The following is a 57,671-nucleotide window of genomic DNA, read 5'->3' as shown; positions in this document are numbered from 1 at the left end:
TTTTATGGTGGATACTGGTCATAGTCAGTTTTATCCTCGGATTCGTCGGTGTCATCGCACCGGTCATCCCTTCAGTGGTGATGTTCTGGGTCGGGTTTTTAATTTATCACTTTCTGATAAACAGTGAGACACTGACCTGGATGTTCTGGCTGGTCGCAGCAGTTTTAACCGCACTTGTGTTTGTCAGTGATTTGGTCGCTAACAGTTATTTCGTCAAGAAGTACGGCGGTTCGAAGAAGAGTGAGGCCGCAGCGATCGTCGGGGTCATCGTCGGGATGTTCATCTACCCGCCGTTCGGCGTCATATTCGTGCCGTTCGTATTTGTCCTGGCACTTGAATTCATAGCGACAAAGGACATCAACGCAGCATTCAGGGCGGCAGTCGGTTCGCTCCTCGCATTTTTTGCGAGTTCGGCATTCAACTTCGTGATCTATGTACTGCTGATCATCTGGTTCCTGCTGGATGCATTCCTGTTCTAAATGAAAAATCGCACTTGGCTCATGGAGAGCCAAGTGCGATTTTTTTTAACGTTGATTCAATTCTTCTTTTGTTTCAGCGATGTCCTGGCCCTCTTCGTCGAGGACTTTACGTACATCCTTCATTTCATGGGTCGGCTTATGTCTGCCTTCCTGGATGTCGATCGCATAATGGCATGCAACGTCATGCTGTCCTGCATATGTTTCATCCTTGTGTTCAAGGACCGGTATTTCCGTTCTGCACTTATCTGTTGCGAACGGGCACCTTGTATGGAATCTGCAGCCTGACGGCGGATCGATCGGTGACGGCACGTCCCCGCGGAGGAAGATGCGTTCACTCTTATTCTTCGGATCCGGTACAGGGATCGCCGAAAGCAGCGCTTTTGTATAAGGGTGCTGCGGATTGTCGAAGATGCTCTTCGTATCCCCCATCTCGACGATTTTACCGAGATACATGACGATGATCCTGTCCGAGATGTGTCTTACGACACCAAGGTCATGGGCGATGAACAGGTATGTGAGCCCCATTTCACGCTGCAGTCTCTGCAGCAGGTTCAACACCTGCGCCTGGATGGATACATCCAGGGCACTCACCGCTTCGTCGGCGATGATCAGCTTCGGATTCACTGCAAGTGCACGGGCGATGCCGATACGCTGGCGCTGGCCGCCTGAGAATTCATGCGGGAATCTGTCGATCTGGTGCTTTTGAAGACCGACGGTTTCCATGATTTCAAGTGCGCGGGCGGTCCTTTCCTTCCGCGGTACGACATCCTGGATGTCCATCGCTTCAATCAGAGTCATTTTCACCGTTTTCCTCGGGTTGAGTGATGCATACGGATCCTGGAAGATGATCTGCATTTCACTGCGCATTTTACGCATCTCCGACTTGCTCAGGGCAAGGACATCCGTACCCTGGAAAGTGACTTTGCCTTCAGTCGGCTCATCAAGGCGGAGTATCGCCCGGCCGGTCGTCGATTTCCCACAGCCGGATTCACCCACGACGGAGACCGTCTCACCTTCATTGATATGGAAACTGATATCATCCACCGCCTTGACATGGTTGACGGTGCGTCCGAGGAAGCCGCCCTTTATCGGGAAGTACTGCTTCAGACCTTCAACTTCAAGAAGAGTGTTCTTTGTCATATACGTTTACCTCCTCTCCATCCCATTCATCAGTGTAGATCCAGCATCTGACATCGTTGCCGTCCTCCTGTGTTTCGAGGTCCGGAAGCGTCGAGCAGATGTCGCTTGCAAACGGGCATCTCGGTGCAAAGCGGCAGCCTGACGGCATTTCATCGGGTGCCGGAACGTTGCCTTTGATCGGGATCAGTTCATCCTGATCGATATCATGGCGCGGCAGTGAATTCAACAGGCCGACAGTATAAGGGTGGCGCGGATTTTCGAATAAAGTCTCGACATCCGCAAATTCAACGACCTTTCCGCAGTACATGACCGCAACATAATCACATGTCTCAGCCACAACACCGAGGTCATGGGTGATCATTACGACACTCATGCCGATTTCATCCTGGAGTTCTTTGATCAGCTCAAGGATCTGTGCCTGGATGGTCACATCAAGTGCCGTCGTCGGCTCATCCGCGATGAGCAGTTCAGGCTTACAGGCAAGTGCCATGGCGATCATCACACGCTGCCTCATCCCGCCGGAAAGTTCATATGGATATTGATCCACACGTTTATCCGGGGAGGGGATGCCGACAAGTTCAAGCATCTCGATAGAACGTTTGGTGCCTTCCTTCTTGCCGAGGCCCTGGTGTATTTTGAATGACTCCCGCAGCTGCTGCCCGACTGTATATACCGGGTTCAGTGAAGTCATCGGCTCCTGGAAGATCATGGAGATCTCGTTGCCCCGGATCTGCCTCATCCGTGATTCTTTGGCAGTGGTGAGCTCCTCACCTTTGAAAGTGATGCTGCCGTCCACAATCTTACCCGGATCTTCGATCAGTCTTAAGATCGACAGGGCACTGATACTTTTGCCGGAACCCGATTCACCGACAATCCCAAGCGTTTTTCCTTTGGGTACGTTAAAAGTGACGCCGTCGACCGCTTTTATCTCATCTCCTTCAACAAAGAAGGAAGTCTTTAAATTATTTACATCAAGTATGTTATCTGACATTTTTGTCACTCCCTACCTAGTTTAGGTCCACTCGCTTGTTCAGCATCCTGTAAGAAATATCAACCAGCAGGTTGACGAAGACGAAAGTGACGGCAATCACAAGGACAGCACCCTGAACGACAGGGAAGTCCCTTTGCAGGATTGAATCGATGATCAGACGGCCGAGGCCGTTGATTGCGAATACACTTTCTGTCAGCACCGAACCGGCAAGCAAGTAGCCGAACTGCAGACCAACGACGGTTACAACTGGAATTAAAGCATTCTTAAGGGCGTGACGGAAAATAACGACACGCTCTTTAACGCCTTTTGCACGTGCGGTACGTATATAATCCTGGTCGATGACATCGAGCATCGAACTCCGTGTCATACGCGCAATGATTGCTGCACCACTTGTACCGAGTGCAATGACCGGCAGTACAAGTTGATCCATGTTCCCCCACCCGGTCGGCGCGAACCAGCCAAGTTCGATCGAGAACCACTGGATCAGCATGAGGCCGAGCCAGAAGTTCGGCATTGAAAGTCCGAACAGCGTAACGACCATAAGCGCAACATCAGAAAAAGAATAACGTCTGACTGCAGAGACGATACCTGCAAGCAAGCCTAAAACAAGACTGAAGAGCGTCGAGTAGATCGATAATTCCAAAGTGATGAAGAACCTTGCCTGGATATGGTTCATCACCGGAATGTTATCCCTGATGGATGTACCGAAGTCGAGCTGCAGGGCATTCGTCAGGAAGTTCCAATATTGCACATACAATGGATCATTCAGCCCTAAACGCTGTTCAATCGCCTTTACGGTTGCTTCAGGCGCACTTTCACCTGCCATGATGACTGCCGGGTTACCTGGAGTGAGGTGCATCAGACTGAACACAAGTATCGAAACCCCGATCAGAACAGGGATAAGCTGCAAAATACGTCTAATAATAAATGTTGTCATGATTTACCTCCTAATTTTTCTGTTTAGGATCAATTGCATCTCTCAATCCATCTCCAAATAAGTTGAAGGCCAGTACTACGATCACAATCATCATACCCGGGAAGAAAGTGATATGGCCTGCCTGATACATATAGTTACGTCCATCGTTCAACATCGCACCCCATTCAGGCGTCGGTGGCTGTACACCAAGCCCGAGGAACGAAAGTCCTGCTGCAGAAAGAATTGCAGAAGCGATGAACAATGTCGTGTTGACGATGATCGGCGACATGATGTTCGGCAGGATATGCTGGAATATGATTTTGCCGTCCCTTGCACCGAGTGCACGTATTGCATCGACATACTCAAGTTTTTTCGTGGTCAGGGTGGAACCACGGACGATACGGGCGAACTGCGGCAATGAACCGATTGCGATGGCAATGGTGACATTGATCGTGCTGCCCCCAAGGACAGAAACGATTGCAAGTGCAAGCAGTATGCCCGGGAACGCAAGCAGTACATCCATTACACGCATGACGATGGTATCGAACCATCCACCGTAGTAACCTGCAAGAATTCCGAGTGGAACACCGACAAGTGCACCCATGAACGTAGCTGCGAAGCCCACACCGAGTGTTATGTACATACCATGAAGTATACGGAAGAAGATATCCCTGCCGAGATGATCTGTCCCAAACCAGTGTGCAGCTGAAGGACCCTCCAGTTTTTCCGTCAGACTCGTGGCATTCGAGTTGACACCGAGTAGATTGTAGTTGGCATCTATTGCACCGAAAATCGATACAAGGAATAAAAATGCCAATACATAAAAACCGATCAGGGCTGACTTATTCTTTCTAAGTCGTTTGAAAAACTCTTTAAAACTTTTAATTCGCGGGTTTACAGGCTTAGTATCCCGAACCCTCTCTTTAGAAGCGACCGCCATTCAAGAGACCCCCTTATCATAGAAATTTAGGAATAGTGTGAAAACTATACTTATAATATAGCTATTAAATAATAATACATTTTCGCATGCATAATAGCAATGTTAAATAAGGAGAATTAAATCACAAAGTGCCCCGGAATAACTTAAAATGTAACTAATAATGTACTAATAAAACAAGGAAAACCGTTTACAAATTCTAATTCATAGTGTTACAATAGGAAATAATTCCGGGTAACTGGATAGGAATTAAAATTTGAGGGGGTTTTTCAAATGAAATACATATTCAGGTTTGCATTTTTAATGACGTTCATCACGGTGCTTTCCGCCTGCAGTGACGACAGTGAAGTGGGGGAAGGCACAGCAGACCAAGCAGAGGCGGGTGAAGCAGAGACCGGCGGAGATCTCGTCATATCCACGGGTAATGATATCGTGTCACTCGATCCGCATGCCAGCAACGAATTATATTCGGATCAGGTCAGGAACACGATTTATGAAGGACTTGTCACTCAGGACGAAAACTTTGAGATTGAACCGCTGCTCGCTGAAGAATGGGAACAGCTGGACGATCTGACCTGGCGGTTCGAGCTGAGGGAAGATGTGGAGTTCCATGATGGCAGCAAATTCAACGCAGAAGTCGTCAAGGCGAATCTCGACAGGCTGACCGATCCTGCCATGGCCTCTCCAAGGCTGAGCCTTTTTGAAATGATATCGGAAGTTGAAGTCATTGATGAATTTACGGTTGAACTCACAACCGAGTATCCATTTGCACCGCTGCTCAATCATCTGACACACGACGGCGGTGGTATGATCAGTAAAGAGGTCATAGATGAAGACTACATACAGGCGATTGAAAGTTCAGGTGCCGGATATTCAGTTGAGGAATATTATGCACTGCGCGAAGACGGCGGGGAGGAGTTTGAAGAAGCGGCTGATGAGATTTCAGGAGAGCTCGGTGCCGTGGTCGACCAGAACCCCGTCGGCACGAATTATGCGAAGTTCGAGTCGAGGACTCCGGGGGAGAGCATTGTACTCGCGAAAAACGAAGACTACTGGCAGGGTCCGATGCACCTGGACAGCATCACCTTCAAGATTGTTGCTGAAACAGGCGCAAGGATGGCCGAACTTGAAACGGGCACGTCACATATCATATTCAACTATGAATCAAGCAATGTCGAAAGGATAGAAAACCACCCGGAAACGGAAGCTTACGATAATTCCAACGTCGCCATCAATTTCATCGGGTTCAACACCCAAAAGGCACCGCTCGATGATGTGCGGGTCAGGCAGGCGATCTCCCATGCGGTGGACAGGGATGAAATCATGGAAGGCATCTACAACAATATGGGCAGGGTGCCTGACGGTCCCCTGATCGAAGGCATGGCCGGACACACTGCAGACAATGCGGGGTTTGAATATGACCTTGAAGAAGCCGAAAGGCTGATGGCAGAGGCAGGGCACGAAGACGGCTTCGAACTCAGCATCATCACAAATGACACACCGGAAAGAGTGGATACGGCGATCTATCTGCAGGAGGCACTCGCCGAGCTGAATATTTCAGCCACTGTGGAGCAGATCGAGTGGGGCACATACCTTGAAGAAGCATCCTCAGGGGAGCATGACATCTTTCTTCTGGGATGGCCGAACTTCACAGGGGACCCTGATCAGGCACTCTGGCCGCTGTTCCATTCGAGCATGCATGGTGCCGCAGGCAACCGCACATTTTATGACAACCAGGAACTGGATGCACTGCTCGAAGCAGGCCGTGAGGAAAAAGATGAAGCAGCACGCGCCGAAATATATGAAGAAGCCGAAGCTATTCTGGTGGAAGATGCACCGGCGATCTACTTCAACGAAAGCATCAGCCTGAATGCATACAGAAGCGAGGTGGAGGGTCTGTATATAGACGACTTCATCAAACCTGATTTCCGTGATGTGACTTTGACGGAATAATAATAAGACCCGTGCCGGGAACCCGGCACGGGTCTTAAGGTTTTGTTTGAATTATGGTTTCATGACGACTTTGATGCAGCCGTCGTCATGGTTGTTGAAGATATTATACATCTTTTCAGCTTTCTTGAGCGGTACGTTATGGGTGATGATGTCAGTCGGGTCGATTTTTCCGTCCTTCACCATCTGATAGAGCTCCGTCATATAATGGATGACCGGTGCCTGACCGGCTTTGACGGTGATATTGCGTGAGAAGATGCGGTGCAATGGATATCCTGTTCCCGGTGCACCGTATATGCCCGTCAGCTGGATGGTGCCGAACTTCTTGACCATCCTCGCTGCCAGTATGATCGGGTCGATGGTGCCGATCTGGCCGCCGAGTGTTTTGATGCGGTCTTTAGTGGTGATTTCACCGTCCATGCCGACACAGTCGATGACCACTTCGGCACCGCCTTTTGTAATTTCATGGACATAATCACCGATATTGCTGATTTCCTTATAATTGTAAGCTTCGACGTTGTTCGTGCGTCTCGCATGGTCGAGCCTCACCTGGTTATGGTCGATGGCGATGACACGGCTCGCCCCTTTCATCCATGCAAACTTCTGGGTCATCAGGCCGATGGGACCGGATCCAAGCACGGCGACCGTGTCGCCCTCTTTGACGCCGCTGTGATCTACGCTCCAGTAAGCTGTCGGCATGACATCCGACAGGAAGAGGAGGCTTTCATCTTCGAGTTCGCTGTCTTCCGGAACGAGGAATGAAGTGAAGTCTGCATAAGGTACGCGCAAATACTCCGCCTGTCCGCCGGGATAGTCGCCGAACACTTCACCAAATCCGAAGTATGCTCCTGTGTCGAGATGCGGATTGGAATTATCGCACTGGCTTTCCATCTGGTTATTACAGAAATGGCAATCCCCGCATCCGATGTTGAAAGGGATGACGACACGATCCCCGACTTTCCTGTTTTTGACGCCCGGCCCTACTTCCTCAACGATGCCCATGGGTTCGTGGCCGATGATGTAATCGTTAGTAATCGGCATGCTTTTACGGAACAGGTGCAGATCCGAACCACATATTGCGGTGGATGTCACCCGTATGATCATATCCGTGCCTTCCTGAATCTCAGGTGCTTTCATCTTCTTGACTTTGACTTTATTTTTCCCTTGTACAGTTACAGCCTGCAATATAGACACATCCTTTACATGAGATTTTCATATTAAATTCCCTGAAAGAAGAAATATAAACATCGAAGACAGATTAATGATAAGATTATTAAATTTTCAGAGTTTTCTATGATTTGTAATGACTTTTGAATAAATTACACATAAAATAGAATCCAACTACTTATATTATGGAGGAGGATGAAAAATGAAAAGTCTGTACCACTTGATTTTAATTTTGTCGTCAGCAATGGTTCTCGCTGCCTGTACAGATGACACAGGGGTGGAAGAAGCCGCAGAATCCGATGGAAATGCCGAGGAATTGGCAGGAGGGGATATGACAGTCGCGGTACCGAGTGATGTTGTTTCACTGGACCCTCACGGCAGTAATGATGACCCTTCGGAACAGCTGCGGGATGTAGTGTACGAGGGCCTGCTGACACAGGATGAAAACCTGGAAATCACTGCAGCCCTTGCCGAGGAATGGGAGCAGATTGACGATGTGACATGGGAGTTCAAGTTGAGGGAAGGTGTCGAGTTTCATGACGGCAGTCTGTTCAATGCTGAAGTCGTGGAAGCCAATATCGACCGAATTCAGGATCCTGCAGTCGCATCACCGCGTGCATTTTTGCTGGAGATGATCGAAGAGGTTGAAATCATCGACGATTACACTATCCGTCTGGTGACAGAAGAGCCGTTTGCACCGCTGCTCAGTAATCTGACACATGGTGCCGGCAAGATGATCAGCAAAGAGCTGATTGATGAAGATTATGAAAATGCTTTGGCGGAAGCGGAGTCGGAGGTGACACTCGAGGAATATTATGAACTGCGTGAAGCGGATGGGGATGAGTTTGATGAAGTTGCCGATGCCATCAGCAGTGGTACAGGTGCAATAGTTGAAAATCATCCGGTCGGAACCAATTATCTGCAGTTTGAATCGAGGAACCCGGGAGAAAACACCGTATTCACCAAATACGAGGCGTACTGGGACGATCCTGCAATCCTGGACTCGGTGACTTTCAAAGTCGTCACGGAAGTCGGATCCAGAATTGCAGAACTTGAAACCGGTGATTCGGAGTTTGTGGTGAATGTGCAGTCGAACAATATCGACAGGATTGAAAATAATGATGAAGTCACACTTGAAAGACGGGATGCCCTGTCGGTCGATTACATCGGCTTCAATAATCAGGCTGAACCTTTCGATGATATCCGGGTGCGTCAGGCATTGACCATGGCCTTCGACAGCGAAGCGGTGCTCTCAGGTGTCTACAATGACTCCGGTCAGCCAGCGGTCGGTCCGATTCCTCCGGGTGTCCTTGGATACTCCGACAGTATCGAACGGCCGGATCATGATATGGAAGGCGCCCGCGAACTGCTTGCGGAGGCAGGGTATGAAGATGGATTCGAAACTACACTGATGGTCAATGAGGACAATCCGGAGCGTATGGATGCTGCGGTGTTCTTCCAGGAATCCCTGGCGGACCTCAATATCGACCTCACAATCGAGCAGGTCGAATGGGGGACCTTCCTTGACACGACATCAAACGGAGAACATGAAATGTTCATGCTCGGATGGGGCAATACGACCGGCGACCCGGATGATGGCATCATGCCGATGTTCCATTCCGACAATGTCGGTGCATCAGGAAACCGCTCGTACTTCCAGAATGAAGAAATGGATGAACTTCTTGAGGAAGGCTCGAGAGAGACCGATGAAGCCGCCCGCCAGGAAATTTATGAAGAAGCGACGGAAAGGGTAGTCGAGCATGCACCGGTGATATTCGTCCGCCACGGCGAGTATCTGAATGCGGTCAGCAATGATGTGGAGGGTCTCGTCATAGATAATTACAATATCTTCGATTTCAGTGGGGCATCTTTGAACAATTAGTAACCATTGGGTTACATGAATCTATATTTGATACACATTTATCTTTTCAGAAAATTCATATTGATTGAATTCACAGAATGAAGTATTATGTTAATAACTTAGAGAAATGGGGGATGGGGAATGAAGAGCTTTTGGAAATTATTTTTAGTCAGTATAATGGTGCTTGTACTTGCAGCATGTACTGATGACGACAGCGTCGATGAGGAAGCGGCGGAAGGGGATGCTTCTGACGATCAGACAGAAACAGCCGCCGGCGGCGATCTGACGATTGCGATTCCGAGTGACGCGGTCTCAATGGACCCGCACGGCAGCAACGATGTGCCGTCTGAACAGGTACGGGATGAGATATATGAAGGCCTGGTCACACAGGATGAAAATTTTGAAATCGTACCGCTGCTTGCAGAAGAATGGGAAGAAGTAGATGAGACGACGATGGAGTTCACGTTGAAGGAAGGCGTCGTCTTCCATGACGGCAGCGAATTCAATGCAGAAGTCGTCAAAGCGAACTTCGACCGTTTACTCGACCCTGCTGTAGCCTCCCCGAGGGCTTTCCTTCTGGAGATGGTTGAAAACGTGAATGTGGTGGATGATTACACGGTCCAGCTGGAGCTCGAGTATCCTTATTCACCGCTGCTGAACAACCTGTCACATGGTGCCGGCAAGCTGGTCAGTAAGGATCTGATCGATGCGGACTATGAGAATGCATTGTCCGAAGCGGAGGAGGATATGTCCGTCGAGGAATATTATGAACTCCGGGAAGAAGGCGGAGATGCACACGCGGAAGTGGCGAACGCCATTGCAGGGGACGTCAGCACCCTGATAGAACAGGAGCCTGTCGGTACGAACTATATGCAGTTCGAATCCAGGAACCCGGGTGAAAACACCGTACTCACCAAATATGAAGACTACCGGGACGGTCCGGCAACGATAGACTCCGTCACTTATAAAGTGGTGTCAGAGACGGGATCGCGCATTGCCGAACTTGAAACGGGATCATCGGACTTCATTCTTGCAGTACAGTCGAGCAACATCGACCGGGTGGAAGGCAATGACGACGTGACACTCGACCGCAATGAATCGGTCTCAATCGACTATATCGGTTTCAATGTGGAGAGTGAACCGCTTGATGATCCACTCGTCCGTCAGGCGATTACGCATGCATTCGATAAGGAAGCTGTATTATCCGGAGTGTACAATGATTCAGGCGAACCTGCAGTGGCACCGCTTGCTCCTGGTATACTGGGACATTCCGAAGATCTCGAAGGACTCGAATATGATCCGGACAGGGCACAGGAGTTACTGGAAGAAGCAGGACACGGGGACGGTTTCGACATCAACCTGATGGTGAACGATGATAACCCTGAACGTGTGGATATGGCCGTATTCCTGCAGGAATCACTTGGCGACCTCAACATCAATGTCAATGTCGAGCAGGTTGAATGGGGTGCATACCTCGATGCTACGGCAAACGGGGAACATGATATGTTCATCCTTGGCTGGTCGAACTCGACAGGTGACCCGGACAACGGCATCGCACCGTTATTCCATTCAGATAATATGGGCGATACAGGAAACAGGTCCTTCTTTGCCAACGATGAGCTGGATGCACTGCTTGATGAAGGTGCACAGGTTACAGATGATGATGAACGCCAGCAGATTTATGAAGAGGCCCAGCAGATACTGGTCGATGAAGCACCGGCAATTTTCGTCCGTCACGGTGAAAACCTGAATGCATACCACAACAATGTGGAAGGCATTTATATCGACAGTTACAACATTTTTGACTTCAGAGAAGTTACATTGAATGAATAATATTATTTAAAAGGAGGAATATTCCTCCTTTTTTTGTTTGTGATTTCTCATAATTGTAAGATATTTCAAAAGCTTCATTGAAATTAAAAAAGAGTTAAGGTATATTAAAAAAAGGTCAGGAATTTCATTTAATTTTAATAATAGGAGGTAAATGTATGAAGAATTTCAGATTATTGCTGATGATGGCAATGGTTGCAGTTCTTTCCGTAGTACTGGTCGCCTGTGCGGATGACAGTGATGTCGATCCTGCGGCGGAGAACGGAGATGACGCGACAACCGAGAACGGGGAAAGCACTGAAGACGCTTCAGGTGAAGCATCCGGCGGTGGAGACCTTGTCATTTCGGAAGCATCGGATATCGTGAGTCTCGATCCACACGGAAACAACGATGTTCCTTCAAGTAACGTGCGTAACAACATGTATGAATCACTTACATACTTGGATGAGAACATGGAAGTCCAGCCGCGACTGGCAACAGAATGGACAGAAGTGGATGATACGACATGGGAGTTCACTTTGAAAGAAGGCGTGACTTTCCATGACGGAACAGAGTTTAATGCAGAAGTGGTGGAAGCGAACCTGGAACGCTTACTCGACCCGGCGGTCGCATCCCCACGTATGTTCTTATATGAAATGGTGACCGGGGTGGACGTAGTCGATGACTACACGGTCCATATCAACCTGGAATACCCGTTTGCACCGATCCTTGCACACCTTGCGCATGATGCAGGCGGCATGATCAGCAAAGAAGTGATTGATGCTGACTACGAAGCTGCGCTGTCTGAAGCGGGTGAAGAGATGTCGGTTGAAGAGTATTACGAACTCCGTGAAGAAGGCGGAGAGTCACATGAGGAAGTTGCAGATGCAATCACCGACGAAGTCGGCAACCATATTGCCGACAATCCTGTAGGCACAGGACCGTTTGAATTCGAATCACGTGCTGCAGGTGAAAATGTCGTGCTTGCGAACTACGCAGAGTATCATGACGATGAGAATGCGGCACAGCTTGATACGGTGACGTTCAAAGTCGTACCGGAAACAGGCGCACGTCTTGCTGAAATCGAGACGGGCTCAAGCCACATTGCAGGCGGTGCAGAACCGACGAACATCGACCGCATCGAATCCCATGATTCGACCGAAGTCGATTTAACACCGTCACTCGGCTTGTCATATGTCGGCTTCAACGTGGAACAGGAGCCATTGGATGATCCATTGGTGCGTCAGGCGATCTCATATGCCATCGACCGCGAAGCGATCATCGAGGGTATTTATGAGGGTGTCGGAACACCTGCAGAAGGACCGCTTGCCCCGGGCGTTTTCGGGTACGATGACAGTGTCGAAGGTATCACTTACGACCTCGAACGTGCACAGGAACTGATGGCGGAAGCAGGTCATGAAGATGGGTTTGATATTGAAATCCTTACGAATGACCAGCCGCAGCGTATAGACACTGCTGTCTATATGCAGGAAGCACTTGCAGAACTCAATATCAATGTTTCTGTACAACAGCTCGAGTGGGGTGCGTATCTGGAAACTACAGCGAACGGCGACCATGATATGTTCGTGCTTGGCTGGTCGACAGTGACGGGTGATGCGGATTACGGCATGTATCCACTCCTGCATTCAACAATGCACGGCGATCCGGGCAACCGTTCATTCCTGTCGAACGACAATGTGGATGAGCTGCTCGAAGCAGGACGTACCGAAACAGATCCTGAAGCCCGTGAGGAAATCTACAGCGAACTTCAGGAAGGTCTTGTGGACATCGCACCGATGATTTACATCCACCATCAGGACTTTGTTACAGGAATCAACTCGAACGTTGAGAACTTTGAGATCGATGCGCTCGGCATCTATCAGCTCAGGGAGACTACTGTTTCAGAATAATGAAAAAGAGGTATAGGTGATGTCGAAGGCATCACCTATATTTTTTGTTTGCATAAAGAATAATCCCGTCAAAAATGCTATAATGACAGCATTGGTAAAAAGGGGAGTCTGTATTGAAAAGAGCAGCTTTGGCAATCGTTATGACGGTATTTTTAGCAGCATGCAGCAATGAGCCGACACAGGCGGAAAAAGATCTCGAAAAAGTGAATGAGGATATCGGTGAACTTCAGAGCGAGATACAACAGGTGCGGAGTGAAAACGAAGCGGTTGAAAGTGATATCACGAACAAGGAAAGAGAACTTGAAGAAGTGCTCTCGGGTGATTCAGACGACAGCTATGAGGATGAAGAAGAATCCGACGCGGCACCGGAAGATGAATAGACTGTTAATCTGAAAGGAGAATGACGATATGCATGAAAAGAAATTTTCATTGATAGAAGGCGAAACATTTACAATCGATCAGCTTGGAAAAGAAATTGAAGAGATCGTCGGGTCGAAAGTGACGGACCTGACAGGAGTGAAGAAGAGGGTCGTTGCACAAAAGCCGAGCCCGGAGCAGGACTTCGAGACATTCACCATAAAATTCAATTTGGAAGACCTGCCCGATTTTGTTGATGTCGTCGCCACAACTGAAAAAAAAGAGAATATCGAAGTTTATGATTTTGATAAAGAGGAATTGAAAGTCCGCCTCGTCAGCTATATCAGACAGGAAGCGCCGATGGACAATGAAAGTGAACATGTCAGCGGATGACCTTAAGATAAGAATGAACACAATAGAGGGTTGATATGAAATATATTAAAACGAAGCGGCTGATTTTAAGGGATTGGAAAGAGAGTGATATACCGGAGTTCATCGCGTTGAATATGGACGAGGATGTTCGCCGTTATTTTCCGAATACTGCCACCCCGGAAGAATCCAGGGAATTCATACTGAACGCCCAGCGCGATATCGATGCGAGGGGCTTCGGTTTGTTTGCTGTGGAGCGCAGGGATACAAAAGAGTTCATCGGATTTACCGGCATCCAGGTTTGGGAAGAGGACGGCCCTTTGCGGCTGCATTTTCTGCCCTCTATCGAGATTGGGTGGCGCCTGGCGAAACGGCACTGGAACCAAGGGTTTGCGACGGAAGCCGCGAGGGGGGTCGTGAAGTTTGCAGAGCGCAATACGGACATCAAGGAAATTTATGCATATACTGCAGGCATCAATTACCCATCGATCAACATCATGCTGAAACTGGGTATGAAAAAAGTATACACTTTTGAGCATCCATCAATCATCGACGGCCATTCTCTCAAGACCCATGTCGTTTATAAGATGGACATAAAAAAGAGGCATCGCTTTAAATTATGAGCGATGCCCTTTTTGCAGGTCTTTATAGGTCCTTACAGGCAGAGGCTTGAAGTTCTCGAACTGGGCGACGAGGGACTCCAGGTCTTCACCGATGAACAGCTGATTCATGTATCTTTCCTCCAGGAATTCTTCGGAAATCATCTTATCGAACATGGCCATCAAATCATCAAAATAATTGTTCGTGTTGATGAGGCCAAGAGGCTTTTGATGGAGGCCGATCTGTCCCCATGTATACATCTCAAAAAACTCTTCCAGGGTGCCTGCACCGCCCGGAAGTGTGATGGTGGCATCGCCGAGTTCGTCCATCCTGGCTTTCCTCTCGTGCATCGTCTGAACGACTTCCAATGTCTGGACTTTTTCGTGGGCCATCTCGCGTTCCACAAGGAAACGGGGGATGACGCCGATCACTTTGCCGCCGGCATCGACCGTGCCATTTGCAACGGCTCCCATCATCCCTGCCGAACCTCCGCCGTAAACCAGTTCGTAACCGGCTTCAGCGATATCTTTTCCGAGCTTGTACGCGGCTTCTTCGAACTTAGGCAGTCTGCCTGATGTTGCACCGCAAAATACAGTTATTCTTTTTATGTCCACTGTGCTTCACCCGCAATCCAATCTGTTAGTTTAAAACCTGCTCTTCTTTTTATTGAGCTTTTTTTCAAGCTTCCGTTGTTTCCTGCTTTTGCCCGCGCTGTTCCTTATGCCGGTTTTACGGCCGCCGGCAGTATAGTGGTCTTCGGCTGCCGCACGATGCTGACCGAACAGTGAATCTTCACTGATGGTTGATCCGGTCTTTCCTTTGGCGCCCGTTCCGTCATAGCTGACCGTCGGATCCAGTTTTTCATGGTGTCTTTTGAACAATTCACCGGGATTGAAATCATTGATGTTTTCTTCGTGGTCTTTCACTTTGTCGAAATATAACTGCTGCACATCGGTCGTCATGTCATTCTCCTCATATATGGATTGTTCAGTCTTATTGTCCATTCTATCATCTTTTTCGTCAGCCGTGTCCTGAATATCGATTTCCAGGCGTTTTTCGTCATCTTGTGTCAAAGATACCCGGCTCATCGATATATCTTCTTCATATGACTTTGCGATGTCCTGGTTTTCCCGGTTCGTACCCGCTGCCGCCTGATCCTCTGTATCCGTGTCCGGTTTCCCGGCAATCACTGCGGAGCTCACAGTCATGCCTGCAATTTTGTCTTCATTCGACATCTCATTATCGGACTGCATGATTTTAGGTACGATGGTATCCTTTGTGAAATTTCCCTGCAGCCTTTTTTGGCGGTGCTTCTCCTTGTCCTTTTCAAATTGCACAAGAAGTTTATCTTCTTTTTTGATACTCCGCTGGTAGGATTTTATATCCTTTTGATAGGCACGTTCCTGCTTTTTGTCGCTGATTTTGCTGCCGACGGTATCCGCAGCGGATTTGCCTGTATGGTAGATGGTCGTGCCTGTGTCTTTGACCGAGTGGTATACGCCTTCACCCTTATCTTTGACATTATGGTAGGCTGTGCTTGAAAAGTGTCCGAGCTTCTCCATTTCGGGATGTTCCTTTATCCGGTTCCTTTCGGTGAACAGCGGCACTAATATGATGGGAAGAACATTGAGCAATGTTTTAATATTCTTATTCATGAGTGGACCTCCATGGCTTTTTATTAATAATTATATAATACCCTCAGTCAACTTTCACTAAACTGTATATAATAGGTTTCAAATTTATATATATGGCAATAATACTAGTAACCAGACAAGGAGGCGCCTTTTTATGAAGACAATTACATCCGATATGACTTTAAAGGAAATTGTGAAGGAAGTGCCACGCTCCGGAGATATCTTCCGGGAACTAAGGGTGGACTTCGTCAATAACGGTGATAAAACATTGGCAGATACTGCAGTGGAAAAAGGATTCGATGAAGAAAATCTGCTGTATGAGATCAATGAGATGGAAACGGTCAATGAAGACGGTATAGACATCAAATATATGGACGAGCAAAGCATATTGAAATATATACAGAGAAAATACCATGAAGATTTGAAAGATGAGCTGCCCGTACTTGAAGAGTATATGGAAAAGGCGGTCAAACAGCATAAGAAAGAGCGGCCCGAACTCGAAGAAGCCGAAACGCTCTTTAAAAGGATGAAAGACGATATCCTTGAACACATCGAAAATGAGGAGCGGACCGCCTTTAAAATGCTTGAGAATTATCTGGAGAATCCGAATCCCCACCTCCTTGAGGCGCTCAAGCCTTATTTGACCACCCTGAAGGGAGAACATGAATCCCTGGCCCAATACTTTTATGAAATGCGGGCACTGACGAATGATTACACGCCTGAGGCCGGTGCGACCGGAGAGATGAGGCTGGTCCTCCAACGGCTGGAAAAGCTGGAAAAGGATACATTCAACCACCTGTTCCTTGAAGGCGATCTGCTGTTCGATGCTGTATATGAGCAGCGGAGTTCCACTTTTTAAGATTATAAGACCCCTGCACGTGATTTTTCACGTGCAGGGGTCTTTTCATTGTACGAGCGGGAATATCACGGTGAATGTCGTGCCTTCGCCTTCCACGCTGTCCAGTTCTATCTTCCCTTTGTGTGATTCGACAAGGTGCTTGACTATGGCAAGTCCGAGACCGGTGCCGCCGGAGTTTCTGGAGCGTGCCTTGTCCACCCTGTAAAACCGTTCGAACACCCTCGGAATGTATTCTTCGGGTATGCCGATTCCCGTATCACTGACTGAGATCCTGACATTCGAAGAAGTGATTTCAATAGAAACCCGGATGCTGCCGCCTTCCCCCGTGTAAGTGATCGCGTTCGCAATCAGATTCAGCAGAATCTGGTTCAGGCGGTCCGGATCTCCTTCGATGGTCACTGTCTCCGTTGAAGGTGGAAGGGTGACTTCAAGGTTCTTTTCCGATATGGCTTTCGTCATCGTATTGGTGATCGTATGGATCAGCTTCACAAGGTCGACATCCTGGACATTCAGGGGAGAGACCTTATTCTCGATGCGAGAGAGATGAAGCAGGTCACGGATGAGGCGGTCGATGCGTTCACTTTCATCATAGATGATCTGCAGGAAGGACCGTCTCGTCTCTTCATCTGTAACTTCGCCGCTGAGCAGTGTCTCTGAAAACCCTTTTACGGAGGTGATCGGCGTCTTGAGTTCGTGAGAGACGTTCGCCACAAAGTCACTCCTCATATTTTCAAGTCGCTTGATGTCTGTGATGTCGTGTAGCACGATGATGACGCCCCTCTGCTTCCATCCATTGCCGTAGTACGGCCCGAAATGTGCATCGAAGACCTTTTTGGTCATCTCGCCTGCAGTGATTTCTTTTTGGAGCTTTTCATTTTCCCTGAAAACGGCGGCGATGCCTTCACGCAGTCCGAGGTTGTCTTCCACATCCCTGTAATCGTGCCCGACGATGTACTGGTTGTGCTGGCCGAGGAATTTTTCCATGGCAGAGTTGATCATCAATATCCTGCCTTCCTGGTTGATGAGCATGACCCCGCTCACCATGTTGGAAAGTATGGTGGATAATTGCTGCTCATTTTCATGGAGGGCACGCATCTGATTCTGCAGGTTCGTCGCGAGGTCGTTGACCGAAGCGGCGAGTTCGCCAATCTCCCCCGAGACTTTGGTATGGACACGGCTGCTGTAATCCTTGCCGCTCAGCCGCTTCGTGACACCGATGATATCACTGACGGGCCTTGTGATGCTCCGTGCAAGTATGCTTGCCGCAACCGCTGCAATCAGCAGGATGATGGCGAGGAATACTGCGAGCCCGCGCCAGAATACGACCATCGTGTCTTCAATGTTGTGGAGTGGGTATGACGTCCTGATGATGCCGTTGATTATACCTTCAGCGTTATAGATCGGACTTGCGACATACATCATCTCGGTCTCCTCGGTTTCGCTGAACCGTATGGATTCGCCGAATTCCTGGTTTTCCTCCAGGACTTCCTGCACTTCCGGCCTTTCACCGTGGTTTTCCATCGTGCCGGGTGCGTTCTCTGAATCCGCAAGCACTTCACCATCGGTGCCTATGATCGTGAAACGCATGCTGACGGGCTCCCTGAACAGGGCTATTCTTTCCTGCAGGTCTTCCGAGCCGCCTTCAAGGTCACTCGTCTCGATGAGCTGGGCCACCAGCTGCGCGTTTTCATAAAGGTGTTCACCCGTCATCTGCTTAAATGCATTTTCACTGACGCTGGCGACGAAGAACCATAGAAAGACCAGCAGGGTGAATGTCAGTAAAGAGAAGGATACCGTGATCCGGAACCACAACCGATTCATTCAGCAGGTCCTTCCAGCTTGTAGCCGAACCCGCGGATCGTTCTGATGTACACCGGTTTTTTTGTATCCTCCTCGATTTTTTCCCTGAGGTGGCTGATATGTACATCGACGATCCGTGTATCACCGTCATACTGGAAATCCCATACGCCGTTCAACAGCTGATCCCTGCTGAGCACTTTGCCCCTGTGGTTTGCGAGATAGAGGAGCAGTTCGAACTCTTTCGGCGTCAGGACGAGCTGACGGTCCTTGAAATAAACATCATAACGGTCGAGGTGGATCTCCAGGTCGCCGATTTTCAGAATCTGCTCCGACTGTTCGGCATCCTCGCTCTGCGAGCGCCTCAGAATGGCCTTCACCCTGGCGACCACCTCACGCGGGCTGAACGGCTTCGTCAGATAGTCATCCGCACCGAGCTCCAGCCCGAGTATCTTATCGAATTCATCATCCTTTGCCGTCAACATGAGGATGGGCAGGTTCACCTTCTCCTGGCGCAGCGTCTTGCATACATCCATGCCGTCCATCCCGGGGAGCATCAGATCCAGCACCATGAGATCCGGTTTTTCATTCATGGCGGTATCCAGCCCCGTCCGACCGTCCTCTGCAGTCAAGACGTTGTAACCCGCCTGTTCAAGATTAAATTTAAGTAAAGTTACGATGGATGGTTCATCATCGACAACAAGAATTGTGCGCATATCAGCGGCTCCTTTCAAATTTGTGCATCCATATAACGCTTATATTTTACCACATCGGGGCCTCCGTTCGGCATTCTTTACATTTCCTTAACAATCTAATCGGTAAATGATTAGGACTTTCCCTAATGTTATTCCGGGCAATAAAAACAGATAATGTAAGTATCTTGAGAGAATTGTATTTGGAGGAGAGCGCTAATGGACAAACTCTTTGGTCTTCATTTCTTTAAACCGACTGAAAAGTTTAACGGCAACTGGTCAATATTGGAAGAGAAGAGCCGGGAATGGGAAAAAATGTACCGTCAGAGATGGAGTCACGACAAAGTGGTCAGGACGACCCACGGCGTGAACTGCACAGGCTCATGTTCGTGGAAGGTATTTGTGAAGAATGGCATCATCACATGGGAGAATCAGCAGACCGACTATCCATCGTGCGGGCCCGACATGCCTGAATACGAGCCGAGAGGGTGTCCGCGCGGTGCCTCATTCTCATGGTACGAATACAGCCCGATGCGCATCAAGTTCCCTTATATGCGGGGGAAGCTGTGGCGATTGTGGCAGGAGGCACTGCAGGAGCTGGAGGACCCGGTCGCGGCATGGGGAAGCATCATCGAGGATCCTGAAAAGGCGAAGTCATACAAGCAGGCACGCGGCATGGGCGGCCATGTCCGGGTGAACTGGCGTGATGTGACACAGTTGATCGCAGCCCAGCTGATCTATACGATCAAAAAATACGGACCGGACAGGATCGCCGGATTCACGCCGATTCCTGCGATGAGCATGCTGAGTTACGCAGCAGGCTCAAGGTTCATCACTCTGCTTGGCGGTGAGATGCTCAGTTTTTACGACTGGTATGCGGATCTGCCTAACGCGTCCCCGCAAATATGGGGGGATCAGACGGATGTCCCCGAATCGGCGGACTGGTACAACTCGAATTACCTGATGATGTGGGGTTCGAACGTACCGCTGACACGTACGCCGGATGCCCACTTCATGACTGAAGTGAGATACAAGGGCACCAAAATCGTCTCCGTCGCTCCGGACTATGCTGAAAACGTCAAGTTCGCCGATAACTGGCTGGCACCGAATCCGGGGACGGACGCAGCACTTGCACAGGCGATGACACATGTCATATTGGATGAGTTTTATTATCAGAGGCAGGAGCCGATGTTCATCGATTATGCGAAGCGGTTCACCGATCTGCCGTTCATGATTTTGCTGGATGATTTCAAGGATACGTTGAAAGCAGGACGTTTCCTGAGGGAGAGCGACCTCGGAACGGACAGTGCAAATGCGGATTGGAAGCCCGTCATACTGGATGCGAATACAGGTGAGCTTACTGCACCGAACGGCACGGTGGGTCAGAGATGGGAAGAAGGCAAGAAATGGAATCTGGAACTGAGACGTGAAGACGGCACGGAAATCGATCCGGCAATGTCGGTTGAAAAATTCGGCGGCGAGGAAATCAACATCGAATTCCCGTACTTTGACAATGCAGGGAACAGTACATTCACCCGGCCGATCATGGCAAAGAAAGTGAAGCTTGAGGACGGCACCGAGAAATATGCGGCGACGATCTATGACCTGATGCTTTCACAGTACGGGGTGAAACGCTTCGGCTCGGAACATGAAGCGAAAGGGTATGATGATGCTGATTCCGTCTACACACCTGCATGGCAGGAGAAAGTGACATCCGTGAAGCAGTCCGTAGTCGTACAGATTGCACGGGAATTCGCACAAAATGCAGTGGACACCGACGGACGTTCAATGATCATCATGGGTGCGGGCATCAACCACTGGTTCAACTCCGACACGATATACAGGTCGATACTGAACCTCGTGATGCTGTGCGGCTGCGTCGGCAAAAACGGCGGCGGCTGGGCACATTATGTCGGACAGGAGAAAGTCCGCCCGTATGAAGGCTGGGCACATGTCGCCTTTGCCAAGGACTGGCAGGCACCGCCGCGCCAGCAGAATGCGACGAGCTGGTTCTATTTTGCAACCGAGCAGTGGAAGTATGAGGAAGCGGGGGCAGATACGCTTCAGTCTCCGACTGCCGACGAAATAGAATACAAACATCCGGCCGACTACAACGTCCTTGCAGCAAGGCTTGGCTGGCTGCCCTCATATCCGCAGTTCAACAAGAGCAGCCTCGCATTTTATGAAGAGGCGAAGGCTAAAGGGGACGACTCAGATGAGGCGGTGATCGACCTCGCCGTGGAACAGCTTAAGAGCAAGGAGACGAAGTTTGCGATCGAGGATCCTGCTGCAATTGAAAACCATCCGAAAACCCTCTTCGTCTGGCGTTCGAACCTCATATCATCATCCGCAAAAGGGCAGGAATATTTCATGAAGCATCTGCTCGGCACAAAGAGCGGGCTGCTCGCTTCACCAAATGAAGATTTCAAGCCCGAGGAGATTGAATGGGGCGAGGAAGCGGAAGGGAAGCTGGATTTGATGATCGCCATCGATTTCCGGATGACGGCGACACCGATTTATGCGGATATCGTATTACCTGCGGCGACGTGGTATGAAAAGCACGACATATCAAGTACGGATATGCACCCGTTCATCCACCCGTTCAACCCGGCCGTGGATCCGCTGTGGGAATCGAAATCGGACTGGAATATATTCCGGGACCTGGCGAAAGGTTTTACTGAAATGGCCAAAACGCAGCTGCCGGGTATTTATAAGGACCTGGTCACGTCCCCGCTCGCACATGATACGAACCAGGAGATGGCACAGCCCCTCGGGCTGGTCAAGGATTGGTCGAAAGGTGAAATCGAGGCGATCCCGGGCAAGACGATGCCGGCATTCAAGATCGTCGAAAGGGATTACACAGAGGTCTACGATAAATTCATCACTGCAGGTCCCGGCTTCAGGAACAAGATCGGTGCCCACGGCGTGTCGTTCGATGTGACGGAGCAGCATGAGGAACTCAAGTCGATGAACGGCGTCTATACCGACGGCACGATCAAGGATGGACTGCCGAGGATGGATACGGCAAGACGGGCTGCGGATGTCGTGCTGCACGTGTCATCATGCGCCAACGGCGAAGTGTCGCAGAAATCCTATGAGGACCTTGAAAATCAGACCGGGCAGGTGCTCCGGGATATCTCAAGTGCACGGGAAAATGAAAAGATCACATTCAACAATATCACGGCACAGCCGAGGGAAGTCATCCCGACAGCCGTCTTCCCGGGTTCGAACAAGCAGGGGCGGCGTTACAATCCTTTCACCACGAACGTTGAACGGAATGTGCCTTTCAGGACGCTGACGGGACGACAGTCCTTCTACATCGACCACGATATGTTCCTGCAGTTCGGTGAAGGCCTGCCGGTCTACAAACCGACACTGCCGCCGATGGTGTTCGGCTCGAAGGACAAGAAGATCAAGGGCGGCGTGGACTCGCTGGTCCTCAGGTACCTGACCCCGCACGGTAAATGGAATATCCATTCGACATACCAGGACAACCTGCATATGCTCACGCTCTTCAGGGGCGGACCGACGGTCTGGCTGTCCAATGAGGACGCAGAAGAGCATGATATAGCAGATAATGAATGGCTGGAGGTCTACAACAGAAATGGTGTTGTGGCAGCGAGGGCTGTCGTTTCACATAGAATGCCGAAAGGCACGATGTTCATGTATCACGCACAGGATAAGCATATTGAAGTGCCCGGCTCTGAAATTACGGATACGCGCGGCGGAAGCCACAACGCTCCGACACGGATCCATATGAAGCCGACCCAGATGGTCGGGGGTTATGCCCAGATCAGTTACGGCTTCAACTATTATGGTCCGATCGGTAACCAGAGAGATGTTTACGTCGCGGTAAGAAAAATGAAGGAGGTCAATTGGCTTGAAGATTAAAGCGCAGATTGCAATGGTGATGAACTTGGACAAATGTATCGGTTGCCATACGTGCAGTGTGACATGTAAAAGCACTTGGACGAATAGACCGGGTGCAGAGTACATGTGGTTCAACAACGTGGAAACGAAGCCCGGCATCGGCTACCCGAAACGCTGGGAGGACCAGGAGCACTATAAGGGCGGCTGGAAGCTGAGAAACGGCCGTCTGGAATTGAAGAGTGGAACAAAGTTATCCAAAATCGCACTAGGTAAGATCTTCTACAACCCGGATATGCCGGAAATGAAGGAATACTACGAACCGTGGACGTACAACTACCAGGATCTGATCACAAAAGAAGAGAGCGAACACAGCCCTGTTGCGACGGCACATTCCGTCATCTCAGGCGAGAAGATGGACCTTGAATGGGGACCGAACTGGGAAGACGACCTGGCAGGCGGCCATATCACAGGCCCGCAGGATCCGAACATCCAGCAGATCGAAGAAGAGATCAAATTCAACTTTGAAAAGACCTTCATGATGTATCTGCCGAGGCTCTGCGAACACTGCCTGAATCCGAGCTGTGTGGCGAGCTGCCCGTCGGGTGCAATGTACAAACGGGATGAGGACGGCATCGTGCTGGTAGACCAGGAGGCATGCCGCGGCTGGAGATACTGCATGACAGGCTGTCCTTACAAGAAAGTCTACTTCAACTGGAAAACGAACAAGGCGGAGAAGTGCACATTCTGCTTCCCGCGTGTAGAAGCAGGCCTTCCGACTGTATGTTCAGAGACGTGCACAGGCAGGATGCGTTACCTCGGCGTGCTGCTGTATGACGCCGACCGCGTACTTGAAGCGGCTGCCACTGAAAATGAGAAAGATCTCTACGAAGCACAGCTTGACCTGTTCCTCGACCCGAACGATCCTGAAGTGATTGCACAGGCGGAACGGGACGGCATTTCCAACGACTGGATCGAAGCGGCACAGAACTCGCCGGTCTATAAACTGGCAGTCGAATACAAGCTTGCATTCCCGCTGCACCCTGAATACCGGACGATGCCGATGGTATGGTACTGCCCGCCGCTCAGCCCGATCATGAACTACTTCGAAGGAAAGGATTCCATCAAGAATCCGGATGCAATATTCCCGGCAATCGAAGAGATGAGGATCCCGCTCCAGTACCTTGCGAATATGCTGACTGCCGGCGATGTTGAACCGGTCAAGGGCGCACTGCAGAAGATGGCGATGATGCGTCAGTATATGAGGGCCATCTCAAGCGGCAAGGACTTTGACGAATCAAGGCTCGAGCGCGTCGGCATGAGTGCGAACGAAACGAAGATGATGTACCGGCTGCTTGCGATCGCGAAATATGAAGACCGCTTCGTCATACCGACTTCCCACAGGGAGCAGTATACGGACCCTTACAGGGCCCAGGGCTCGACAGGCTACGGCTTCGGCGGGGACGATTGTGATGGGTGCGGTCCGGTGATGGCTGCAACGACGAGCAATCAGACGGGCAAAGAGATTTACGAACAGAACTTCTATGGGGGAATCTGGCGTGATTAATCTGGATGAATTACACAAATATAAGAAGTCATTCGGGTTCTTTTCGAACCAGCTGACTTTCCCGACCAAAATTGATTTTCATCCAAGGGAGTTTGATGGGGCGTTCGATGCGTCCCATCCGGCTTACCCTTACATCAAACAGTACTGGGATGACATGCATGACATCAGCCTTGATGACATTCAGCAGGTCTACACCCAGACTTTCGATTTTGACAGGGACACCAATTTGTATATGACTTATTTCAAATTTGAAGACCAGAAAGAACGCGGCCAGATGCTGGCCAAACTGAAGGTATTGTATGAAATGTTCGGTCTGAAGATGCCCGACAACGAGCTGAGCGACTACCTGCCTCTCATGCTTGAGTTCCTTTATGCCGCGGAATGGCGGGGGGACGAGCGTGCGGAGGAAAGCCTGACTTTGTTGATCATGGTCCTGGAAGACGGTACATATCATATGATCCAGGCTTTGGAACGTAATAAAAGCCCATACTTCAACCTGATCAAGGGATTGCGGGAAACGTTCAAGGCATGTGTAGATGAGTCGATGAAAGAGGGCGAACAAAATGCTTGATCAATTTCTGTGGGTGATATTTCCTTACTTGTGTGTGGTAATTTTTATCGTTGGACATATTTGGCGGTACAGGATAGATCAATTCGGCTGGACGGCAAAATCGAGTGAATTCATTGAGAAGAAACAATTGATGGTGGGGAGCATACTGTTCCATTTTGCAGTGATACCGGTTTTTTTTGGACATATAGTGGGGTTGTTCATCCCGGCGCATTGGATGAGTGCAATCGGGGTCAATGAGCACATCTATCATCTCGGGGCGGTGTATGTCGGCGGATTTTTCGGGGTGGTGATGTTTGTCGGCATGTTCCTGCTGACATTCCGGAGGATCAATAACAAATCAGTCCGTAAATTGAGCTCAGTTTCAGATATGGTGGTCAATTTTCTGCTGCTGTTCATAACTTTCATCGGTATTTATGCTACACTTGTCACAAATAATATCGTGACCGATTTTGATTACCGTCAGTCGATTTCAGTATGGGTCAGGGGGCTTGTGACGTTTTCCCCGGATGCCTCACTGATGACGGACGTACCGCTTACATTCCAGATACATGTACTTTCCGCCTTCCTGATCTTCGCGCTGTGGCCTGCAACAAGGCTTGTGCATGCATGGAGCCTGCCGTTCAACTATGTCGGAAGGAGTTATATAGTATACCGGAGGCATAAGCAGTAAAGAGATCGGGATTGGTGGGGGTTCTATGAATCAATCAGTCAAAGGTGTATTACAAAGATTACAGAAGAAACATGATTTCGCGATCGTCGCATTGACCGGCATGATCAACAACCGGGGGAATTCCACCTTCAAGTGGAAGTATGTACTCGGAAGTGACAGTCAGCGCTGGAAAAGGATGGAGCTCAGAAAAGGGACGGGACTGCCGGGGGTCGTTTTGAAAACCGGTAAATCACTCGTAGTCCAGGATGTTTCCAAAATTTATAATCCGGAAGAGCTTTTCCGCTTCCCGATCCTTTATTTTGAAAATATCCAGGGTTTCGTTGCGATACCGATCTGGAATAATGATGAAGTCGTCATGGGGCTTGTCGTCCTGGGTGACAGAGCGCCGAGGCACATCAGTGAAGCAGAATACGAGGCCCTCAAGGCGGATGTTGAAAAAGATTTGCGAATAGAACTTTTAAAAGAGTTGATGCTGTATGAAAACACATGATCTGACATCGCTCCTCGAGGCGATGTTCCACCAGTCGAAAGAGATGATCCTTTTCGTCGACCGGCATGGTGAAATCGTCTATATGAATGCAGAAGCTGAAAAAACATTGGACTTAAGTGACTATGACCGCAATCAGTTCATCAATATATGCGGCCATTGCATGGGTATGGCAGCCAGCGGGGACCCGGACTGCACGACCTGCTTTTTGATGAGCAAAGAAAAACTGACTTTCCAGGTGTATATGCGCACACGTTACGGTAAGAGGGTCACATATATCGCCAATTTCCAGCAGATCGATCCGGAAAACAACATCAGCGTCTTTACTTTGAATCCGCTTTCAGAATTGATGAAGCAGCAGGAGTTCGAACATCAGAAATTGCTGACTCAGCGGATCATCCAGGCACAGGAAAATGAGCGTAAGCGGATTTCGAGGGATCTACACGACGGGGTCACACAGGAACTTTTGAATGTGCTGCTCGAGATGAGGCTGTTCAAATACACCAAGGACAGGGAAGAACTGGATGAAAAGATCGAGGACTCCGAAGAGATGCTCAGCCATCTGCTGGACTACATCCGGAACATCTCTGTTGAGCTGCGGCCTGCGAGCCTGGATGATCTGGGGGTTGAAGCTGCTTTGAAAACCCACTTCAAATGGCTTCAGAAGCAGTACGGCATACTGGTCGATTTCAACACTAACCTGAACAAGAAAAGATACCGTCCGGAGATTGAAACGGTCATCTACCGCATCATCCAGGAAGCGGCATTCAATGCCGTCAAATATTCCGGCAGTGATGAAATCATGGTGAACCTGAAGGAAGCGGGCTCCTATAACGGCATTGAAATCCATTTTGAAATCGAGGATGAAGGTGCCGGTTTCCTGATGGGAGCTGAACCTAAAGGTTCCGGGCTCGGCCTCTTCGGCATGCATGAGCGGATCAGCAGCGTGGACGGTGAACTGAATATAGACAGTGAGCCGGGCAGGGGCACCAAAGTCGAAGGATACATTCCTGTTGGGGAGAGGATCGTATGAAACTTGTAATAGCAGATGATCATGCCGTGGTGAGGACGGGTTTCACCATGCTCCTGAATTATCAGGAAGACATGGAAGTGATCGGGACGGCCGCTGACGGCAGACAGGCATTCGAGAAAGTCAAAGAACTTTCCCCGGATGTCCTGCTGCTGGATTTAAGCATGCCGCCGGGGGAATCCGGATTGTTCGCAGCAAGCAAGATACACGATGTATTCCCGGAAGTGAAAATATTGATACTTACGATGTATGACGACGAGGAGTATATCACGCATACATTCAAAAGCGGCGCGCTCGGATATATTTTGAAGAACTCACCGGACGATGAACTGATCAAAGCCATCAGGACCGTTGCCAAAGGTGAGCGCTACATCGATCCCGTCCTGATGAACGAATCATTCGAGAAATTCCTCGCCACTGATGAAATACCGGAGCATGACAAAGAACCGTTCAACATATTGACGCAGCGGGAACTGGAGATACTTCCGCTTGTCGCCAAAGGATACGGCAATAAAGACATCGCTGAAATGCTGTTCATTTCGGTCAAAACCGTCGAAGCGCACAAATCGAGGATCATGGATAAGCTGGACCTCGGTTCCAGGCCGGAACTCGTGGAATATGCGGTGAAGAAAAAACTGTTCGATATTTGATGTTAGGTGATGAGATTATGCAGGCAAATGAATTCAAATACAAAATAAAGGCACTCCGTATATTGGAAAATGAACACCACTACATCCGCCATCTGATGAACGAATGGTTCCAGTTCGTCCTGAAGTTCGAAAATGGCGATGTCTACAGCCGCCTCGAAGGCATGATGGCCATAAAAGAAATCCGGGAGAAATTGAAAGCGTTCCGCGGCCCTTTGAAAAAGCATCAGGAAAAAGAGGAGAAATATTTCTTTCCGATGCTCGGGGTCTACATCGGCTATGAACAGGGACCGATCCTGTCGATCGAGGAGGAACATGCGGAAATCGATGCCTACATCGACCACTTCCTGCACCATTCCGAACAGGTGTCCACAGAGATGGATGTCGGTACGATGCATGACATGGTGAAGGATACGATGGAGGCATATGAGGTTTTGATGGTACATATGGTCAAGGAAGAAGCGGTGCTGTTCGATATGGCTGAAAAGATGTTGAAGAAGATAGACGAAGAAGTGCTGCTCGAGCAGGTCAATACTCTGATAGTGGACTGAACGACATTTAGGGATTTCCCTCTTACAACGTTGCATGGGACGATTTATAATGAATATGTAAATAAAATCACAAACTAGTGAGGTTGATTGCATGTCAGAAACCATGGGGAAAAAACAGTTATTACTTCAGACATTCAGCTTATTGGTCGGGTTCATGGTATGGACGCTGCTTGCACCGTTATTTCCGGAAATTGTGAAGGACATCCCGGAAGCTGCCGCGCACCAGGCGTTGATCGTCGCGCTGCCGACCATCCTCGGTTCAATACTCAGGATTCCTTTCAGCATCATGACGAACAAGATCGGGGCAAGGATTGTATTTTTGGCGAGTTTCATATTCCTGATCATCCCGGTCTTTTATTTGAGTTTGGCCACAACGACCACCGACCTGATCATCGCCGCCGTATTCTTAGGTATCGGGGGCGCGACATTCAGCATCGGTGTCACCGCACTGCCGAAGTATTATGATAAGAACAAGCACGGCTTCGTCAACGGCGTCTACGGCATGGGGAACATCGGTACCGCAGTGACGAGTTTCGGTGCACCTGTGCTCGCAGGCATGCTCGGCGGCTGGCAGGCGGCTGTGCAGACTTACCTCATCGTGCTCGCATTGTTTGCGCTTCTTCAGTTCTTCCTCGGGGACAGAAGTGAAAAGAAAGTCAATCTGCCCCTCGGCAAGCAGTTCAGGGAAGCGATGTCCGACTACCGCTTCTATTTCCTGAATTACTGGTACTTCATCACTTTCGGCGTATTCGTTGCATTCGGCATCTTCCTGCCGAACTTCCTCGTCACCTTTTTCGACTTATCCACGGCGGATGCCGGTTTCAGGACAGCGGGTTTCATCGTGATTGCGACACTCCTCAGGCCTGTCGGCGGGCTGCTCGGTGATAAATTCGACCCGATCACGATGGTCATAGTGAGCTTCATCGGGCTGACACTCTCAGGGCTGCTCCTGTCATTCACCTACGAGAGCCTGATCATGTTCACGATCGGCTGTTTATTGACCTCGGTGTTTGCAGGCATCGGCAACGGCCTCGTGTTCAAATTCGTCCCGATGTACTTCTCGAACCAGGCGGGCATCGCCAACGGATTCGTTGCGATGATGGGCGGACTCGGGGGATTTTTCCCGCCGCTCGTCATGCAGTCGACATTCGAAGCGACGGGCACATATATGCTCGCATTCCACCTTTTGACCGGTGCCTGTGTGCTCGCTTTGTTTACAATGTTGTATTTGCGTAGTAAAGTTAAGGCAAATGCTATTTAGAGAGTGAAGATGATGAACCGATATTCAAGACAGACTTTATTCAATAAAATAGGCAGTGAAGGTCAGCGCCTCATCCAGTCCCGGACGGTACTCATCGTCGGGACGGGGGCGCTTGGTTCGCTTTCAAGCGAAATGCTGGCGCGTGCCGGTGTGAAGAAACTCATACTGGTGGACCGGGATTATGTGGAGCTGTCGAACCTGCAGAGGCAGACGCTCTTCACCGAAGATGATGCCAACGCCAAAATCCCGAAAGTGATCGCGGGGGCGGAGCGGCTGAAGGATATCCGGAGCGATATCGAAATCGACACGCATATCGCCCATGCGGATGCGCTGCTGCTGGAATCCCTTGCCAAGGAAGCGGACCTGATACTGGACGGCACGGATAACTTCGATACACGCATGCTCATCAACGATGTGGCATTCAAGACCGGCACGCCGTGGGTGTATGCCGCATGTGTCGAAGCTTCATACTCGAGCTGCGGTTTTGTGCCGGGTGTGACGCCGTGCTACAGATGCCTGGTGCCAGTGCTGCCGACGACCACCCTGACATGCGACACCGTGGGTGTCATTTCCCCGGCGGTCCATATGGCGGTGTCGGAACAGGTGACGACGGCGTTCAAGATCATGACAGATCAGTTCAGTGCCCCGTTCCATATGCGCATGGGCAACGTGTGGGATATGGACCATATGAAGTTCAAGATTGACGGCATGAAGGAAGAAGCGTGTGCAACGTGCGGCACGCATGAATATCCGGAGCTTGAAGTCAGTGATGTCTCAAACATGTCGATGCGCCTGTGCGGCCGGGATACGGTCCAGTACATCGATGAACGGCTGACGCAGGAAATCGTCGTCGGGGCGTTGAATGACCGGAACATACCGATGCATGAAACACCTTATTTCGTGGAATTCAGATATGATGACTACCGCATCGTCAGTTTCAACAACGGGCGTTTATTGATCCATGGTGCAGACCAGACCAATAAAGCCCGGACGATCGTGAATCAATTATTCGGATAGGAGAGTTGACATGAGCATAGTGGAGAGGATTGACCGTGACATCAATGTCGCCGTGATCACCGTGAGTGACACAAGGACGGTGGAGACCGACAAAGGCGGCAGGCTGGTGCAGGAATACCTGGCAGAAATCAATACAGTGGTGAAAGAAGAACATTATACAATCGTCAAGGATGACGAAGCTTCGATCAAAGAGGCGGTGACCGGCATGCTCGAAGCCGGCGTGGATGCCGTCATCACTACAGGCGGCACCGGCATCGCAGCAAGGGACGTGACGATCGAGGCTGTGCGCACATTTTTCGATAAGGAAGTTGAAGGATTCGGTGAAATTTTCCGGATGCTGAGCTATACGGAAGACATCGGCTCGAGAAGCATTTTATCCAGAGCCGTCGCCGGCACCCATGGCAGCCAGGTCATCATCTCGATGCCCGGTTCGAGCGGTGCGGTGAAGCTTGCGATGGAAAAACTCGTCGTGCCCGAGCTGAACCACCTCGTCTTTGAAGTGACGAAGGAAAACTGATCGAAGAATTCCGCCTGCATCCGTGTGGGCGGATTTTTTGTGGGTTGATACAGGTGGGGCGCTGCTCATTTGGAGGTGGAAACCCTTCTGAATGAGCAGGCTGCGTCAAAACCTGCTTATTCAGCTTCAGAAATCATCGTGAATGAGCAGCCTGCGTAAAAATCTGCTTACTCAGCCTCGGAAATCACTGTGAATGAGCAGTCGGCGCAAATATCTGCTTACTCAGCCTCGGAAATCCTCGTGAATGAGCAGACGGCACATAAAACTGCTCACTCATCATATATTTCAATGACGAATGAGCAGCCGATCATACAATACCTTTATTCCGCAACATAATCCCCGGATTTGCCGCCGGACTTCGAGACGAGTTTCGTCTCATGGATGACCATGCCCTTATCGAGTGCCTTGCACATATCATAGACCGTGAGGGCTGCAGCGCTTGCCGCCGTCAGGGCTTCCATCTCGACGCCGGTCTGGCCTTTGGTCTTCACTTCCGTGACGATGTTCAGGAAGATTCCTTTCTCCGTGTCCCATCTGAATGAGATATCCACTCCGGATAATGACAGGGGGTGGCACATCGGGATGATCTGGTGTGTATTTTTTGCAGCCATGATGCCTGCGATCTGGGCGACGGAAAGCACGTCGCCCTTTTTGATCTGGCCTTCCGTGATCGCGGTGTAGATTTCTTCGGTCACTTCGACCGAACACTGGGCCTTCGCGATCCTGACCGACACTTCCTTATTTGAGACGTCGACCATTTTGGCGCGTCCTTCTTCGTTAAAATGAGTAAATTCTGCCATTCCAACCATCCTTTCTAGTACAATAGAGTATAACAGAAAAAGTTTTTGGAAAGTAGGAGATCCAATGTCTTTGAATAGAAAACCAATACCCGTAAACGATGCAGTGGCATTAGTTTTGGAGAACATAACGCTGATGGATACAGAAACCGTGTCATACCTTGATGCGCATGACCGGATCCTTGCCAATGACCTGGTCGCAACACATGATGTACCCCTGTTCACAAAATCCGCGATGGACGGCTTTGCCATCCGGGCGCGTGATTCCGAAGGGGCGAGCGGGGACAACCGCATCCCTTTCAAAGTGGTCGAAGAGGTGCCTGCGGGTTCCACAAGCGATTATGAGCTGCAGCCGAATGAAGCGTTCCGCATCATGACCGGTGCCGAAATTCCGGAGAGTGCGGATACGGTGGTCATGTTCGAACAGGCGAAGGAGACGGAGGATGGCTTCACAGTACGTAAAACTTTCACGTCCGGCGACAACATCGCGGTGCAGGGCGAGGAGTCCAAAAAAGGGGACGTCATCCTCGAAAAAGGCGCCTTGATCAACCCGGGGACGGTCGCAGTGCTTGCGACATTCGGCTACAGCGAAGTCGAAGTGTTCAAAAAGCCTGAAGTCGGCGTATTATCGACCGGCAGTGAGCTGCTTGATGTCAATGAACCCCTCGTTCGTGGTAAAATAAGAAACTCGAACTCACCGATGATCCTCGCCCAGCTGAAGCGTGCAGGCATCGAAGGGAAGAGATATCATCTGCAGAGTGACGACCTGGAAACACTGTATGAGAACATCAATGATATGCTCGAGGAAGTGGACATCATCATCACGACGGGCGGTGTTTCCGTCGGCGATTATGACCTTCTCCCTAAAATATACGACAAGCTCGGTGCCGAAGTGCTCTTCAACAAAGTCGCCATGCGGCCGGGCAGTGTGACCACGGTGAGCAGGCTCGGTGACAAGATGCTGTTCGGTCTGAGCGGCAACCCTTCCGCCTGCTATTCCGGATTCGAGTTGTTCGTCCGCCCGGCAATCCAGGCGATGATGTCTTCGGAGAAGGTCTATGCACCGTTCATCGATGCTGAACTGGATGAGGATTTCACAAAACCGAACCCGTTCACCCGCTTCATACGGGCGGAGATCCACTATGTGGACGGCAAAGTCTATGCGAAGCCATCCGGCTTCAACAAGTCGAACGCCGTGACATCGATTGCGAAAAGCAACGGCGTCATCGTCCTGCCAGGCGGAACACGCGGCTTTGAAAAAGGTGACGCGGTCAAGGTAATGATGACGGATGTGACCTCGGGTTCGGACAATTTCGGAGTGAAGTAGATGAAGATACTGCAGGTCACAGGCTTTAAAAACAGCGGTAAAACGACCACGGTCAACCGCATGGTCGAATACTTGAAGGCAGAGGGCCGCAAGGTTGCGGTCATCAAGCATCATCACCGCGACGAAGTGCATGACGCGGGCACCGATACTGGGAAATTCATCAGAAGCGGAGCGGACGTCACCCTGCTCAATACACCGGGCACGGTGATGACCGTTGAAAATAAAGCCCCGGACCTTCATGCGCAGATTGAAAGCTTATCGGACAGGGTGGAGTTTATTCTGATTGAAGGCTATAAAGAAGAGGACTATCCAAAGGTATTCATGGAATATTCCTTTAAAAGTGGTCACACAAAGTTAACTAATATCAGTCTTCGGAATGTGTTAAAAACGTTTGATATACGTTATGATGAGGAGTATATCATGACTTGGTTCAAAGAATGGAGTAAGGATGAATGAAACAGTTTGAAGTAGTGGAGACACCACTCGAACCCACGGCTTACCACAAGTTCGTATTAAACGAAAAGCAAGGTGCGATATGTACATTCACCGGACACGTCAGGGAATGGACTAAAGGCACCCAAACCATATATCTGGAATATGAGGCATATATTCCGATGGCTGAAAAAATGCTCGCCCAAATCGGGGATGAGATTTCCGAGCGCTGGCCTGGTGTACTGACTTCGATCGGGCACCGCATCGGCAAGCTCGACATCTCCGATATTGCGGTTGTCATCGCAACGAGTTCGCCGCACAGGGCGGACAGCTACAGGGCAAACGAGTATGCAGTCGAACGCCTGAAGGAAATCGTTCCAATTTGGAAAAAAGAAATATGGTCTGATGGTGAGGAATGGATCGGGGATTCACGCCACTATCATTCCAGTGTAAAGGAGAATGAATCATGAAAGTGATGCTTTTTGCCGGGCTGAAAGAAAAGGCGGGCAACCAGGTGATCGAGCTGGAAACAGAAGGCTCGATGAAAGTGTCTGACCTTAAAGCGCGTATTTACGCAGATTATCCATCGCTTGAAGGTGAAGTATTCCAGGTGGCGAGCAACGAAGCATTCGTCAAGGACAATCATACTTTGACGAGCGGAGACACGATCGCGCTGATCCCGCCTGTGAGCGGCGGCTGATGAAGACGGTCGGCGTCGTCCTTGCCGGGGGGAAGTCCACCCGGTTCGGCGAACAGAAGAGTTTGTATGAATTCGACGGCAGGAAGATGTACGAGCATGTCCATGACCGCCTAGAGGCATCCGGGCTGTGTGATGAAATCATCGTCAGCACCAATAAGACACTTGAGCCGCATATCGACGGCAGGACTGTTGTCGACGATGAGAAATACGAAGACCACGGGCCGCTCGGGGGTCTTTATGCGGTCAGGAAAGCCTTTCCTGAGGACAGGCTCCTGATCATATCATGCGATACACCGTTCGTTTCGACGGAATGGCTGAAAACCCTCCATGAGAGGGCGGCCGCTGAACCGGAACGCATCATCGTTTCAGCGGAAGGCGAGAAGCTGCACCCGACGATCGGAATCTTTCAGGGTGCAGCACTCAAGAGTGACCTGGAGCACCAGCTGCAGTCGAAAAAGCTGAGCTTCAAGGCGTTTTTTGAAAATCAGGATGTGAGTGTGCTGGATATCCGGGAAACCGGGGAAAGTCCGGACATATTCAGGAATATAAATTATAAAACAGATATAGAATGAGGAGGGATGCTATGACCCAGCAAATTACAGACAAATTCGGAAGACCGATCAGGGACCTCCGGATTTCTGTCACGGACAGATGTAATTTCAGATGCCGCTACTGCATGCCTAAGGAAATTTTCGGCGATGACTTCGAGTTCATGAAAAGGGACCAGCTGCTGTCCTTTGAAGAGCTTGAGAGGATTGCCAGAATATATGCAGGCATGGGCGTTAAAAAACTTCGCATCACCGGTGGTGAACCTTTGCTCCGTAAAGATCTGCATGAGCTGATTGCAACACTCAACGGAATCGGAGGCATTGAAGACATCGGGCTGACGACTAACGGCCTGCTGCTTAAAAAACACGGCCAGAAATTATATGATGCCGGGCTGCGCAGGCTGAACATCAGTCTGGACGCCCTTGATGATGAACTGTTCGGTCAGATCAATGACCGGGGCATCGGCACATCGAGGATACTGGAACAGATCAAATATGCACAGTCCATCGGATTTGAAATCAAGATCAACATGGTGGTCCAGAAAGGTCTGAACGACCACGAAATCGTGCCGATGACGCGGTACTTCAAAGATCTTGACGGCATCACACTCCGTTTCATCGAGTTCATGGACGTCGGCAACGACAACGGCTGGAACTTCGATAAAGTGATCACCAAAAAGGAAATAATGGAGATGCTTGAAGCTGAGGGTGAGTTCGACCTTGAACCGCTCAACCCGAAGTATTACGGTGAAGTGGCCAAAGTCTACCGCCATAAGGATGCGGAATCCTATATAGGATTCATCACAAGCGTATCCGAGAGTTTCTGTTCGACATGCACACGTGCAAGATTATCATCGGACGGCAAGTTCTACGGCTGCCTGTTCGCAGTCGACGGTTTCGACATCAAGACGCTGATGCGCCAGGGCATCGATGATGATGAGCTGACGGATATACTCACAGGTGTATGGAATGAGCGTGACGACCGCTATTCCGAGATCAGGACCGAAATCACCGAAGAGAGCAGGAATGCACGCAAGAAGATCAATATGAGTTATATAGGTGGATAGGAGAGAAACGTGAAGGGCACCTTCACGTTTTTTTCAAATTTTTTATTGGGAAGCGTTATAGATGAAGTTGGAATACCCTAGGAAATGGTTGATTTCATTTGCGGTCATATCTTTGATGATCGTCATATTTTATATTCTTTTCGGACATCATCTTTCACTGATCTTGTCCGATTTCATCGTCGGTGATCAAGTGCTGCCGATGGAGCATCTCATCTGGATGCTTGTATTTTTTGCAGCGTTCGTCTCAATGCGGGCCATCTACAAGTATGTCACGGCATACGTGGCGAATTCGCGCATGGCATCGCTCGGCGACCGTCTGCTTCAGCGGGTGGACGATACGACGAATAAAAAGTCGGAATCTTTTTTGAACGCACTCTTCATACATATGGAGAAGTACCGTCCTTTTGAGAGTGTCTTCATCCCGACTATCGTGAATACGATGGTGAAGCTCATTGTCATCATCATCGCTTTGTTCTTCGTCCATATGAACGCCGCCATCATACTGCTTTTGACGGCGCCTTTCGTGCCGCTTTATTACGTGCTGGTCGGCCTTCAGACAAGGGACGAGGCCTACAGGCAGGCCTCCCAGTTCGATGATATGGGCACATTGTTTCTGAACCTGGTGCGGGGCAAGGATACGGTGCGCAACACCGGTTCAGACGGCACGGTCAGTGCAAAGCTTGATGAGAATAATGAAGATTTCGTCTCCCAGACGATGAAGATCCTGAAATTCGCATTCCAGTCCTCATTGATGCTCGAGTTCATCACCATACTCGGCATCGGTCTGGTGGCGCTCGAGTTGGGACTTCAGATCATCTTCTTTGAGAACATAACATTTTATGCGGCATTCTTCACCCTGCTGCTTGCACCGGAATTCTACAATGCCCTGAAGGTGCTCGGGGTGGAATTCCATAACGGCCAGCTGGCAAGGGGCCACAAGGATAAGATCAACGAATGGCTCAAGCAGCCGGGCCAGGCACCGGAATACAGGACGCCTACGAACGACGGGGCTGCGGTGGCGCTCCGTGACGTGGAAATCGGCTTTCCGGACAATACACTGATCCGGGACGTCAATATTGGATTCGAACCGAATACCATCAACGCCATCACCGGTCCTTCCGGCGGGGGCAAGACGACACTGCTCCGGTCGATTGTCGGCCTGATGCCGCCGCTTGCAGGTGAGGTCAGGGTGGCCTCGTATGACATCGGCTATATTTCAGATGATATTTATTTCAATGACAGCACCTTATATGAATACCTTTCGGACGGGGCTGCATCTGAAGAGGCGGTCATCGGGATACTCGAAGATCTGAAGCTTGCGGGAAGCGTCTCAAAGCTGAAGGAAGGCATCCATACGCCGATCATCAACAACAACGTGCCTTTTTCAGGGGGGGAGATCGTCCGGCTGAAAATCGCAAGGGTGCTGTTGAAGCGGCCTCACATCATCGTGATGGATGAACCGACGGAGTTTCTCGATGCGGAGACTGAAAGCCTGATACTCAAGTATCTGGAAGGGTTCAAGGCGTTTTCGACCATCATTGCGGTCGTGCACCGCAGGAGGCTCCTCGGCATCAGCGACACCCACCATCATCTCGAAAATGGACAGATCAGAAGAGGTGATATTTGATGAGCTATCTCAAAAATGAAAAAAAACACATCATCTACAGCATCATCCTCGGGGTGATCGGCAGCCTGATCGGCATTTCGATTTTTGCGTTGAGCGGTTATATGATCAGCCTGAGCTTCTTTGAACCGCCGATATTCGTCATCCTCTTCATCATTGCCGTAATCAAACTGTTCGGCATGGCGAAGGGCGGACTGAAATATTTGGAGCGGCTCTTATCACACAACTCCACGTTCAAGCTGATTTCAAGGATGCGCTCGCGCTACTTCGAATCATCGCTGAACAGTGATGAAGATATGCACAGCGTCAGGTTCATCCAGACGTTGAGCAGGTATTTCGAGGACATCGAGGATTATTACATCACGATCATCTATCCGTATATCACGGCGGCGCTCGTATCGGTATTCGTCATCCTGCTGGCGGGGCTGATTGATGTGCAGATCGTGATCACGGCATTGGTGCTCTCACTCATCATGCTCGTATTTTTCCCACTCATATTCAGTATATGGCATGAAAAAATCGATGCAGATTACAGGACGCTCGATCAAAACGCTTTTTTGAAGACTTACCAGTTCATCCACGGTTTCACCGACCTTTTCATCGACAATAAGGATAAGGCGGTGCAGAGCGAAATTTCCGGGCAGCTGGATTCGATAAGGCGCAATAAAAACAAGGAGAGCCTGAAAGAGGCGGTCATCGAGCTCCTCACGGGGCTTGCACAGATTGGCACCATCGTCCTGATCATCTTCCTCATGCAGAATGATGAGGTATTCCTGATCCCTATGCTGATCCTGCTCGTCATCAGCTATTTTGAAGTGCTGACCCCGGTCGTCGAACCGGCGGGCCGCTTCTTCAACACGCACAGGAAAGTCGGCGAGATTGAACGTCCGGCTCCTGGTGCGGCTGACGGCAGGAAGATTTCGGACGAAGGCATCACGCTTGAAAATGTTTCCTACAAATATCCTGCCGGTGCATATGAGGCGTTGTCCGATGTGGACATCACCGTGGATCCCGGCGAGAAGCATGCCATCATCGGCAGCAGCGGCTCGGGCAAGACCACCCTGCTCAATCAGATCATCGGGCAGAAGGATATGGCCGTCATGCCCCAGCATCTTGATTTCTACAACGCGACCATACGGGATAACCTGACGATGTTCGGCCACTTCGAATCTTCCGATGTGGAGATGGAGCACCTGCTTGCCGGGTTTGAGCTTGAACATTTCAAGCTGGATGATTTCATCTACTTCACCGGACAATTATCCGGCGGGGAGAAGAAACGGCTGCATCTGATCCGTATGATCCTTGAAGATAAGGACTGGTGGGTGCTGGACGAACCTTCGGCCAAGCTGAACCGCGAGCTGCAGGAAAAAGTGTGGCGGAAGATATTCAACACACCTACAGTGATCATCAGCACACACGATCTGTCCCATCTGGACCAATTCGATGTCATCCATTTCATGGAGGCCGGCCGCATCATCGAAAGCGGCGGTTATGGTGAGCTCATGGCCCGCGGGGGCGCCACTGCCGAAGCGGTGAGGCGCTTTGCGGAATATTTGTAGGGGACCCTGCGCCATGCTACACTTAACAGGATAAAAAGGAGGGTCACCATGAAAAAATACGCTATCGTAACGGACTCGGCAGCCGGGCTGGAACAGTCCTTCATTGATGAACACGACATCAAAGTGCTGCCGATGTCAGTGATCGTTGAAGGGATCGCCTACAAGGAAGGTCTTGACAAGTCCGTGGCTGAAATATATGAATTATTGAAAGAGAGCGGTGAAGGCGCGAAAACATCGCAGCCGACCATCGGTGAATTCATGGAAATCTTCAATGAGATTGAAGAAAATGATGAATATGATTCCATCATTTCAATCCATGCATCAAGTGAGCTGACCGGCACATATCAGAGTGCGCTCAGCGTCTCGGAAGAGATTGAGAAACCGGTCACGGTCATCGATTCCAAATTCGGGAGCTACCCGATGGGGCAGATGGTGGCCCGTGCTGTTGAAGGCCGCAGGAACGGTGAAAGTCTGGAAGAAGTTGAAGCGGAGATCAATGAAATCATCAGGAATTCACAGCTGTACCTGCTGCCGCACAGCTTTTCACAACTGAAGAAGAGCGGCCGGGTGTCAGCTTCCCAGTCGATGCTTGCCTCTTTACTCAAAGTGCAGCTGCAGCTCAAGTTCGAAGACGGCAAAGTCGTGGTGGGCCATAAAGTGAGGACGAAGAAGAAGATGGGTTCCCATATGCTGGAAGTGCTGGAGGGCCATATGAAGAAAGATGGACTCGAGACGCTTGCCGTCGTCTATGCAGGGGACCGGTCGCTTGCAGATGAATGGGAAAAGGCAGTCCGTGAGGCTCTGCCGGACTTGAAGCTTGTCTTTGAGCCCCTCGTCACAGTGGCAGGTGTGCATGTGGGACACGGGACAATCGCTTTCGGACTGATCAAGGGCAGATGAAAAAAACCACTCAGCTCAATGCTGAGTGGTTTTTAATTTATTTAAATTCGAGTCGATCTGCTTCAATGTATCCAGAAGGCCCTGGATTTCATCTGCTTCGAGAGACAGATTATCGATGAACAAGGTGTGCCGCCTGCCGATCTTCTCCTCCAGCTCTTTCCCTGCCTCGGTTGCTGTGATGTATACATGCCTTTGATCATAAATATCCTTCTCGCGTTTCACATAGCCCGCGGATTCGATGCGTTTGACCAAAGGGGAGACTGTTGCGTTATCCAGCTGCAGCAGTTCTGCAACAGATTTCAAGTTGAGCTTCTCATGCTGCCACAGAAGTGTCAGAACGAGATACTGTGTATATGTCAAATCAGTGTCATGCAATACATGGTCGGAATAGAAGCGGTTCACCCGACGCTGGATATTGTACAGGTTGAAGCAAAGTCTATCATCCAAATTTGAATTATCCATCATAACACCACCTTAATTTCCTCTGAAAAGCCTGCTATTCATATTATATGACAAAAGTATATGTGATTTCAATATAAGTTTATATACATCTGAAAATCCATTGAAATATAAGTTCATCTTTAATAGTATTTACATCTGCATATGTGGTAAAATACTCTTAATTATTAACTTTTGGTGGAGGTGACCGCAATTGGGAAGGCAATTTTGAAAGCTGGCTTATTATTTACGCTGTTAAGTGATGATTATGTCCCTCACAATGACTCAATATTGCACAATCGCGGTCAAAAATTACCGGAGGTGAATCCCTTTTAGGGAACATTTTGGACATATCAACCTTATTAAATTTAGCTTTATTCGTATTATTAATATTACTGACAATGCTGTTTGTCGGTTCTGAATTCTCATTGGTGAAGGCGAGACAGTCACGTCTCGATAATCTGATAGATGAAGGGAACAAGAAAGCTGCCCTGGTCAAATCCATGACACAGAAGCTCGATTATTACCTGTCGGCCTGTCAGCTTGGAATCACAGTGACGGCACTTGGACTCGGGTGGATCGGTGAGTCGACGTTTGAAGTGATCCTTCACCCGTTGTTCAATCTGATTGGAATACCTGAAGATTTAACGACGCCGTTTGTCGTGGCAGCGGCTTTTGCCATCGTCACATTCATCCATGTCGTGGTCGGGGAACTCGCCCCAAAGACTGTGGCGATACAATATGCAGAAAAGATGGCCATGGCTTTCGCAAGGCCGATGTATTTCTTCGGAGTGATCATGAAGCCGCTCATCTGGTCCATGAATGGAACTTCGAGATTTTTACTGAGGCTCGTCGGTTTCAAGGATATGCCCACTGAGCAGGCGCATTCGGAGGAAGAACTGAAGATCATCATGACGAACAGCTATCAGAGTGGTGAAATCAATCAGACGGAACTCGCTTATATGCAGAACATCTTTTCATTCGATGAAAGGCTCGCAAAAGATATCATGGTCCCGAGGACCCAGATGATCACACTGACGGAGCCGGTCGGGATTGATGATGTACTTGCTGCTGTGAAGGAACATAACTATACCAGGTATCCGATCACGGATGACAGCGGAGATAAGGACCAGATCATCGGTTTCATCAACGTCCGTGAATTTTTGACGAACCATGTATCGAACAGCAACCTGGAACCCGAAAACTATATACATGAAATTCCGCTCATCACCGAAGTGTCACGCATCAGTGATGCACTGATCAAAATGCAGCGCGAACGTGTGCATATCGCTTTGATCATCGATGAATACGGCGGCACCGCCGGGATGATCACGATGGAGGATATACTTGAAGAAATCGTCGGGGAAATCCGTGATGAATTCGATGATGATGAAGAACCCGATATCGTCAAGGTCGAGGACAACATCTACCATATCAACGGGCGTGTCCTCATTGACGACCTCCGTGACGATTTCGGAATCGAGTTCGAAAACAGTGAGGACATCGATACGATCGGCGGATGGATGCAGAGCATCAACGCGGATATCGATGTTGATGATTACATCAATACCGAGAAAGATAAATGGATTGTACTGGAAGCCGACAATCATACAATCAAACTGGTCGCACTTATGAAAGGCTATAATGTGGCACATGATGATGATCAGGAAGATGAAGATAATTAACGGCATAGCCTGAAAACCGCTGAATCACATTCAGCGGTTTTTTGTATCTGTATCAATCCTCATACCGCAGGCAACCCTGTGCGTTTCATGATCATCTTTCGATGGAATAATGGTAAAATCATAGATGAGGGGTGAGGCTATGGGTTTTTTTGAATTTTTGATTGCAACTGTACCGGTCATACTTTTTTTCTCCATCCCGCTTTATGCGATCAAAAGGGGTTCGGATCAAAAGGATGAGAAACTGAAGATCAAGCAGTTGAAGGAAGAGAAGGAACTGGAGATGCTGAAGCAGGAGAATTACCTGCTTGAAAACAAACAGATGCGCCTTGAGCTCGATCAGATCAAGGAACAGCGGGCGCTGAAGGAAGAAAACAGGATAAAAGAAGATAAGTGGCTGATCCGTGACAGTGAAGACAAGGAAATGTAGGTGTTTTGGAAATGGGTTTTTTTGATGTCATCATGGGGCTCGTCGGTCTCGGCGGCCTTGGAATCGTCAGTCTGGCTGGTGTCGCTTTTTACGGCATACGCAGAGACTACGATCAGGAAAAAGAGAAGCTGCAGCTGCAGAAGATGATGGAAGAGAGAAAACTTGAAGAGATCAGGCAGGAGAACTATTTACTTGAAAATGAAGATATGCGGAAAGAGCTTGAAGAAATCAGGGCGGAAAGGCTTGCCGGCGGGAATGACCGCAGGCGCTGGCTGATAGAAGAGACGAAGTCCGCTCCGGACAAATAAAACCTGAGCGCCTTTTGGCCTCAGGTTTTAGTCATCTTTAAATTATCTTCTTCTGTTGGCATCTTTTGCAGACTTATCTTTGCTGAATGCTTTGAGTATCAAAGAAATCACAAGAATAAGAATGATGGCACCGATCAGTCCGCCGATGATGCTGACACCGCCGATTTCCGGTCCGATACCGAGTCCGAGTGCGTTACCGATGGAGGCACCAACCAGCCCGGCAATGATGTTGCCGATAATGCCGAAAGGAACGTCTTTGCCTAAAATTGCTCCTGCAGCCCAGCCGATTAGTCCGCCGACTATTAGAGTTATAATCCAACCCATTTTGAAGTCCTCCTTAAAATAAATATGAATACTTTATTATTGATGTCTCTAAAAATAAGATACCCTTTGAGAGGACTTTTAACCGTCATTGTTATATTTAAAATAATTCTGAAAATGGGTGGATGCCCTTTTCAAACGATAAAATCCTTGAACATATGCTAAAATGTAGAAAAACAAAAGGAAACACTGAAAAATTATGAAAATACTTATGATAGATAATTACGATTCATTCACATATAATCTTGTTCATTACATGGAATCCAACCCTTATGGCGTGGAGATCATGGTGAAGACCCCGGACCTTTTGCATGAAGTCTCCGCCGGGCCGGAAAACATCATCGGCATCATCATTTCACCCGGCCCGTCACATCCCGCCGACCGGCAGGATGTGATTGATTTCGTCTCGCGGCATTGGGGCCTGCTGCCGATATTCGGCATTTGTCTCGGCCACCAGATGTTATGGCATATGACCGGAGGCAAGGTGATCCGCGGGGAACGACCGGTCCACGGCCATACGTACGATATCTCCCATACGGGGAAATTCATATTTGAGGATGTGGGCATGCCGCTGACCGTAACGCGATACCACTCACTGGTTTGTGCGGGGGAGAGCAGTGAATTCGAGATCACCGCAAAATCAGACGATGGCGTGAATATGGCGATCCAGCATGTGAAGTATCCGATCTACGGGGTCCAGTATCATCCTGAAGCCATCCTCTCATCGGATGGCAGGAAACAATTATTCAATTTTATCAATATCGCATTGGAGGCCTGACAGTGCACGTACATTCGAAATTCAAAAGAAATTCAAGAGTCCGTGATTTGTACTTCATCGATCCTGTGCTGACGATGACCGAAAAAACGCATCGTCTTGCGGATGCGCTCACGGCGGCGGAAGGTTATATGAATGAGGGATATTATGTGATCAGTGCGGTCACGTACGAATCCTTCGCCCCTGAGGGTGAGCAGTTCATCATCGGCGTGTTTGAAGATGCCTGTGACCATGAGACCTTCCTTGCAGCAAGAGAAGTCGGATCTTATGAAATGACCGAGCCGGAGTTCACGCAATCCCGTGATGAGATCATTAAAAATATCGAGCAGGTCAGGGAATATATCCGCGACGGCCACACCTACCAGGTCAACTATACAGCCAGGCTGAAAGGGAAGTTCCGCGGGGACGGGCACACTTTATTCGAAACATTGATGTCTGCAAATAACGGGGACTACGCGATGTATGTCGAATATGGGGACGAACAGATCATCAGCTGTTCACCTGAACTGTTCTTTGAAGTTGATGCAGGCAGGACGATCAGGACGCGTCCAATGAAGGGGACGGCACCGCGGGGCGGAAGCAGGACCGAGGATGAGGAGAACCGCAGGTTTTTGGAAGAATCGAAGAAGGACATGGCGGAAAATGTGATGATTGTGGACCTGCTCCGGAATGACATTTCAAAGGTGGCGGCCAAAAACAGCGTGAACGTGCCGGCACTTTTCACGATAGAGGAATATGCGACGGTCTTCCAGATGACCTCCACCGTCGAGGCGGAACTGAAGGCGGGCGTCGGCATCAACGATATAATGGCAGGACTGTTCCCGTGCGGCTCGATCACCGGTGCACCCAAGACCTCGACGATGAACATCATCAATGCCCTCGAGGCCACAGAAAGGAAATATTACTGCGGCACACTCGGCATAATGTATCCGGGCGGGGAAATGGTTTTCAACGTCCCCATCAGGACACTTTATGTCAACGGTGGGGAATACGTCTACGGCGCGGGCGGCGGCATCACATATGATTCCATACCGGCTTCGGAATATGATGAGATTGTCGCGAAGACGGCTTTTTTGAAAAATGCCCAGTTTGAATTGATCGAGTCGATGCGGCTTGAGGACGGAGTTGTGGCACGTATCGGCCACCATGCGGCGCGTCTCCGGTCATCAGCTGAAAATTTTAAATTCAAACCGGCGGACTTCATCGGAGAAGTCCGTCATTATGTGGAATCCCGCGGCCTGATGCACGGCCTGTATAAGCTCCGGGTGACGCAGGATCGCCACGGGAACCTGGAGATTTCCCATTCGTCCATATCGGATGAAGAAACTTCCCGCGCCCTGCTGCATCAGGAACCGTTGTCCGGAGCGCCGGAATTCATTGAGAATAAGACGACGGTAAGGTATCATTACACAATACCGGACGATGATTTCAAAATCGTTTTATACTATAATGAAAAACGACAGCTGACAGAATTCAATATAGGCAATCTCGTCATCCAGGAGGACGGGGAGTACTTCACGCCATCTGAAAATACCGGTATTTTGAACGGTGTGATGAGGCGGACCCTGTTGGATGAGGGAAACATCATTGAGAAAGATTACACGGTGGATGACTTCATCGAGAAGTACGAAGCAGGCGGGATTTCCATCCATCTGATTAATAGTGTCCGTGGTTGGCTGAAGATCAGACTAACAATACAGAGGTGAAAAGATGTTAACTTTTTTGCTGATACTGCTGCTGATCGGTATCGTACTATTCACACATTTTGTCGTAACATATCTAATTGAAAATAACCTTAAGATGATTGGTGTACTGGTCGGCTTTGTCGGTCTGATCGCAGCGATGATGATCGTTTATTTCATCATGACCAATATTACCGGATTCGTAGCCGGGGAACTGGACTTTTTCTATAATGATTAATTTTTTGGGGGGAAGAAGATGTTTTTTGCCAATGGTGACCGTGCAGTTACATATCAGCAGAATGAAGTTATTGAGGCAGCGGTGCTCGAACGTCTGAACAATGCATTCAATAAGACGGAACACGTATATCTGAACGAGATGATCACAACCGAGCATACACTGACTTTCATGTATGAGCCCGTGACGGTCATGGAAGCCCACAATACGATTGAACCTTGTGATATCGTAGTGGAGGAAGCACGCAATTTTCTAATTGAGAAGGGGTTTTTAAAGTGAGTTTAATCATTCAGGACAGCGGCCTGTTTTCAATCGTTCAAAGCTTGGATAAAAGACCTTCATCAAGAGGAAGCGAATATAACGGTGCATGTGACAGACTTGCACATCAGCTGGCGAACCAGCTTGTCGGAAACGCGGCGAACGACCTGACCATCGAGATGACGGTCAGGCCGGCAACGATCAAGTTCACGGAGCCGACGATCATCGCATATTCAGGTGCAGAATTCGTCGGGCGCTGCAATGACCAGCAGGTCCATCCGAACAGGATTTACTTTTTCGACCGCGGTGATGTTTTGGAATTCGTGGATACCCCGAGAGGCAACAGGATTTATCTGGCGGTGGCGGGCGGCATCGAAGCCGAAGGTTCCAACATCTTGAAATCTGGTGATGAAGTGGTGATGTGCCGGGACTACACCGTCCGGCATGACGAACTGTTCAATATGCTGCGCAATAAGAATATGGTGAACTGGGGCGTGGACATTTACTCACTCGTTGAAATATACATCTCAGACCTCTTCCACATCGTCAGGCGTCCGGATGTGAGCGATGAAGTGTATGAAATGCTGGAAAATGCGGAATTCACCGTCTCAAAAGAGAAGAACAGGGTGTCGCTGCACCTGACGGGTAAGAAAATCACTCCGGCACCTTCCAACATCGTGCATCCCGGCATCAAAGGCGGATTGTATCTAGCGGACGGTGCACCGATACTTGCACTGAATGACTTCAATCAGTCGACGACGGCTGAACATATCGGGACGATACCTTCTTATCATATGCATAAATTGTCGCAGAAGCGGACAGGATCCAGGCTGAAATTCAAAGTGATCGACTGTGGTGACTCACATGCAAATCTTTACGCCCAGGACTTGTGGGTGAAGAGCCTTTTCAAAGCGATTGACTATAAATTATCAAAAGAACTGGTCAAGGAAAAAATGTAAAGCGGAACATCTGGAGCATTTCCAGATGTTTTTATTTTTTTAAATGATGATTAATCCAACAAAAGGGCCCGGAAATCATGTATAATATATATCATTAATTATTGTGAAAATCAGGCTTTAAACGGTGGGATGAAGTTATGATAGAGATGACATTGAAAAAGTACTTTGGATTCAAGACATTCAGGCCCAAACAGCGTCAAATCATCGAGGCTGTCAACAGCGGCGCGAACACTCTCGGCGTTTTACCGACCGGGTCGGGGAAATCACTGTGTTTCCAGGTGCCGGGCCTGCAGGCTGAAGGCGTGACCCTTGTCATATCACCATTGATCTCCTTGATGAAGGACCAGGTCGGTAACCTTAAGCAGATGGGTATTCCTGCGGAATTTTTGAATTCGACATTGAAGAAAAAAGATGAGGAACGCATCATGAGGGAGGGGCTCGAAGGCCGGTATAAATTTTTATATGTGGCACCCGAACGCTTCAACAATGATGAGTTCCGCGAGTTTGTCGGAAAATTGCATATACCGCTCGTCGCCTTTGATGAGGCGCACTGCATCTCCAAATGGGGGCATGACTTCAGGCCGAGCTACCAGGAGGTCATCCCGACGATCAATGCACTGATACCGGATGCGGCTTTCGTCGCCCTGACGGCGACGGCGACCGAAGAGGTGCAGGAGAACATACAGGAGCTGCTGGATATCCGTGATGAAAATGTGGTGCTTTCCAGCATAAAGCGGGATAACCTGCATTTATCGGTGAACAAGACATATCAGCGGGATCAGTTCATACTGTCCTACATCGAGGGACGCGGGGATGTCTCAGGCATCGTCTATGCGGCCACAAGAGCTGAAGTCGAGAAGATTTCCGCCTACCTGGCCGACCATGGTGTAAATAATGTGATCTACCACGGCGGACTCGGCAAAAAGGAGCGGGATGTAAACCAGCATGCATTCCTGACCGGTGACGTCCCGGTCGTCGTCGCGACGAATGCTTTCGGCATGGGGATCGACAAGCCGGATATCCGCTTCATCATCCATCATAACCTGCCGGGCGACCTTGAGAGCTACTATCAGGAGATCGGCCGTGCCGGCCGTGATGGCAAGGTCAGTGAATGCATCCTCCTGTCCAGTCAGCGGGATGTGAACTTGCACCAGTTTTTCATCGACCGTTCAAATGGCTCCGAACAGCATAAAGATCATATGCGCAGCAAACTGGATAAGATGATCCAGTACAACCGCACATCGAAATGCCTGATGAGCTTCATGGTGAAATATTTTGATGCGGATGAGTATGTGATGTCATGCGGCCGCTGCGGAAACTGTCTGAGCACAGAACGCACCTACAATATGAAAGAAGAGGCATCGGCAGTGCTGGAGCTGGTCCGTCACACCGGCCCCTCCCTGACCAAAGAACATATCATCCAGGTGCTGAGGGGGGAACGCAGCGAGGATGTCATTGCGGAGGCTTTGGACCAGTCCCCTCATTTCGGCAGCATGTCCGGTTACCAGACCGGGGAAGTCCATCATATACTGGATGAACTGATCCTGAGCGGCTATCTCCACCACGAAGATCAGCATCTCCGTCTGGTGGAGAGGAGCCGTGAAGTGCTCTCGGGTGAGGCCGATATCCATACCGTGCCTTTCCGCAAGCAGCTCAAAGAAAAAGTGGAGATCTCCACCGCTTCCTCACCCAATGAGAAATTGTATCAGAAGCTTGTCGGCAAAAGGGCGGCACTCGCCAAAAAACGCGGGCTGGAGCCGGGCAGCATATTCACTGATGCGACATTGAAGGAATTTGCCAAAAAGATGCCCGTGTCCAAACAGGACATGATAAAGATCGACGGCGTCGGCAATTATAAGCTGAAGCACTACTGCCCGCACTTTTTGAAGATCATCAAACAGCATAAGGAAAAACAGGATGCCTACAAAATAGAGGGGAAAAGAGGAATCCCCACTTAAAAATTAAAAAGAGACGATCAATTCCAATGAATTGATCGTCATTTTAATGGATGCAGCCACCCTGTCAGGCCTCTTTCGGCCTGCGGTTCTTCATGAACATATAATAGCTTGCCCCGAATATGATGAAGTAGCCGATGACGGACAGTGCGTCCGGAACCTCGCCCAATATGAAGATGCTGAGCAGGGCCGTGAAGATGATGGTCGAGTAGAAGAATATCGATATTTCCCTGGCCGGTGCGAAACTGTAGGCGATCGTCAGACCGAACTGGCCGAACGCTGCGAATATGCCGGCAAGTATGAGCATGATCCACTGGTCAAAGGTCATCGGCTCATACTGGTAGATGAAAAACGGCAGCAGCGCCACTGTGGAGAATGCCGAGAAGTAAAATACGACCGTATAGAACTTTTCACGGCTGCCGAGCACCCTCAAGACCGTATATGCACCCGCAGCCATCAAGGCACCGAGCAGGCCGAGAAGCGCATAGATTGTATCGCTCGACATTGAAGGCTTGATGATGAAGACGACGCCGGCAAGTGCGATGACGATGGAGATCATCTGGTATCTTCTTATGTATTCTTTGAGGAAGAGCGCACATAGGAGGATCGTGAAGAACGGACTCATCTTATTCAGGATTTCGGCATCACTCAGCACCATGCGGTCGATTACATAGAAATTCAAAAGCACACCGGCAAGACCGAGTGAGGAGCGGAGCAGCAGCAGCCCCTGGTTCTCCTTGTGGCCGAAGAGTTTCTCCTTGTAATAGATGACGAAAGCAAGGGCGATCCCCGTGGATATGAAATTTCTGAAGAACGTTTTCTGTACGGTCGGCAGGTCGCCGCTGTATTTGACGAAGAAGGCCATCAGGCTGAAGCCCAGAGATGATATAAGCAGTGCGATGATGCCTTTTGTAGTGTTGCTCATTCCAGATCAGAACTCCTTATTTTAAGTTTGCATTAAATTTCAATAAAAAAAGAGGAATTAAAAACTCTAAAAAAAATATTAAATATTTACTGATACAGTATATCATAGCCACCCCAGTGCTTAGCCGAATTCCGGGTGTAAATTGCGCCATGAAACTTAATGAAATAAGGAAATTTTTCCATTGATAAATAAATTCCTTTATGGCAAGATAATACTAACAAAACAATATATAGTGTCTGAAATTGTTTGAAGGCACCATATATTGTGGTAAACATACATTATATGATGTCTGGACAAAACAGACAGACGGCGGAAAGCATTCGAACGTATGTTCGTTTTCTTTGTTTTCAGGGTAGTATTATTGTGAAGGGGGATGGACGGTGTGATGATTGCATTCTACTCCATGACCGGTAACGTCAGACGGTTCATAAAAGGCTCCAATCTGGAAGCACAGTATGAATTATACGAGATTACTGAAACAAACAAAAATGATAAGATTTCAGAACCCTTTGTACTGGTGACGAGCACTTACGGCTTCGGCGGCGTGCCGGGTCCTGTTGAAAGTTTTCTCCAGGTGAACCATGCCGGTCTGCTGGCCGTGGCATCGAGCGGCAACCGCAACTGGGGGAGCAATTTTGCCAAAGCGGGTGAGCATATCCGGGAACAGTACCGCGTGCCATTGCTGATGAAATTTGAATTGCACGGCTCGGAAAAAGAAAGAGAATCATTTAAAGAGAAGGTAGGGAGTTTTAATGAAAGTATTGGACGAGAAGAAGTACAATCACATTGAACTTAATAATGAAGTGACGAAAAGGGATGAATCCGGATTTTACCAGCTCCATAAAGACCAGGAGGCACTGGAGGTCTTCATGGAGGAAGTGGAGGATAAGACGATTCATTTTGATACCGAACTCGAGAGACTGCACTATTTGGTCGACAATGATTTTTATTATGATCTGTTCGAGGAGTATACCGAGGAGCAGGTCACCGAGATCGTGGACTATGCAGATTCACTGCCATTCCAATTCAAGAGCTACATGGCAGCGAGCAAATTCTTCAAAGATTACACAATGAAGACGAATGATAAGAAGTATTATCTTGAAGATTACAAGCAGCACGTCGTGATTGTCGCCCTGTACCTCTCCAAAGGCGATACGGACCAGGCGAAGCGTCTGATCAATTCGATGGTCGAGCAGCGCTACCAGCCTGCGACACCGACCTTCCTGAATGCGGGCCGTGCGCGCCGCGGAGAGATGGTGTCATGCTTCCTTCTGGAAACGGATGACAGCCTGAATTCGATCAACTATATCGATTCAACTGCAAAACAGCTGTCGAAGATCGGCGGCGGTGTCGCGATCAACTTATCCAAACTGCGTGCACGCGGCGAGGCGATCAAAGGCATCGAAGGCGTGGCAAAAGGGGTGCTCCCGGTGGCCAAGGCGTTGGAGAACGGATTCGGTTACGCCGACCAGCTGGGCCAGCGCCCGGGTGCAGGTGCAGTTTACCTGAACATCTTCCATTACGACCTGCCTGAATTCCTTGATACGAAAAAAGTGAACGCGGATGAAGATCTCCGCCTTGCGACGATCTCAACAGGACTCGTCATCCCGTCCAAATTCTTCGAACTGGCCAAAGACAATGAGCCATTCTACTTATTCGCACCGCACACGGTCGAAAGGGAGTACGGGGAAACTCTGGATGATATGGACATTGATGCGATGTACGATAAATTGGTTGCGAACGACAACGTCAAAAAGCGCAAGTTCGATGCGCGTGACATGCTGAACACGATTGCACAGACGCAGCTCCAGTCGGGCTACCCTTACATCATGTTCAAGGACAATGCCAACAAGGTGCACCCGCTGAAAGAGATCGGGGATATCAAGATCAGTAACTTGTGTACAGAAATCTTCCAGCTGCAGGAAACTTCAACGATCAATGATTACGGCATTGAAGATGAAATCAGAAGAGATATTTCATGCAACCTCGGTTCACTGAACATCGCGAACGTCATGGATTCGAAGAAAATACGCGAATCCGTCCATGACGGCATCGAAGCATTGACGGTCGTGAGCGACGACACTGAAATCGCAAATGCGCCGGGCGTCAAAAAGGCGAATGATGAACTGCATTCCGTCGGTCTCGGTGCGATGAACCTCCACGGTTACCTGACTAAAAATAAAATTGCCTATGAATCCGAAGAAGCGAAAGACTTTGCGAATGTCTTCTTCATGATGCTGAACTACCATTCACTTGAAAAATCGATGATGATCGCAACCGAGCGCGGCGAAACGTTCAAGGACTTTGAACTTTCGGATTATGCGACGGGTGAGTACTTCGAGAGATATGTGAATCATTCATATGAACCGCAGACGGACAAAGTGAAGCCTTTATTCGAAGGGATCCATGTTCCAACGCCTGAAGACTGGGCGGAACTGCGCGACCAGGTGAAGGAAAACGGTCTTTATCATGCTTACCGCCTGGCAATCGCACCGACACAGAGCATCTCCTATGTACAAAATGCGACGAGCTCCGTCATGCCGATCGTCGATACGATCGAACGCAGGACATACGGCAACTCGGAGACGTTCTACCCGATGCCTTTCCTGTCGAAAGAGAACATGTGGTTCTACAAGAGTGCATTCAATGTGGATCAGATGAAGCTGATCGACCTGATTGCAACGATCCAGAAACATATCGATCAGGGCATCAGTACAATCCTTTACGTAAACTCGGAAATTTCAACGCGTGAACTTTCGAGACTGTACATTTATGCACACCACAAAGGTCTCAAATCACTGTACTATACGAGAAACAAATTGCTCAGCGTTGAAGAATGCACAAGCTGTTCAGTTTAATAGATGAAGGAGTCATATAAATGATAGCAGTAAACTGGAATAAAGAAGATGACATGACCAATGTATTCTGGCGCCAGAACATCTCACAAATGTGGGTGGAGTCCGAATTCAAAGTATCGAAAGACTTAAGTTCCTGGTCGGGGATGTCTGATGATGAAAAGGACACTTTCAAAAAAGTGCTTGCAGGCCTGACGGGTCTCGACACACACCAGGCGGATGACGGCATGCCGCTCATCCTGCTGCATACCAAAGACCTGCGTAAAAAGGCGGTCTACTCATTCATGGGGATGATGGAGCAGGTCCATGCGAAATCCTATTCGCATATCTTCTCCACCCTGATCTCTTCAAAGGAAACGGATGAACTGTTGGATGAATGGGTGCCGAACAATAAACACCTTGTGTATAAATCCGATAAGATCGTGAGCCGCTACCATAAGCTGTTCGACAGGAATGCATCCGTCTATGACCAGTATATGGCACGCGTTGCATCGGTGTTCCTTGAATCATTCCTCTTCTATTCAGGCTTCTATTACCCGCTTTATCTGGCGGGGCAGGGACGCATGACGACAAGCGGAGAAGTCATCCGTAAAATCCTGCTGGATGAATCCATCCACGGCGTCTTCGTCGGACTCGATGCACAGAGCCTGAGGGGCGAGATGTCACAGGAAGAGCAGCAGCGCGCGGATAACGAGATGTATGAGCTGATGAAGGAATTGTACGCAAATGAAGCGGAGTATACAAAAGAGCTTTATGACAAGATCGGCCTGACGGATGACGTCATGAACTACGTCACGTACAACGCCAATAAAGCACTCGCAAACCTCGGCTTCGAACCTTACTATGAAGAAAAAGGGTTCAATCCGATCATTGAAAACGCACTGGATACGACCACCAAGAACCACGACTTCTTCAGTGTGAAAGGCGACGGCTATGTGCTTGCATTGAACGTCGAGCCTTTGCAGGATGATGATTTCGTGTTTGAAACTTAAAATATTTTAGATGAGCCCCACGGAAACTGCCGGTTTCCGCGGGGCTTTTTTATATGGTGGCGGAAGGCGCATCTTCAAAATCCGATTAAGTCGGGTTGAAATCAGGAGATAATCGAAATCCGTCTCTTTATTCGATTAAGTCAGGTAGAAATTAGAAAGATAATCGGAATTTCCAGAATAATAAAACATTCCGTCTTCTTTGGTTGACAATTCCTATTATTCGTATATGATTAGGTTAGAGTTTTTCAACTGAATATAATTCTTTCGGGGCAGGGTGAAATTCCCAACCGGCGGTTAAAGCCCGCGACCTGTACGCAATTCTGTTGCGTATGGCTGATTCAGTGCAAATCTGAAGCCGACAGTTAGAGTCTGGATGGGAGAGAGAATGATGCAGACGTATTTTATACTATACGTTTAGTTTGTGTTGCTTCTATGCACCACATTATTTAGCATACAATTTTTTAAGTCCTGATGAATATTTCTTCATCGGGGCTTTTTTTTATTTCAGGAGGGAAGACTTGAGCATATACATGGAAAAAGCGATTGCGATGGCGAAAATTGCAGACGGTCAGACGCGCCGCAACCCGCCTGTCGGTGCCGTCATCATAAAAGACGGCATGGTGATCGGGGCGGGCAGTCATCTCGCGCTCGGGACGGATCATGCGGAAGTGCGTGCGATCAAGTCATGCATCACCGCCTCTGAAGGCGCAGACATTTATGTCACACTCGAGCCGTGCTCGCATCACGGCAGGACGCCGCCGTGCACGGATGCCATCAAGGAAGCCGGCATCAAAAGAGTGTTTTATGCGGTCAAGGATGAAAATCCGAAAGTCTCCGGCCATGAAGTGCTGGAGGCGGCCGGAATCCATGCAGAGCATCAGCCGCATCATGAAGTGGACGCACTTTACGAGACGTTCTTCACTCATCTGTTGGCCGGGCGGCCGATGGTCACCTTGAAAGCGGCGATGAGCCTTGACGGCAAGATGGCGCTCGATGACGGCACAAGCAAATGGATCACAGGCGGGTCCGCACGTGAAGACGTGCAGCACCTGCGTCATTCACATGATGCGATCCTCATCGGCGGCGGCACGCTGATGCGTGATGATCCTAGGCTGACCGCAAGGATCGAGGGCGGGGGGAATCATCCGAAACCCGTCATCCTGCTCGGAGATCGGATGCTTACAGAGGGATTGAACCTTGAAAAGCATCCGGAGAAGCCGGTCATCTTTACATCGAATGAAGAGAACCGTAAATTCGAAAATATTTACGATATTGAATACGGCAAATTTTCATATGAAGATATATTGAAGAAATTATACATTGATTACGATATCGGCAGTGTTTTGGTTGAAGGCGGCAGCCGGATACATACTGCCCTCATCAGCACAGGACTTTACGACCAGATGATTTTATATATTGCCCCGAAATTATTTGGCAGGTCCAGGCATGAGCTGTTTCAAAATGCACTCAGCGGCATGGAAGAAGCGATTGAGCTGGAACTTGCAGACGTCGAAAAACTCCAGTCGGATTTAAAATTGACTTACAGGAGGAATTAGATGTTTACAGGTTTGATTGAAGAAAAAGGCAGAATAGCAGAAATCAGAAGTTCAGAGGAAGATACGGAAATAAAGATCTCACACACAACGCTCGATGACATCAAAGAAGGCGATTCGATCGCCGTGAACGGTGCCTGTCTCACGGCATATGATATAAATCATGGGTCATTCAAGGTGACGATGATCAATGAAACGAAACGGATCACGAGCCTTGACGGCATACAAGCCGGTGACGCGGTGAACCTCGAGAGGGCGGTGAGGTTATCCGACCGCCTCGGCGGCCATCTCGTCAGCGGCCATGTCGACGGCACAGGGGAAGTCGTTTCCCTGACGCATGACGGCAACGCCCTGGTCATGAAGGTGGCATGTCCGAAACGTCTGATGAAATATATGACGGAGCAGGGATCGGTGACGATCGAGGGCACGAGCCTCACTTTATTCAAAATCGATCACGGTGCATCGGTCATCACGCTGAACCTCATCCCGGAAACGCTTGAACGCACAATTTTATCGGACAAGGCGACAGGTGACAGGGTGAACATCGAAGCAGATCAGATCGTTAAATATGTGGAGCATCTGCTTAAAAATGGCGATGCAGATTTATTGAAAGCAGGTGGTCTGAATGTTTGATTCCATAAAGTCGGCACTCGAGGATCTTAGGCAGGGCAGGCTGATCATCGTCGTCGATGATGAAGACAGGGAAAACGAGGGAGACCTCGTCGGCATCGCGGAATATATGCAGCCTGAGGCGATCAATTTCATGGCGACGCACGGACGCGGTCTGATCTGTGCACCCATCTCGACATCCATAGCACAAAAGTTTGAACTTTCGCCGATGGCGGAGAAAAACAGCGACCCGCACGGCACGGCCTTCACCGTATCCATAGACCATACTTCCACGACGACGGGCATCAGTGCATTTGAACGTTTCGACACGATACAGGCATTGATCGATGACAACGCAAGGGCTGTGGATTTCAATACACCCGGCCATATATTCCCGCTCATCGCAAAGGATGGCGGAGTGCTCGAGAGGATGGGCCACACGGAGGCGGCGGTCGACCTCTGCCGGCTGACGGATGCAAAGCCTGCAGGCGTCATATGTGAAATCATGAATGACGACGGGACGATGGCAAGGGTCGATGATCTGAAGTCATATAAGGAGAAACACGGACTGAAGATGATCACGATAGAAGAACTGAAAGCTTATATTGCCTCGAACCACCGGGTGGCGCTGGACAGTGAAGTCAAGATGCCGACCAAGTACGGCAGCTTTAAAATGTTCGGCTTCAAAGACAGGGTGACGGAGGATGAACACATCGCACTCCTTCACGGGGAAGTGCGCGGGAACATGAATGTGAGGATCCATTCCGAATGCCTGACGGGCGATGTTTTCCACAGCGAGCGATGCGACTGCGGGGAACAGCTGGACCTTGCCATGAAGATCATGAGTGCCGAAGACGGCGTCATTCTGTATATGCGCCAGGAAGGCAGGGGCATCGGCCTTTTGAACAAGCTCAAAGCTTATGAGCTGATCGAGCAGGGATTTGATACGGTGACAGCCAACGCACATCTCGGATTCGATGCCGATCTCAGGACTTATGAAGCGGCGGCGGGAATGCTGAAAAGCCTCGGACTCCACCAGGTGACGCTGCTGAGCAACAACCCGGCCAAAGTGTCAGGCCTTGAAAAG

The 57,671-nt window shown here is 49.4% G+C and carries 57 protein-coding genes and 1 riboswitch (2 of these 58 only partly in view); of the genes, 44 read left to right on the top strand and 13 right to left on the bottom strand.

The window, feature by feature from the left end:
- Positions 1–479: the 3' portion of a DUF456 domain-containing protein gene (locus CRN96_RS11740; RefSeq protein WP_097042403.1), read on the top strand. It extends 7 nt beyond the left edge of the window; 479 of the gene's 486 nt are visible here — the last part of the coding sequence; the start codon falls outside the window, past its left edge; its stop codon occupies positions 477–479.
- A 45-nt stretch (positions 480–524) separates the two neighbouring features.
- Here the strand turns inward: CRN96_RS11740 and CRN96_RS11735 are convergent, their stop codons facing one another.
- Genes CRN96_RS11735 through CRN96_RS11720 form a run of 4 tightly spaced genes read right to left on the bottom strand, consistent with a single transcriptional unit; the run spans position 525 to position 4,466 of the window.
- On the bottom strand, positions 525–1,619 hold the full coding sequence (locus tag CRN96_RS11735; protein ID WP_097042401.1) for an ABC transporter ATP-binding protein: 1,095 nt from the start codon (positions 1,617–1,619) through the stop codon (positions 525–527).
- The gene (locus tag CRN96_RS11730; RefSeq protein WP_097042399.1) at positions 1,597–2,610 is read right to left on the bottom strand and encodes an ABC transporter ATP-binding protein; all 1,014 of its coding nucleotides are present in this window, start codon (positions 2,608–2,610) and stop codon (positions 1,597–1,599) included. The genes CRN96_RS11735 and CRN96_RS11730 overlap by 23 nt, the downstream gene beginning before the upstream one ends.
- Positions 2,611–2,626: 16 nt before the next feature.
- The gene (locus CRN96_RS11725) at positions 2,627–3,547 is read right to left on the bottom strand and encodes an ABC transporter permease (RefSeq protein ID WP_097042398.1); all 921 of its coding nucleotides are present in this window, start codon (positions 3,545–3,547) and stop codon (positions 2,627–2,629) included.
- 10 nt (positions 3,548–3,557) lie between these two features.
- A complete protein-coding gene (locus CRN96_RS11720; RefSeq protein ID WP_097042396.1) occupies positions 3,558–4,466 on the bottom strand; it encodes an ABC transporter permease in 909 nt (302 codons plus the stop codon).
- Positions 4,467–4,736: 270 nt separating this feature from the next.
- Between CRN96_RS11720 and CRN96_RS11715 the strand changes: the two genes are divergently transcribed.
- The gene (locus CRN96_RS11715; protein ID WP_097042394.1) at positions 4,737–6,416 is read left to right on the top strand and encodes a glutathione ABC transporter substrate-binding protein; all 1,680 of its coding nucleotides are present in this window, start codon (positions 4,737–4,739) and stop codon (positions 6,414–6,416) included.
- 51 nt (positions 6,417–6,467) lie between these two features.
- Here CRN96_RS11715 and CRN96_RS11710 read toward each other — a convergent pair whose 3' ends face one another.
- Positions 6,468–7,598 (bottom strand): alcohol dehydrogenase catalytic domain-containing protein, encoded by a 1,131-nt coding sequence (locus CRN96_RS11710; protein WP_097042392.1) that lies wholly within the window; start codon positions 7,596–7,598, stop codon positions 6,468–6,470.
- Between the two features lie 184 nt (positions 7,599–7,782).
- Between CRN96_RS11710 and CRN96_RS11705 the strand changes: the two genes are divergently transcribed.
- The 6 genes from CRN96_RS11705 to CRN96_RS11680 all read left to right on the top strand — a co-directional run bounded on the left by CRN96_RS11705 (position 7,783) and on the right by CRN96_RS11680 (position 14,509).
- The gene (locus tag CRN96_RS11705; RefSeq protein ID WP_097042389.1) at positions 7,783–9,462 is read left to right on the top strand and encodes a glutathione ABC transporter substrate-binding protein; all 1,680 of its coding nucleotides are present in this window, start codon (positions 7,783–7,785) and stop codon (positions 9,460–9,462) included.
- 120 nt (positions 9,463–9,582) lie between these two features.
- Complete coding sequence (locus CRN96_RS11700; RefSeq protein ID WP_097042387.1) at positions 9,583–11,274, top strand: glutathione ABC transporter substrate-binding protein; 1,692 nt, start codon at positions 9,583–9,585, stop codon at positions 11,272–11,274.
- Positions 11,275–11,429: 155 nt separating this feature from the next.
- Positions 11,430–13,160: a glutathione ABC transporter substrate-binding protein gene (locus tag CRN96_RS11695; protein WP_097042385.1), complete on the top strand. Its 1,731-nt coding sequence runs from the start codon at positions 11,430–11,432 to the stop codon at positions 13,158–13,160.
- Between the two features lie 140 nt (positions 13,161–13,300).
- Positions 13,301–13,540 carry a hypothetical protein gene (locus CRN96_RS11690; RefSeq protein WP_218839936.1) on the top strand — a complete coding sequence of 80 codons (240 nt, stop codon included), beginning with the start codon at positions 13,301–13,303 and terminating at the stop codon, positions 13,538–13,540.
- A gap of 28 nt (positions 13,541–13,568) precedes the next feature.
- Positions 13,569–13,910: a hypothetical protein gene (locus tag CRN96_RS11685; RefSeq protein ID WP_097042381.1), complete on the top strand. Its 342-nt coding sequence runs from the start codon at positions 13,569–13,571 to the stop codon at positions 13,908–13,910.
- Between the two features lie 35 nt (positions 13,911–13,945).
- Positions 13,946–14,509 carry a GNAT family N-acetyltransferase gene (locus CRN96_RS11680; protein WP_097042379.1) on the top strand — a complete coding sequence of 188 codons (564 nt, stop codon included), beginning with the start codon at positions 13,946–13,948 and terminating at the stop codon, positions 14,507–14,509.
- Here CRN96_RS11680 and CRN96_RS11675 read toward each other — a convergent pair.
- Positions 14,504–15,094: an LOG family protein gene (locus tag CRN96_RS11675; protein WP_097042524.1), complete on the bottom strand. Its 591-nt coding sequence runs from the start codon at positions 15,092–15,094 to the stop codon at positions 14,504–14,506. The genes CRN96_RS11680 and CRN96_RS11675 overlap by 6 nt on opposite strands.
- Positions 15,095–15,130: 36 nt before the next feature.
- Positions 15,131–16,141 carry a hypothetical protein gene (locus CRN96_RS11670; RefSeq protein WP_097042377.1) on the bottom strand — a complete coding sequence of 337 codons (1,011 nt, stop codon included), beginning with the start codon at positions 16,139–16,141 and terminating at the stop codon, positions 15,131–15,133.
- Between the two features lie 133 nt (positions 16,142–16,274).
- Between CRN96_RS11670 and CRN96_RS11665 the strand changes: the two genes are divergently transcribed.
- Complete coding sequence (locus tag CRN96_RS11665) at positions 16,275–16,979, top strand: DUF542 domain-containing protein (protein ID WP_097042375.1); 705 nt, start codon at positions 16,275–16,277, stop codon at positions 16,977–16,979.
- 45 nt (positions 16,980–17,024) lie between these two features.
- Here CRN96_RS11665 and pnpS read toward each other — a convergent pair whose 3' ends face one another.
- Together pnpS and CRN96_RS11655 are read right to left on the bottom strand one after the other, a co-directional pair.
- Positions 17,025–18,800: a two-component system histidine kinase PnpS gene (pnpS, locus tag CRN96_RS11660; protein WP_097042373.1), complete on the bottom strand. Its 1,776-nt coding sequence runs from the start codon at positions 18,798–18,800 to the stop codon at positions 17,025–17,027.
- Positions 18,797–19,492 (bottom strand): response regulator transcription factor, encoded by a 696-nt coding sequence (locus tag CRN96_RS11655; RefSeq protein ID WP_097042370.1) that lies wholly within the window; start codon positions 19,490–19,492, stop codon positions 18,797–18,799. The genes pnpS and CRN96_RS11655 overlap by 4 nt, the downstream gene beginning before the upstream one ends.
- Before the next feature lie 195 nt (positions 19,493–19,687).
- Here CRN96_RS11655 and CRN96_RS11650 point away from each other — a divergent pair, with 195 nt between their 5' ends.
- From CRN96_RS11650 to CRN96_RS11600, 11 genes are all read left to right on the top strand, one after another.
- Positions 19,688–23,359, top strand: a complete 3,672-nt coding sequence (locus tag CRN96_RS11650) for a nitrate reductase subunit alpha (protein WP_097042368.1) — start codon at positions 19,688–19,690, stop codon at positions 23,357–23,359.
- Positions 23,349–24,902 carry a nitrate reductase subunit beta gene (gene narH, locus CRN96_RS11645; protein ID WP_097042365.1) on the top strand — a complete coding sequence of 518 codons (1,554 nt, stop codon included), beginning with the start codon at positions 23,349–23,351 and terminating at the stop codon, positions 24,900–24,902. Before CRN96_RS11650 ends, narH begins: the two co-directional genes overlap by 11 nt.
- A complete protein-coding gene (gene narJ, locus CRN96_RS11640) occupies positions 24,895–25,473 on the top strand; it encodes a nitrate reductase molybdenum cofactor assembly chaperone (protein ID WP_097042363.1) in 579 nt (192 codons plus the stop codon). The genes narH and narJ overlap by 8 nt, the downstream gene beginning before the upstream one ends.
- Positions 25,466–26,143, top strand: a complete 678-nt coding sequence (narI, locus tag CRN96_RS11635; protein WP_097042361.1) for a respiratory nitrate reductase subunit gamma — start codon at positions 25,466–25,468, stop codon at positions 26,141–26,143. Before narJ ends, narI begins: the two co-directional genes overlap by 8 nt.
- A gap of 25 nt (positions 26,144–26,168) precedes the next feature.
- Positions 26,169–26,633, top strand: coding sequence for a GAF domain-containing protein (locus CRN96_RS11630; protein ID WP_097042358.1), 465 nt, complete (start codon positions 26,169–26,171; stop codon positions 26,631–26,633).
- Positions 26,620–27,663, top strand: a complete 1,044-nt coding sequence (locus CRN96_RS11625; RefSeq protein ID WP_097042356.1) for a sensor histidine kinase — start codon at positions 26,620–26,622, stop codon at positions 27,661–27,663. Before CRN96_RS11630 ends, CRN96_RS11625 begins: the two co-directional genes overlap by 14 nt.
- A complete protein-coding gene (locus CRN96_RS11620; protein ID WP_097042354.1) occupies positions 27,660–28,310 on the top strand; it encodes a response regulator in 651 nt (216 codons plus the stop codon). Before CRN96_RS11625 ends, CRN96_RS11620 begins: the two co-directional genes overlap by 4 nt.
- Positions 28,311–28,327: 17 nt before the next feature.
- Entirely contained in the window at positions 28,328–28,858 is a 531-nt protein-coding gene (locus tag CRN96_RS11615; protein ID WP_097042351.1) for a hemerythrin domain-containing protein, read from the top strand.
- Positions 28,859–28,961: 103 nt separating this feature from the next.
- A complete protein-coding gene (locus tag CRN96_RS11610) occupies positions 28,962–30,119 on the top strand; it encodes a nitrate/nitrite transporter (protein WP_245844683.1) in 1,158 nt (385 codons plus the stop codon).
- Between the two features lie 9 nt (positions 30,120–30,128).
- Positions 30,129–31,136: a ThiF family adenylyltransferase gene (locus CRN96_RS11605; RefSeq protein WP_097042346.1), complete on the top strand. Its 1,008-nt coding sequence runs from the start codon at positions 30,129–30,131 to the stop codon at positions 31,134–31,136.
- 10 nt (positions 31,137–31,146) lie between these two features.
- Entirely contained in the window at positions 31,147–31,653 is a 507-nt protein-coding gene (locus tag CRN96_RS11600; RefSeq protein WP_097042344.1) for a MogA/MoaB family molybdenum cofactor biosynthesis protein, read from the top strand.
- 320 nt (positions 31,654–31,973) lie between these two features.
- Here CRN96_RS11600 and moaC read toward each other — a convergent pair whose 3' ends face one another.
- Positions 31,974–32,453 (bottom strand): cyclic pyranopterin monophosphate synthase MoaC, encoded by a 480-nt coding sequence (gene moaC, locus CRN96_RS11595; protein WP_097042342.1) that lies wholly within the window; start codon positions 32,451–32,453, stop codon positions 31,974–31,976.
- Between the two features lie 64 nt (positions 32,454–32,517).
- On the opposite strand from moaC, the gene CRN96_RS11590 reads away from it, so the two are divergent.
- The 9 genes from CRN96_RS11590 (at position 32,518) to CRN96_RS11550 (ending at position 40,607) form a co-directional block, all read left to right on the top strand.
- Positions 32,518–33,777, top strand: a complete 1,260-nt coding sequence (locus tag CRN96_RS11590) for a molybdopterin molybdotransferase MoeA (protein ID WP_097042340.1) — start codon at positions 32,518–32,520, stop codon at positions 33,775–33,777.
- Positions 33,778–34,233: a molybdopterin-guanine dinucleotide biosynthesis protein B gene (gene mobB, locus CRN96_RS11585; protein WP_097042338.1), complete on the top strand. Its 456-nt coding sequence runs from the start codon at positions 33,778–33,780 to the stop codon at positions 34,231–34,233.
- On the top strand, positions 34,230–34,679 hold the full coding sequence (locus tag CRN96_RS11580; RefSeq protein ID WP_097042336.1) for a molybdenum cofactor biosynthesis protein MoaE: 450 nt from the start codon (positions 34,230–34,232) through the stop codon (positions 34,677–34,679). The genes mobB and CRN96_RS11580 overlap by 4 nt, the downstream gene beginning before the upstream one ends.
- The gene (locus tag CRN96_RS11575; RefSeq protein WP_097042334.1) at positions 34,676–34,909 is read left to right on the top strand and encodes a MoaD/ThiS family protein; all 234 of its coding nucleotides are present in this window, start codon (positions 34,676–34,678) and stop codon (positions 34,907–34,909) included. Before CRN96_RS11580 ends, CRN96_RS11575 begins: the two co-directional genes overlap by 4 nt.
- Complete coding sequence (gene mobA / locus CRN96_RS11570; protein ID WP_097042331.1) at positions 34,909–35,481, top strand: molybdenum cofactor guanylyltransferase; 573 nt, start codon at positions 34,909–34,911, stop codon at positions 35,479–35,481. Before CRN96_RS11575 ends, mobA begins: the two co-directional genes overlap by 1 nt.
- Before the next feature lie 11 nt (positions 35,482–35,492).
- On the top strand, positions 35,493–36,524 hold the full coding sequence (moaA, locus tag CRN96_RS11565; RefSeq protein WP_097042329.1) for a GTP 3',8-cyclase MoaA: 1,032 nt from the start codon (positions 35,493–35,495) through the stop codon (positions 36,522–36,524).
- A 61-nt stretch (positions 36,525–36,585) separates the two neighbouring features.
- Positions 36,586–38,151, top strand: coding sequence for an ATP-binding cassette domain-containing protein (locus CRN96_RS11560; RefSeq protein WP_097042328.1), 1,566 nt, complete (start codon positions 36,586–36,588; stop codon positions 38,149–38,151).
- Positions 38,151–39,707 (top strand): amino acid ABC transporter ATP-binding/permease protein, encoded by a 1,557-nt coding sequence (locus tag CRN96_RS11555; protein ID WP_097042326.1) that lies wholly within the window; start codon positions 38,151–38,153, stop codon positions 39,705–39,707. Before CRN96_RS11560 ends, CRN96_RS11555 begins: the two co-directional genes overlap by 1 nt.
- 48 nt (positions 39,708–39,755) lie before the next feature.
- Positions 39,756–40,607: a DegV family protein gene (locus CRN96_RS11550; protein ID WP_097042324.1), complete on the top strand. Its 852-nt coding sequence runs from the start codon at positions 39,756–39,758 to the stop codon at positions 40,605–40,607.
- A gap of 15 nt (positions 40,608–40,622) precedes the next feature.
- Here the strand turns inward: CRN96_RS11550 and CRN96_RS11545 are convergent, their stop codons facing one another.
- Positions 40,623–41,069: a MarR family winged helix-turn-helix transcriptional regulator gene (locus CRN96_RS11545; RefSeq protein WP_179647209.1), complete on the bottom strand. Its 447-nt coding sequence runs from the start codon at positions 41,067–41,069 to the stop codon at positions 40,623–40,625.
- 320 nt (positions 41,070–41,389) lie between these two features.
- Here CRN96_RS11545 and CRN96_RS11540 point away from each other — a divergent pair, with 320 nt between their 5' ends.
- The 3 genes from CRN96_RS11540 to CRN96_RS11530 all read left to right on the top strand — a co-directional run bounded on the left by CRN96_RS11540 (position 41,390) and on the right by CRN96_RS11530 (position 43,465).
- Positions 41,390–42,730: a hemolysin family protein gene (locus tag CRN96_RS11540; RefSeq protein ID WP_097042319.1), complete on the top strand. Its 1,341-nt coding sequence runs from the start codon at positions 41,390–41,392 to the stop codon at positions 42,728–42,730.
- Positions 42,731–42,869: 139 nt separating this feature from the next.
- Positions 42,870–43,157, top strand: coding sequence for a hypothetical protein (locus CRN96_RS11535; protein WP_097042317.1), 288 nt, complete (start codon positions 42,870–42,872; stop codon positions 43,155–43,157).
- An 11-nt stretch (positions 43,158–43,168) separates the two neighbouring features.
- Positions 43,169–43,465 carry a hypothetical protein gene (locus CRN96_RS11530; protein ID WP_097042315.1) on the top strand — a complete coding sequence of 99 codons (297 nt, stop codon included), beginning with the start codon at positions 43,169–43,171 and terminating at the stop codon, positions 43,463–43,465.
- Positions 43,466–43,507: 42 nt separating this feature from the next.
- On the opposite strand, the gene CRN96_RS11525 is transcribed toward CRN96_RS11530, so the two are convergent.
- Positions 43,508–43,789, bottom strand: coding sequence for a GlsB/YeaQ/YmgE family stress response membrane protein (locus tag CRN96_RS11525; protein WP_097042313.1), 282 nt, complete (start codon positions 43,787–43,789; stop codon positions 43,508–43,510).
- Positions 43,790–43,997: 208 nt separating this feature from the next.
- On the opposite strand from CRN96_RS11525, the gene CRN96_RS11520 reads away from it, so the two are divergent.
- From CRN96_RS11520 to recQ, 6 genes are all read left to right on the top strand, one after another.
- Positions 43,998–44,564, top strand: a complete 567-nt coding sequence (locus CRN96_RS11520) for an anthranilate synthase component II (RefSeq protein ID WP_245844679.1) — start codon at positions 43,998–44,000, stop codon at positions 44,562–44,564.
- 2 nt (positions 44,565–44,566) lie between these two features.
- Complete coding sequence (gene pabB / locus CRN96_RS11515; RefSeq protein ID WP_097042309.1) at positions 44,567–46,267, top strand: aminodeoxychorismate synthase component I; 1,701 nt, start codon at positions 44,567–44,569, stop codon at positions 46,265–46,267.
- A gap of 4 nt (positions 46,268–46,271) precedes the next feature.
- Positions 46,272–46,481, top strand: coding sequence for a hypothetical protein (locus CRN96_RS11510; protein ID WP_097042307.1), 210 nt, complete (start codon positions 46,272–46,274; stop codon positions 46,479–46,481).
- Between the two features lie 18 nt (positions 46,482–46,499).
- Positions 46,500–46,757 (top strand): hypothetical protein, encoded by a 258-nt coding sequence (locus CRN96_RS11505; protein WP_097042305.1) that lies wholly within the window; start codon positions 46,500–46,502, stop codon positions 46,755–46,757.
- Positions 46,754–47,695, top strand: a complete 942-nt coding sequence (locus CRN96_RS11500) for a 5-oxoprolinase subunit C family protein (RefSeq protein ID WP_097042304.1) — start codon at positions 46,754–46,756, stop codon at positions 47,693–47,695. Before CRN96_RS11505 ends, CRN96_RS11500 begins: the two co-directional genes overlap by 4 nt.
- A 137-nt stretch (positions 47,696–47,832) precedes the next feature.
- Positions 47,833–49,653, top strand: coding sequence for a DNA helicase RecQ (recQ, locus tag CRN96_RS11495; RefSeq protein ID WP_245844676.1), 1,821 nt, complete (start codon positions 47,833–47,835; stop codon positions 49,651–49,653).
- A 64-nt stretch (positions 49,654–49,717) separates the two neighbouring features.
- Here recQ and CRN96_RS11490 read toward each other — a convergent pair whose 3' ends face one another.
- Positions 49,718–50,575 carry a DMT family transporter gene (locus CRN96_RS11490; RefSeq protein WP_097042302.1) on the bottom strand — a complete coding sequence of 286 codons (858 nt, stop codon included), beginning with the start codon at positions 50,573–50,575 and terminating at the stop codon, positions 49,718–49,720.
- Between the two features lie 382 nt (positions 50,576–50,957).
- On the opposite strand from CRN96_RS11490, the gene nrdI reads away from it, so the two are divergent.
- The 6 genes from nrdI to ribB all read left to right on the top strand — a co-directional run.
- Positions 50,958–51,365, top strand: a complete 408-nt coding sequence (nrdI, locus tag CRN96_RS11485; RefSeq protein WP_097042519.1) for a class Ib ribonucleoside-diphosphate reductase assembly flavoprotein NrdI — start codon at positions 50,958–50,960, stop codon at positions 51,363–51,365.
- The gene (gene nrdE, locus CRN96_RS11480) at positions 51,328–53,433 is read left to right on the top strand and encodes a class 1b ribonucleoside-diphosphate reductase subunit alpha (RefSeq protein ID WP_097042300.1); all 2,106 of its coding nucleotides are present in this window, start codon (positions 51,328–51,330) and stop codon (positions 53,431–53,433) included. Before nrdI ends, nrdE begins: the two co-directional genes overlap by 38 nt.
- Before the next feature lie 20 nt (positions 53,434–53,453).
- Positions 53,454–54,422: a class 1b ribonucleoside-diphosphate reductase subunit beta gene (gene nrdF, locus CRN96_RS11475; protein ID WP_097042299.1), complete on the top strand. Its 969-nt coding sequence runs from the start codon at positions 53,454–53,456 to the stop codon at positions 54,420–54,422.
- A 256-nt stretch (positions 54,423–54,678) separates the two neighbouring features.
- A riboswitch (FMN riboswitch) is annotated at positions 54,679–54,811 on the top strand.
- Between the two features lie 129 nt (positions 54,812–54,940).
- Positions 54,941–55,978 (top strand): bifunctional diaminohydroxyphosphoribosylaminopyrimidine deaminase/5-amino-6-(5-phosphoribosylamino)uracil reductase RibD, encoded by a 1,038-nt coding sequence (gene ribD, locus CRN96_RS11470; RefSeq protein WP_245844674.1) that lies wholly within the window; start codon positions 54,941–54,943, stop codon positions 55,976–55,978.
- Positions 55,979–56,608 carry a riboflavin synthase gene (locus CRN96_RS11465; RefSeq protein ID WP_097042297.1) on the top strand — a complete coding sequence of 210 codons (630 nt, stop codon included), beginning with the start codon at positions 55,979–55,981 and terminating at the stop codon, positions 56,606–56,608.
- Positions 56,601–57,671, top strand: the 5' portion of a protein-coding gene (gene ribB / locus CRN96_RS11460; RefSeq protein WP_097042295.1) for a 3,4-dihydroxy-2-butanone-4-phosphate synthase. 117 nt of this gene lie beyond the right edge of the window; 1,071 of the gene's 1,188 nt are visible here — the first part of the coding sequence; its start codon is at positions 56,601–56,603; its stop codon lies beyond the right edge, outside the window. Before CRN96_RS11465 ends, ribB begins: the two co-directional genes overlap by 8 nt.

The sequence above is a fragment of the Salinicoccus kekensis genome, assembly GCF_900220995.1.
In the GTDB taxonomy this organism is placed as follows: Bacteria; Bacillota; Bacilli; order Staphylococcales; family Salinicoccaceae; genus Lacicoccus; species Lacicoccus kekensis.
Note: the sequence above shows the minus strand (reverse complement) of the source record. Positions and strands in the feature narration are given on the sequence as shown.

Coding starts and splice junctions, on each gene's coding strand:
- CRN96_RS11735 (WP_097042401.1), bottom strand. CDS start 1,619: ATGACAAAGAACACTCTTCTTGAAGTTGAAGGTCTGAAGCAGTACTTC.
- CRN96_RS11730 (WP_097042399.1), bottom strand. CDS start 2,610: ATGTCAGATAACATACTTGATGTAAATAATTTAAAGACTTCCTTCTTT.
- CRN96_RS11725 (WP_097042398.1), bottom strand. CDS start 3,547: ATGACAACATTTATTATTAGACGTATTTTGCAGCTTATCCCTGTTCTG.
- CRN96_RS11720 (WP_097042396.1), bottom strand. CDS start 4,466: ATGGCGGTCGCTTCTAAAGAGAGGGTTCGGGATACTAAGCCTGTAAAC.
- CRN96_RS11715 (WP_097042394.1), top strand. CDS start 4,737: ATGAAATACATATTCAGGTTTGCATTTTTAATGACGTTCATCACGGTG.
- CRN96_RS11705 (WP_097042389.1), top strand. CDS start 7,783: ATGAAAAGTCTGTACCACTTGATTTTAATTTTGTCGTCAGCAATGGTT.
- CRN96_RS11700 (WP_097042387.1), top strand. CDS start 9,583: ATGAAGAGCTTTTGGAAATTATTTTTAGTCAGTATAATGGTGCTTGTA.
- CRN96_RS11695 (WP_097042385.1), top strand. CDS start 11,430: ATGAAGAATTTCAGATTATTGCTGATGATGGCAATGGTTGCAGTTCTT.
- CRN96_RS11690 (WP_218839936.1), top strand. CDS start 13,301: ATGACGGTATTTTTAGCAGCATGCAGCAATGAGCCGACACAGGCGGAA.
- CRN96_RS11685 (WP_097042381.1), top strand. CDS start 13,569: ATGCATGAAAAGAAATTTTCATTGATAGAAGGCGAAACATTTACAATC.
- CRN96_RS11680 (WP_097042379.1), top strand. CDS start 13,946: ATGAAATATATTAAAACGAAGCGGCTGATTTTAAGGGATTGGAAAGAG.
- CRN96_RS11670 (WP_097042377.1), bottom strand. CDS start 16,141: ATGAATAAGAATATTAAAACATTGCTCAATGTTCTTCCCATCATATTA.
- CRN96_RS11665 (WP_097042375.1), top strand. CDS start 16,275: ATGAAGACAATTACATCCGATATGACTTTAAAGGAAATTGTGAAGGAA.
- pnpS (WP_097042373.1), bottom strand. CDS start 18,800: ATGAATCGGTTGTGGTTCCGGATCACGGTATCCTTCTCTTTACTGACA.
- CRN96_RS11655 (WP_097042370.1), bottom strand. CDS start 19,492: ATGCGCACAATTCTTGTTGTCGATGATGAACCATCCATCGTAACTTTA.
- CRN96_RS11650 (WP_097042368.1), top strand. CDS start 19,688: ATGGACAAACTCTTTGGTCTTCATTTCTTTAAACCGACTGAAAAGTTT.
- narI (WP_097042361.1), top strand. CDS start 25,466: ATGCTTGATCAATTTCTGTGGGTGATATTTCCTTACTTGTGTGTGGTA.
- CRN96_RS11630 (WP_097042358.1), top strand. CDS start 26,169: ATGAATCAATCAGTCAAAGGTGTATTACAAAGATTACAGAAGAAACAT.
- CRN96_RS11625 (WP_097042356.1), top strand. CDS start 26,620: ATGAAAACACATGATCTGACATCGCTCCTCGAGGCGATGTTCCACCAG.
- CRN96_RS11620 (WP_097042354.1), top strand. CDS start 27,660: ATGAAACTTGTAATAGCAGATGATCATGCCGTGGTGAGGACGGGTTTC.
- CRN96_RS11615 (WP_097042351.1), top strand. CDS start 28,328: ATGCAGGCAAATGAATTCAAATACAAAATAAAGGCACTCCGTATATTG.
- CRN96_RS11610 (WP_245844683.1), top strand. CDS start 28,962: ATGGGGAAAAAACAGTTATTACTTCAGACATTCAGCTTATTGGTCGGG.
- CRN96_RS11605 (WP_097042346.1), top strand. CDS start 30,129: ATGATGAACCGATATTCAAGACAGACTTTATTCAATAAAATAGGCAGT.
- CRN96_RS11600 (WP_097042344.1), top strand. CDS start 31,147: ATGAGCATAGTGGAGAGGATTGACCGTGACATCAATGTCGCCGTGATC.
- moaC (WP_097042342.1), bottom strand. CDS start 32,453: ATGGCAGAATTTACTCATTTTAACGAAGAAGGACGCGCCAAAATGGTC.
- CRN96_RS11590 (WP_097042340.1), top strand. CDS start 32,518: ATGTCTTTGAATAGAAAACCAATACCCGTAAACGATGCAGTGGCATTA.
- mobB (WP_097042338.1), top strand. CDS start 33,778: ATGAAGATACTGCAGGTCACAGGCTTTAAAAACAGCGGTAAAACGACC.
- CRN96_RS11580 (WP_097042336.1), top strand. CDS start 34,230: ATGAAACAGTTTGAAGTAGTGGAGACACCACTCGAACCCACGGCTTAC.
- CRN96_RS11575 (WP_097042334.1), top strand. CDS start 34,676: ATGAAAGTGATGCTTTTTGCCGGGCTGAAAGAAAAGGCGGGCAACCAG.
- mobA (WP_097042331.1), top strand. CDS start 34,909: ATGAAGACGGTCGGCGTCGTCCTTGCCGGGGGGAAGTCCACCCGGTTC.
- moaA (WP_097042329.1), top strand. CDS start 35,493: ATGACCCAGCAAATTACAGACAAATTCGGAAGACCGATCAGGGACCTC.
- CRN96_RS11560 (WP_097042328.1), top strand. CDS start 36,586: ATGAAGTTGGAATACCCTAGGAAATGGTTGATTTCATTTGCGGTCATA.
- CRN96_RS11555 (WP_097042326.1), top strand. CDS start 38,151: ATGAGCTATCTCAAAAATGAAAAAAAACACATCATCTACAGCATCATC.
- CRN96_RS11550 (WP_097042324.1), top strand. CDS start 39,756: ATGAAAAAATACGCTATCGTAACGGACTCGGCAGCCGGGCTGGAACAG.
- CRN96_RS11545 (WP_179647209.1), bottom strand. CDS start 41,069: ATGGATAATTCAAATTTGGATGATAGACTTTGCTTCAACCTGTACAAT.
- CRN96_RS11535 (WP_097042317.1), top strand. CDS start 42,870: ATGGGTTTTTTTGAATTTTTGATTGCAACTGTACCGGTCATACTTTTT.
- CRN96_RS11530 (WP_097042315.1), top strand. CDS start 43,169: ATGGGTTTTTTTGATGTCATCATGGGGCTCGTCGGTCTCGGCGGCCTT.
- CRN96_RS11525 (WP_097042313.1), bottom strand. CDS start 43,789: ATGGGTTGGATTATAACTCTAATAGTCGGCGGACTAATCGGCTGGGCT.
- CRN96_RS11520 (WP_245844679.1), top strand. CDS start 43,998: ATGATAGATAATTACGATTCATTCACATATAATCTTGTTCATTACATG.
- CRN96_RS11510 (WP_097042307.1), top strand. CDS start 46,272: ATGTTAACTTTTTTGCTGATACTGCTGCTGATCGGTATCGTACTATTC.
- CRN96_RS11505 (WP_097042305.1), top strand. CDS start 46,500: ATGTTTTTTGCCAATGGTGACCGTGCAGTTACATATCAGCAGAATGAA.
- recQ (WP_245844676.1), top strand. CDS start 47,833: ATGATAGAGATGACATTGAAAAAGTACTTTGGATTCAAGACATTCAGG.
- CRN96_RS11490 (WP_097042302.1), bottom strand. CDS start 50,575: ATGAGCAACACTACAAAAGGCATCATCGCACTGCTTATATCATCTCTG.
- nrdE (WP_097042300.1), top strand. CDS start 51,328: ATGAAAGTATTGGACGAGAAGAAGTACAATCACATTGAACTTAATAAT.
- nrdF (WP_097042299.1), top strand. CDS start 53,454: ATGATAGCAGTAAACTGGAATAAAGAAGATGACATGACCAATGTATTC.
- CRN96_RS11465 (WP_097042297.1), top strand. CDS start 55,979: ATGTTTACAGGTTTGATTGAAGAAAAAGGCAGAATAGCAGAAATCAGA.